This is a genomic window from Aliigemmobacter aestuarii (assembly GCF_004799285.1).
Lineage (GTDB): Bacteria > Pseudomonadota > Alphaproteobacteria > Rhodobacterales > Rhodobacteraceae > Aliigemmobacter > Aliigemmobacter aestuarii.
This window is the reverse complement of sequence record NZ_SSND01000001.1, coordinates 1,065,444-1,122,234: the sequence shown is the minus strand read 5'-3', so window position 1 is coordinate 1,122,234 and position 56,791 is coordinate 1,065,444. Positions and strand designations below refer to the sequence as shown.

Here is a 56,791-nt window from a genome sequence, read left to right as displayed (position 1 = left end):
CCACGTTCTGGCCACCCAGAACCCGATCGAACAGGAAGGCACCTATCCGCTGCCCGAGGCGCAGCTTGACCGCTTTCTCGTGCAGGTCGATGTAGACTATCCCGACCGCAAGACCGAACGCGATATCCTGATCGCCACCACCGGCGCCGAAGAGGCCAGCGTGCATCAGGTCTTCACCGCCCAGGAACTGATCGCCGCGCAATCGGTGATCCGCCGGATGCCGGTGGGCGAACAGGTGGTCGAGGCGATCCTCGACCTGGTCCGCGCCTGCCGTCCGGGCGAACCCGAAGGCGCGGCGCTGGCCGACAGCCTTTCGTGGGGGCCCGGCCCACGCGCGGCGCAGGCGCTGATGCTGACGGTTCGGGCGCGCGCGCTTCTGGACGGCCGGCTTGTGCCGTCGGCGGCCGATGTCGCGGCGCTGGCGCGGCCTGTGCTGACACACCGGATGGCGCTGTCCTTCGCCGCCCGTGCGCGCGGCGAAAGCCTTGCCGGGATCATCGACCGCACCGCCACGGCCGCGCTCGGGCTTGAGGCCGCGGCGTGAGCCTTTCGCCGACCCTCCGCGCCCGGGCCGAAGGTCTGGGGCAAAGCCTGCCGCCCCTTCTGGCGCAGGCCGAACATCTGGCCGCGACGGTGATCCTTGGCGAACATGGGCGCCGCCGGGCGGGGATGGGGGACGAATTCTGGCAATACCGCCCCGCCCATGCGGGCGACAGCGCCCGGATGATCGACTGGCGCCGTTCGGGCAGGTCGGACGCGCATTTCGTGCGCGAACGCGAATGGCAGGCGGCGCAATCGGTAACGATCTGGTGCGACGGGGCGCGATCGATGTCCTTCACCGGCGACCGCGCGCGCCCGGCCAAGCGCGACCGCGCGGCGTTGCTGTCGCTGGCACTGGCCGTGCTTCTGATCCGTGGCGGGGAACGGGTGGGCCTTGCCGGCGAAGACGCCCCGCCCCGGTCGGGCCGCGCGCAGCTTGACCGGCTGACGCTGGCGCTGGCGGGTGCCGAGGCCGAGGCCGATTACGGCGCCCCCGACATGACCGGGATCGTGGCACACGGGCGGGCGGTGTTCGTATCGGATTTCCTGGGCGACCTGCAGGGCGTCGAGGCGGCTTTGGCGCGGGCGGCGGATCGCGGGGTTCGCGGCGCGCTGTTGCAGATCCTTGATCCGGCGGAAGAGGAATTTCCCTTCGACGGGCGCACGATCTTTGAATCGATGGGCGGCACGCTGACCCATGAAACCCTGCGCGCGGGCGAGTTGCGCACGCGCTATCTGTCGCGTCTGGCCGATCGCAAGGCGCGCCTCGCGGATCTGGCCCGCGCGTCCGGCTGGCATTTCCATTGCCACCATACCGGCGAAAGCGCGCAATCGGCCCTTCTGTGGCTTTTCCGCGCGATGGAGGCGGGCGGCTGATGTGGGTCATCGGTCCGATAGGCTTTGCCACGCCGTGGCTGTTGCTGGGGCTGATTCTGCTGCCCGTGCTGTGGCTGATCCTGCGGGCGGTGCCGCCCGCGCCAATCCGGCGCCGCTTTCCGGGTGTGGCGCTGCTGCTTGGGCTGACCGATGACGAGACGGAAACCGACAAGACGCCGTGGTGGCTGCTGCTGCTGCGCGCGCTGGCGGTCGGTGCGGCCATCGTGGGCTTTGCCGGGCCGGTTCTCAATCCCGATGTGCGCGAACCGGGGCAGGGGCCTCTTCTGGTCCTGTTCGATGGCGGATGGGCGGATGCGCGCGACTGGCCCCGCCGCATCGACCGGGCCGAGGCGCTGATCGCCGAGGCGGGCCGCGCGGGCCGGTCGGTCGCCGTGGTGCGCCTGACCGATCAGCCGGAAACCCCGGTCTTTCAGGCGGCGAACGCCTGGGCGCAGCGGCTTGTCGGGTTCTCGCCGCGTCCCTATGCGCCGGTCGACCTGGCCGGATGGGCCACGGCCCTTCCCGAGGGCGGGTTCGAAACCTTCTGGCTGTCCGACGGGCTGGACCATCCCGATCGCGCGGCCCTTCTGGCTGCGCTGGAACAGCGCGGCCCGGTCCGGGCCTTCGAAAGCCCGCGCAGCCTGCTTGCCCTGCGCCCGGCCGGGTTCGAGGACGGCGCGGTGCAGCTTTCGGCCATCCGGCTGGCCTCCGGGGCCGAACAGCAGGTGGAGGTTTCCGCCCGCGGCCTTGACCCTGCGGGGGTGGAACGCGAGCTTGCCCGCCTGCCGCTGACCTTCGCGCCGGATGCGACCGAAGCGACCGGCGCGCTTTCGCTGCCGCCCGAACTGCGCAACCGCATCACCCGGTTCGAGATCGCGGGCGTCCGGTCTGCCGGGGCCGTCAGCCTGACCGACGACAGCCTAAAGCGGCGCAAGATCGCCATCATCGACGGACAGGCCGGGCGCGAGGGGCTGCTGCTTCTGTCGGCCACCCATTACCTTGAACAGGCGCTGGCGCCCGTGGCCGATCTGCTGGAGGGCAGCCTGCAGGATGTGCTGCTGGCCAGCCCCGACGTCGTGATCCTTGCCGATGTCGCCCGCCTGGCCCCGCAGGAACAGGATGCGATGCTCGACTGGCTGGACCGGGGCGGGCTGCTTCTGCGCTTTGCCGGCCCGCGTCTGGCGGCCAGCGACGTGGCCCGGACCGAGGATGATCCCTTGATGCCCGTGCGGCTGCGCGAAGGCGGGCGGACGGTGGGCGGCGCGATGAGCTGGGGCGAACCCAAGGCGCTGGCCCCCTTCCCGGCGGACAGCCCGTTCAACGGTCTTGCAGTGCCCGAAGAGGTCGCCGTCACCGCGCAGGTTCTGGCGCAGCCCGGCCCGGAACTGGCGCAGCGGTCGATCGCCACGCTGGCCGACGGCACGCCCCTTGTGACGCGCCGCGAGGTGGGGCAGGGGCAGGTCGTCCTGTTCCATGTCACCGCGAATGCCGAATGGTCCAGCCTGCCGCTTTCGGGCCTTTTCGTGCAGATGCTGGAACGGCTGGCCGTTTCCACCCGCCCCTCGGCGCTGGATGCCGCAAGCCTGGAAGGCCGTATCTGGGTGCCCCAGGCGGTGCTGGACGCCTTCGGACAGGTCGAGGAGGCCGAGGGCCTGCCCGGTGTTGACGGCGCGGATCTGGCGCGGGCGACCGGGCCGGGGCCTGCGCTTCTGCCGGGGCTTTACGCGGGCGATGACCGGCGGCTGGCAATCAACGTGATCGGTGCCGAAACCGAACTGAGCCCGATGGACTGGCCCGCGACCGTTCCGGTGGAAGGCATGGAAACGCGGGTCGAACAGGTGTTGACCGGGCTGTTCCTGGCGGCGGCTCTCGGGCTGCTGCTGATCGACATCCTGGCCGCTCTGTGGCTGTCGGGCCGGCTGTCGCGGGGGCTGCGGAACGCACCGGCGGCCGTTCTGGCGCTGGCAATCGCGGTCCAGATGGCACCGGTTCCGGCTCTGGCGCAGTCGGACCCATCGGCGCAGACGAATGACGCCTTCGCCATCGAGGCCACGACCGAGGTGCGCCTGGCCCATGTCCTGACAGGCGACAGCCGGGTGGATGACATCGCCGCGGCGGGGATGCGCGGGCTTGGCCTCAGGCTGTTCGAGAGGACGACGATCGAACCGGGCGATGCGATGGCGGTGAACATCGAAACCGACGAGCTTGCCTTCTTTCCGTTCCTCTACTGGCCTGTCACCGCGGATCAGCCGCTGCCGTCGGCTGCGGCCTATGCGAAGTTGAACAAGTATCTGCGCACCGGGGGCATGATCCTGTTCGACACGCGCGATGCGGATCTGGTGCGCGGCGGCGGCACCACGCCGGAAGGCCGCCGCCTGCAACTGATCGCGGCGCCCCTGGACATTCCGCCCTTGGAACCCATCCCCGCCGATCATGTGCTGACGCGCACCTTCTATCTGTTGCAGGATTTCCCCGGCCGCCACGCCAATGGCGGGCTCTGGGTCGAGGCTGCGCCGCCCGATGCCGAACAGGCCGAAGGCATGCCCTTCCGCAACCTCAATGACGGGGTCACGCCGGTCGTGATCGGCGGCAATGACTGGGCGTCCTCATGGGCGGTGGATGCGCGGGGCGTGCCGATGTTTCCCGTCGGGCGCGGCTATGCCGGGGAACGCCAGCGCGAGATCGCCTATCGCTTCGGGATCAACCTGATCATGCATGTGCTGACCGGCAACTACAAATCCGATCAGGTCCATGTGCCCGCGCTGCTGGAAAGGCTGGGCCAATGACCGGCAGCATCGTGTTCGATCCGCTTCTGCCCTGGCCCGTGATCGCGGTTCTTGCCGCGGCCGCACTGGCGCTGGTGGGGGTGGCGCTGTGGCGGGGGCTGCAGGGCTGGTGGTTGCGCGGGCTGACCGCGGCGGCGCTGCTTGCCGCGCTGGCCAATCCCGCCCTGCAGGAAGAGGACCGCGCACCGCTGACCGACATCGTCATCGCCGTGATCGACGAAAGCGCCAGCCAGCAGATCGGCGCCCGTCCGGCGCAGGCCGAGGAGGCGCTGGTCGCCCTGCGCGCCGAGGTCGCCGCCCTTCCGAACACGGAATTGCGCGAGCTTCGCCTGCCCGACGCGCCCGGCGATGGCGGCACGGAACTGATGACCGCGCTGGCCGAGGCGCTGGCCGAGGAACCGCGCGCCCGTGTCGCCGGGGGCGTCCTGATCACCGATGGTCAGGCGCATGACCTGCCGATGGCGCCCGACATGCCCGCACCCCTGCATGTGCTGCTGACCGGCAGCGAAAGCGACTGGGACCGCCGCCTGATCGTGCGCAACGCCCCCGCCTTCGCGATCATCGGCGAGCCGGTCACGCTGACCCTGCGGATCGAGGATCAGGGCGCGGTGCCCGAGGCCCTTCAGGGATCGGCCGACCTGTCGATCGCCATTGATGGCGAGCCGCCGCAAACCTTCCGCGTGCCCGTCGGGCAGGACATGGAACTGCCCGTCACGCTGCCGCATGGCGGGATGAACGTGCTGCAATTCGCCACGAATACCGAGGCGGGGGAACTGACCGACCGCAACAATGCGGCCATCGTGTCGATCAACGGCGTGCGCGATCGCCTGCGCGTGCTTCTGGTGTCGGGCGAGCCGCATGCCGGCGAACGGGTCTGGCGCAACCTGCTGAAATCCGATCCTTCGGTCGATCTGGTCCATTTCACCATCCTGCGCCCGCCGGAAAAGCAGGATGGCATCCCGGTATCGGAACTGTCGCTGATCGCCTTTCCCACGCGCGAATTGTTCGTCGAGAAGATCGAGGAATTCGACCTGATCATCTTCGACCGTTACCGGCTGCGCGGCATCCTGCCGCTGAACTACCTGGAAAACGTGCGCGACTATGTCACCAACGGCGGCACGGTCCTGGTGGCTGCCGGGCCCGAGTTCGGCACCGCCGACAGCCTCTGGCGGTCCCCCCTGGCAGAAATCCTGCCGGTGGATGCCACCAGCCGAGTGATCGAAGGCGGCTTTCGTCCCGTCCTTTCGGAACTGGGCAAGCGCCACCCGGTGACGCAGGGGCTTGACGCGGCGCAGCCGGACGAGGGCTGGGGCCGCTGGTTCCGCCAGATCGAGATCACCGCGCGGGATGGCGGCCAGGTCGTGATGGAAGGCGCAGATGGCAGGCCGCTTCTGGTTCTGGCGCGCGAAGGCGAAGGGCGCATCGCGGTGATGGCATCGGATCACGCCTGGCTCTGGGGACGCGGGTTCGAGGGAGGCGGGCCGCAGCTTGAACTCCTGCGGCGGCTTGCGCACTGGATGATGAAGGAACCCGAGCTTGAGGAAGAGGCGCTGACCGCCCTTGCCGATGGCCAGACGATCACCATTACCCGCCGGTCCATCGCCGAAACCCCGCCCGGCCCCGTGACCCTGACCGCGCCCGACGGGTCCGAAGCGCAGGTTGACCTGACCGAAACCGTTCCCGGCCGCTTTGCCGCGGAATGGCCCGCGCCAATGCTCGGGCTTTATCGCGTGATCCAGGACGATCTGGAAACGGTGGTGGCCGTCGGCCCCTCGGCCCCGCGTGAATTCGAGGAAACCATCGCGACGGGCGACAAGCTGGCCGATCTGGTCGACGCCACGAACGGTGGCATCCTGCGGATCGAGGATGGCACACCCGACCTGCGCCGCGTGGGCGAGGGCCGGACGGCCGCCGGGCGCGGCTGGATCGGGATCACCCCGCGCGGGGCCTATGTGACCGAAGACATCCGCATCGCCGCGATCCTGCCGCCCTGGGCGTGGCTTCTGCTGTCTGCGGCACTGGCGCTGGCGGCCTGGCTGGTCGAAGGGCGCAACGGCCGGCCCCGTTCCCCGCGCTGATTTTCCTCGCCACGCACGGCAGATTCGTGGATCATTTCCCGATCCCCGGTTTTTTCGGGGCTGAAATGCTTTTTCGAAACGGAGTTTGGCCATGCAGGACGTGGATGTGGTGATTGTCGGTGCGGGTGCCGCGGGTCTTGCGGCGGCGAAGACGCTTCGGGAAAAAGGCCTGAGTTTCCTGGTGCTGGAGGCGATGGACCGGATCGGCGGCCGCGCCTGGACGACCGATACGGATTTCGGCGTGCCCTTCGATATCGGCTGTGCCTGGCTGCATGCAGCCGATCGCAACCCCTTCTTCCCCGAGGCGCAGGCGGCAGGCTGGACGCTTTACCATCACGACATGGCGCTGGATCACCTGTATTTCGGCTCGCGCCGCGCGGATGCCGCGGAAATGGTGCGGATGCGCGAGGCAGAGGCCGCGCTGGCCGCCTGCATCGAGGCTCATGCCGGGCCGGATGACCGGCTGTCGGCGCTGATCGGGGATTGCCACTGTCTGCGTGCGAATTCCACCTTTGCCGGGCCGATGGATTTCGGCGCGGATGATGACGAGATTTCCGTCGCGGATTTCCGGTCGGCCGCCGATCTGGACCCGAACTATTTCACCCGCGAAGGCTTTGGCGCGCTGATCCACCGCTGGGGCGCGGATGTGCCGGTGACGACCGGCGCGCCCGTCCGGCGGCTGGCCTGGGACGGGCCGGGGGTGGTGGCCGAGGGCCGCTTCGGTGCGGTCCGCGCCCGCGCGGCGATCGTTACCGCCTCGATGGGTGCGCTGCAGTTCGAGGAGATGGGTTTCTTTCCCCGGCTTCCTGATGCCCATGTCGAGGCGATCTTCGATCTGCCGATGGGACTTCTGACCAAGATCCCGGTCACGGTGTCGGGAACCCGGCTTGGCCTGAAGCCGTTCGACGACCTGCTGATCGAACGGCATGCGCGCCATGACCTTTTCTTCCTGTGCTTTCCCTGGGACCTTGACCTGATGGTCGGTTTCGTCGGCGGCGACTTCGCCTGGGAGATGGAGGCGGCGGGCACAGCGGCGGCGGTGGATTTCGTGACCGACCGCCTGATCGACATCTTCGGGTCCGACGTGCGCCGTGCCGTGGGGCACGGCATCATGACGAACTGGGGCGGCGAACGCTATGTCCGGGGCGGTTATGCCGCGGCACGGCCCGGCAAGGCGCATGCGCGCGACGTGCTGCGCACCCCGGTGGGCGACAGGATCTGGTTCGCGGGCGAGGCGCTGGCCCCCGGTGGCCTGACCCAGACCGCCGCAGGCGCGCGGCTTTCGGGGGTTGCGGTCGGCTCTGAAGTGGCAGCACGACTGGCCGGATGACCGGGAATGACTGGGGCCTGACCAATTCCGGTTGCTTTTTGGTGAAATTGGTAATATGAATTTACCAATAACGCCGGGAGGGGCCGCCATGGACATGCCACAGCCGAATGCCGCGATCCTGTCACGCAAGGCGCGGATCATCGAACGCCTGCGCGAGGTCCTGCCGGCCGATGCCGTGGTGGACGATCCGAACGAAACCCGCGCCTATGAATGCGATGCGCTGACGGCTTATCGTTGCCCGCCGCTAGCCGCCGTCCTGCCGCGCAGCACCGCCGAGGTGTCGGCGGTGCTGAAGATCTGCCATGACGAGGGCGTGCCGGTCGTGCCGCGCGGGTCGGGCACCTCGCTTGCGGGCGGGGCGCTGCCCACGGCGGACAGCGTGATCCTTGGCGTGGCGCGGATGAACGCGGTTCTGGAAACCGACTATGACAACCGCTTCATCCGGGTGCAGTCGGGACGCACCAACCTGTCGGTCACGGGGGCCGTGGAAACCGATGGCTTCTTCTATGCCCCCGACCCGTCCAGCCAGCTGGCCTGCGCCATCGCGGGCAACATCGCGATGAACTCGGGCGGGGCGCATTGCCTGAAATACGGGGTGACGACGAACAACCTTCTGGGCGTCACGATGGTCCAGATGGATGGCACTGTGGTCGAGATCGGCGGCCCCTGGATGGATCCTGCGGGCCTTGACCTTCTGGGGGTGATCTGCGGCTCGGAGGGCCAGCTGGGCGTGGTGACGGAGGCGACGCTGCGCATCCTGCCCAAGCCCGAAGGCGCGCGCCCGGTGCTGATGGGGTTCGATTCCAACGAGGTGGCGGGCGCCTGCGTGTCCGATATCATCAAGGCCGGCGTCCTGCCGGTGGCGATCGAATTCATGGACCGCCCCTGCATCGAGGCGACCGAGGCCTTTGCCAAGGCCGGATACCCGATGTGCGAGGCGCTTCTGATCGTCGAGGTGGAAGGGAGCCCGGCCGAGATCGACGAACAGCTTGGCCTGATCAAGCAGATCGCGGGCAGGCACAACCCCGTGGAGTTGCGCGAGGCCGCCGACGAGGATCAGGCGAAACGCATCTGGCTGGGCCGGAAGTCGGCCTTTGGCGCGATGGGTCAGATCAACGACTACATGTGTCTTGACGGCACGATCCCGGTATCCTCGCTGCCCCATGTCCTGCGGCGGATCGGCGAGATGTCGAAGGAGTTCGGGCTGGACGTGGCCAATGTGTTCCACGCGGGCGACGGCAACATGCACCCGCTGATCCTGTTCGATGCCAACAAGCCCGGCGATCTTGAGAAATGCGAGGCCTTCGGGGCCGAGATCCTGAAGCTCTGTGTCGAGGTCGGCGGCTGCCTGACCGGCGAACATGGCGTCGGCATCGAAAAGCGCGACCTGATGACCGTGCAATATGCCCCGGCAGACCTTGAGGCACAGTTGCGCGTCAAGGACGTGTTCGATCCGAAATGGCTTTTGAACCCCGCCAAGGTGTTTCCCTTGCACGTCACCCAAAGCCGCCGCGCGGCGTGAGACCGCAGGCCGGGGGGCTGTCTGCCCCCCGGACACCCCGAGGATATTTTGACCAGAATGAAAGCAGCCATGCGCCCTGCTGATGAAGATGAACTCGCCGAGGTGATCCGCGTCGCCACAACGCATTTTTCCGTGCAGGGGGGCGGCACGCGGGGCCTTGAGGGTGTCGCGGCGGGGGCGGTTCTGGAAACCGGCGGGATCGCCGGGATCACGCTTTACGAGCCCGGTGCGCTGACGCTTGTGGCGCGCGCGGGCACGCCCCTTGCCGAGATCGAGACGGCGCTGGCCGCCGAAGGGCAACGCCTGCCCTTCGAGGTGCCGGATTTCCGCGCCATGCTGGGGCGGCAGGGCGAAAGCACGATCGGCGGCGTGATGGCCGCGAACGCCAGCGGACCGCGCCGGGTTCAGGCCGGGGCCGCGCGCGACAGCCTGATCGGTGTCCGGTTCGTCGATGGCCGGGGCGATGTGATCCGCAATGGCGGGCGGGTGATGAAGAACGTGACCGGCTATGACCTGGTCAAGCTGATGGCGGGCAGCCGGGGTAGCCTTGGCATCCTGACCGAAGTGTCGATGAAGGTCCTGCCCGCCCCCGAGGCGCAGGCGACGCTGTCCCTGGCGGGGCTTGACGACGCGCGGGCGGTGGCCGCGATGTCGGCGGCCCTGGGGTCACCCTTCGAGGTATCGGGCGCCGCGCACTGGCCGGGGCGGGGCACCTTCCTCAGGATCGAGGGGTTCACGGCCTCGGTCGCCTATCGTGCGGAACGGCTGGCAGCGCTTCTGGCGGGCTTTGGCCGGGCCGAGCGGATCGAGGGCGCCGGGCCCTGGCCCGAGATCCGCGATGCGGCGCCTTTCGCGGGGCGGGCGGGGGATGTCTGGCGGCTGTCGGTGAAACCCTCGGACGCGCCCGGCCTGATCGCCCGCGCGGGCGCCGAGGCACATCTGATGGACTGGGGCGGCGGACTTGTCTGGATCCTGACCGCGCCGGGGGCCGACCTGCGGACGAGGCTGGGCGGATTTTCCGGCCATGCGACGCGGGTCCGCGCCACGGATCCGGCCGACGGGATCCCGGCGCTGCACCCCGAGCCCCCTGCCGTCGCGGCCCTGACCGCCGGGTTGAAGAACCGTTTCGACCCGCGCGGCCTGTTCAATCCTGCCCATGCCGGAGCGTTCTGAAGATGCAGACCAGTTTCACCCCCGAACAACTGCGCGACCCCGGCATCGCGCGCGCGAACGAGATCCTGCGCACCTGCGTGCATTGCGGATTCTGCACCGCGACCTGCCCGACCTATCAGGTTCTTGGCGACGAACTCGACAGCCCGCGCGGCCGCATCTACCTGATCAAGGACATGCTGGAAAATGGCAGGCCTGCCGATGAAAAGACGGTCAAGCACATCGACCGCTGCCTGTCCTGCCTGGCCTGCATGACGACCTGCCCCTCGGGCGTGCATTACATGCATCTGGTCGATCAGGCGCGCGACTACATCGAAAAGACCTACCGCCGCCCGTTCATGGACCGGATGCTGCGCGCGTTGCTGGCGCGGATCATCCCCTATCCCACGCGGTTCCGGCTGGCGCTTCTGGCGGCGAAGGTGGGGCGGCCCTTCGCCTTCCTGATGCCCGATGCGCGGCTGAAGGCGATGCTGGCCATGGCACCGGCACAGATCCCGCCGGTCAGCCGCAATGACGATCCGCAGACCTTCCCGGCGATCGGCGAACGGCGGATGCGGGTCGCGCTGATGACGGGCTGCGCGCAGAAGGCGCTGAACACCGACATCAACGATGCAACGATCCGCATCCTGCGGCGGCTCGGCTGCGAGGTGGTGGTGGCCAAAGGCGCGGGCTGTTGCGGCGCGCTGACCCATCACATGGGCAAGTCCGACCTGTCGCATGGATCGGCGGCGGCCAATATCCGCGCCTGGATGGCCGAAAAACAGGCCCATGGTCTGGATGCTATCGTGATCAACACATCCGGCTGCGGCACGACGGTGAAGGATTATGGCCACATGTTCGCCCATGATCCGCTTGCGGCGGATGCGGCGACGGTCGCGGGCATGGCGTTGGACATCTCGGAACTGCTGGTGCGGATCGGCCTGCCGGAAGGCGCGCCCAAGGGCCTGCGCGTGGCCTATCACGCGGCCTGTTCGCTGCAGCATGGCCAGCAGGTCAAGACCGCGCCGAAAGACCTGTTGAAGCGCGCCGGGTTCGAGGTGGTTGAACCCGCCGACAGCCATCTGTGCTGCGGGTCGGCGGGCACCTACAACCTGCTGCAGCCCGAGATTTCGGCGCAGCTCAAGACGCGCAAGGTGCAGACGCTCGAGGCGCGGAAACCCGATCTGATCGCGGCGGGCAACATCGGCTGCATGATGCAGATCGGGTCCGGAACGGCGTTGCCGATAGTCCACACGGTCGAGCTGCTGGATTGGGCAACCGGCGGGCCGCGTCCGCGCGCGCTGGACAGCCTGCCTGCCTAGGCCATAAAACTGCCGCAAGCCGGGGCGAAAAGAGCAGATCGAACGACGACCCCGCCGGAGACGTGATGCGCCGCCTTGCCCTTTCGCTTGCCGCCGCCTGTGCCCTGTTGACCCATCCCGCCACGGCGCAGGAATCGGGCCTGACCCGCCTGCAGACCGGCGACGACAGTCGCGGCTGGAACGCTGTCGGCAGGCTCAACCTTGGCAAGCGCGGCTTCTGCACCGGCGCGCTGATCGCGCCCGACCTTGTGCTGACGGCCGCGCATTGCCTGTTCGACAAGACCTCGGGCGCGCGGATCGACCCGTCCACGATCGAATTCCTGGCCGGTTGGCGCAATGGCCGGGCCGAAGCCTACCGGACCGTGCGGCGCGCGGTGGCGCATCCCGAATACGTTTATTCGGGCGAAGAGAAGTTGGCCCGCGTGGCCTTTGACGTGGCGCTGATCGAACTGGATCAGCCGATCCGCCTGCCCGGCGTGCAGCCCTTCGAGACAGACCGTTACCCGCGCGAGGGCGACGAGGTGGGCGTCGTGTCCTATGCGCAGGATCGCGAGGATGCGCCATCCCTGCAGGAGGTCTGCCATGTGATGGGGAAGCAGCCCGGCGTGCTTGTCCTGACCTGCAACATCGATTTCGGATCTTCGGGTTCGCCCATCTTCACCCTGCGCGACGGCGTGGCGCGGGTGGTTTCGGTCGTGTCGGCCAAGGCCGAGGTCGAAGGCAAGAAGGTTGCCTTGGGCACGTCCCTGGAACGTCCGTTGGCCGACCTGCGCGCCGCACTTGACCGGGACGACGTGCCGTCGCATGGCGTGCGCGTCCTTTCCGGTGGCGGGGCGGGCACGGCGGACGGCGGGGCAAAGTTCCTGCGTCCGGGCGGGTCTGCGCCCTGAACGGCCCGCCGGTCCGAACGCCCGTGGGGGCTTGAAACCGCGCCTTGCCTTTCCCAAATCGGTGGTGTCCCCGGTGCCATGACGGGCCGGGGCGGTTTCCCTTGGCCCTGCCCTGAACGGGAGGGTCGCCAACAGACATCGCTCGATGGAGGATGACATGCGCAGCTTTGATCTCGCACCGCTTTACCGTGCCACCGTGGGCTTTGATCGCATCGCCGATCTGATGGACCGCGTGCTGACCAACGAGGTCGCCCAGCCGACCTACCCGCCCTACAACATCGAAAAGACCGACGAGAATGCCTATCGCATCTCGGTCGCCGTTGCCGGCTTCACGCCCGAGGACCTGAATGTTGAGGTCAAGGAAGGCACGCTTTACATCGCGGCGCGCAAGTCCGCCGACGAAGGCGAACGCAACTTCCTGCACCGTGGCATTGCCACGCGCGCCTTTGAACGCCGCTTCGCACTGGCCGATCACGTGAAGGTCACCGGCGCCACGCATGAACACGGGATGCTGCACATCGACCTGGTGCGCGAGACGCCCGAATCGCTGAAGCCACGCCGGATCGAGATCGCGCGTCCGGGTGACGTGCAGGCGAAGGCGATTGACGCCGCCGCGGCGGAAACCGTCGAGGCCTGATCACTTCGCTTGGAACGGATGGAAACGCGCCGGCACCCCCGGCGCGTTTTTTCATGCCGGGTCCAAGGCTCGGGGTTGCAAGGCTCAGGGCTGTTCGAACTCACGTTCTTTCGGTGGCAGGCCGTGGGCCCGTTCGCGCATCGAGATGAAGATCGCGCAGCCGATCAGCACGCCTACGCCCACAAACGTCCAGGCATCGGGAAAATCGCCGAAGAACCACCAGCCGACCGCCGTCGCCATGATGATCTCGGTGTAGGCCAGCGGCGCCAGAAGCGAGGCCTCGGCATGGTCATAGGCCTTAACGATCAGGAAATGCCCGAAGGTCGCCACGAACCCCACCGCCAGCATGAGGCCCCATTGCGGCGTAGAGGGCGCCTGCCACAGCGGCAACACCGCCAGTGTCAGGAAGATCGCCCCCATCAGGCTGGTGTGGAAGGTCGTGACCATCGCATGCGCGCGCCCCGAGATGCGTCGCGTCATCGCCAGGTAGAAGGCAAGGCTCGTGCCTGCCGCCAGCGCAAGGAAAGTGCCGGGGTTCACCTCGGCCAGGCCGGGGCGAATGATGATCAGCGTTCCGACGAACCCCACCATGACGGCGACCCAGCGTCGAGGGCCGACCCGTTCGCCCAGAACGAAGGGCGAAATCGCCGTCAGGATCAGCGGCTGGACGAAGAAGATCGCCAGGGCATCAGCAATCGGCAGGAACTTGAGCGCGTAGAAGAAGAAGAACGTCGCCGCCGCCAGAAGGAAGGCGCGCCCGGTGTGATAGGCGGGCCGGTCGGGCCACAGCGCCGCACGCCCGCCAAGCCGAAGCGCGAAAGGAAGGGTCATCACCGCGCCGAAGGCCATCCGCGCCCAGACGATCTGAAGGATCGGCATGCCCTGCTGGCCCAGGAACTTTGCCGCAACGTCCAGAAACGGCAGAACCGCCATCGCCGCCAGCATCAGCGCCACGCCGATAATCGGGCGTTCATGCCCTGCGGTCTGTCCTGCCGATGCCATGTCCCGTCCGCTTTGCCCGATGATCCAGTCCTAGGGCGGGGCGTCGGGACCTGCCTGCCCCCTTGCGACATCGCCTGTCGCAAACACCGGACGGCGCGGCGGCACCGGGGGTGGGGCCGCCGCGCCTGAGTGAGGGGTGCCGGTGACGGGTTCAGCGCGCGTCCAGCGCCTTGGCCATCCGCATCAGGTTCACCGCCTCGATCCGGTAGCCGAAGGGATCGTCGCCCCGCGCCGACAGGGCAAGCTCGATCGCCTGGTCCCATCCCCAATCACCCAGATAGACCGACCCGCGCAGAAGCTGGCCGAAACCCGCCATCGCCACGGCAAAGCGCGCCTCGGTGCCCGCCTCGTCTGTCCCGGGCAGGATCGGGGTTTCGATCAGGCGGCTTTCGCTTTCGCCCGGTGCCTTGTAGCGCAGCCGCAGGAAGCCCAGTTCGTCCGACGTGGCCAAAGGCGGTTCGGCTGTGCCATAGCGCAGCGGATCGTTCCGCAGGGCGGCGCTTCCCGGCGCGGTGATCTCGTAGATCGCCGTCACCGAATGGCCGGCGCCGATCTCGCCCGCGTCGACCCGGTCGTTGTTGAAATCCTCGCGCGCGAGGGCGCGGGTTTCATAGCCGATCAGCCGGTATTCCGCGACCTCGGCGGGGTTCCACTCCACCTGGATCTTCACGTCGTCGGCAATCGGGAACAGCGCACCGGTCAACTGGTCGACCAGCACCTTCCGCGCTTCCTGCGCGGTGTCGATATAGGCGGCCTGGCCATTGCCGTTCTGTGCCAGCGCCTGCATCGTCGCGTCGTCCAGATTGCCCCGGCCGAAGCCCAGGACAGACAGGTAGGTGCCCGCATCGCGCTTTTTCCCGACATAGGCGGTCAGGCCCTCGGGGTCCGAGACGCCCACGTTGAAATCCCCGTCCGTGGCCAGGATCACGCGCGAAACCTCGCCATCCCCGGCCATGCCTTCGGCCACGCGATAGGCCAGTTCCAGGCCCTCGGCCCCCGCCGTCGATCCGCCCGCCGCCAGATTGTCGAGCGCGGCAAGGATCCTGCCTGCATCGCGCGCCGGTGTCGGTTCCAGAACGGTGCCTGCCGACCCGGCATAGGCGACGATGGCCACCTCGTCCTCGGGCCGAAGCTGGTTCACCAGAAGCGCGAAGGACTGCTTCAGCAACGGCAGTTTCGCCGGATCCTCCATGGACCCAGAGGTGTCGATCAGGAACACCAGATTGAGCGGCGGGCGATCCTCGATCGCGGGAAGCCGGCCCTGCAGGGCGACATGCACCAGCCGCGTGCCCGCGTTCCAGGGGGTGGGCATCACCGTGACTGTGGACCGGAACGGCGCATCCTCTGCGCCCGGAGCCGGATAGCCGTAGGGGAAGTAGTTCACCACTTCTTCCACCCGGACGGCCTCGGGCGGCGGCAGGCTGCCCATCGTCAGGCTCTGACGGATCACGCCATAGCTGGCGGTGTCGACGTCGATCGAGAAGGTGGAAACCGGTTCCTCGGCCGTCACCTTCACCGGGTTCGGCGCGGCGTTGGCGAAAGTTTCGGTGTTTTCCTCCGGCATCCCCGAAAGGGCGTCCATCTCGGGCATGGCCGTGTCGGCGACGACGCCCATCGGCGCGGCGCCCTCCGACCGGGTCGCCGCAAGGGGGGCCGGTGCGCCAAGCGCGCGCTGCCGCTCCATCGCCTTGGGCGCGGGGGCGACGAGGTAGCTCGTCGCCGCCTCGGGCGCGTCGGACAGTACCCGATCCGCGTCGGCGGCGGGGGGCGACGGTGCCGGATCAGGCGCCACCGGTTCGGCGACCGGTGCGGGTTCGGCGGGGGCGGGTTTCACTGGCGCTTCGGCCTCGATCGCGACCGGAACGCCGGTCGGGGATTTCACCAGCGGATAGATCACGCCGAAGCCGATCAGCAGGGCTGCGGCAGAGGTGGTCAGGCCCAGCACGGGCCGGGAAGTCAGGCGGTTCAGCATCTCGCGCACTCCATTCAGGAACCCCGCCCCGGTCAGGCGGTCCTGATTGTGACGCGCGGGATCGGCGGATCCTTGGCCCGCCTCCTGCATCCGGTCGAAATTCTTCATCGCCAGCGCGATCGCCTCGGCGCGCCGGTCCGTGTCGGTCGCGGGGGCGACCTTCAGCGCGGCGCGCAGCTTCTCAAGCTCGTCGTCGCTCATTTCACCTCCTCCGCCGCAAGGGCGCGCAGCCGTTTCTTCACCTCGGACATGCGCCAGGCGATCGTGCCCTCGGACAGGCCCAGAACGGCGGCGGCTTCGGCCTGTGTCATGTCCTCGCCCAGAACCAGCGCGACGGTGTCGCGCAGTTCCGGGCTGAGCCGGGCCATCGCCGCCATCAGCCAATCCTGTGCGGCGCGGTCCTCGGCCATTGCTTCCTGCCGGGCGATTTCCCAGTCGCCCCAGCCTTCGGCCGCCCTCGCGCGGGTGGCCTTGCGGCGGCGCAGGTCATGCGCGGCATTGACGACGACGCGATAAAGCCAGGTGGAAAACCGCGCCTCGCCCCGCCAGCCGCGCAACTTTGCGGGCAACGCGGCACAGACATCCTGCGCCAGGTCATCGGCCTCGGCAGCGTTCCCGGTCAGCCGCCAGGCCAGCCCGCGCACCCGGTCGTAATGACGACCGACAAGCACCGCAAAGGCATCGCGGTCCCCGTTCGCGGCGGATTGGGCCAGGGTTTCGTCGGGCGTATCCATCAGCATCGTGATCCTCTGACGCATCCCGTCGCACGATCCTTGGGCCGGGGCAAAGAAAATCCCGCGCCGGACTGGGGAAGATCCGGCGCGGGGCGGGTTTCAAAGGGCTGTCTGAAAGGGCCTTGGTGGAAATGCAGGCGGCGCGGCCCGGTGGGCGGGGACAGGATGGCCCGCCGGGCCGTGCCGGACGATCAGCGCATCAGGCTGTCGTAGACCGTGAAGACGCCGTTCATGCTGGCCAGCCGGTCATCGATCCGGGCGTCGCGGGCATAGGCGTTGACTGCGTTGTAGGTGCCGGGGCCGAAGGCGCCGTCGATGCCCGAGCGGTAATAGCCGTAGGCCGCCAGCCGCTGCTGGATCAGACGCCGTTCATGGGGCGGATAGCTGTTGAACGCCTTGGCCGCCGGGGTGTGATAGATCGACTGATGTGCGGGCGTGGACCCGATCACCCGGCCCGGCTGGGTATAGGTGGGCTGGGTATAGACGGGCTGGGTATAGACGGGCTGCGGCACATAGCCCGGCTGCGGCGCCGGGGTCACGGCGCGGGGCTGTTTCTTCATGTCGTTGACGATCGCGCCCACGATGACGGCGGCGGCAACACCCTTGAGGAAGTTGCGTTCGTTCTTGCCCAGGGCATGGGCCGGGGCGGCGGAACTGGCGGCCAGCCCCAGGGCGGCAACGGCGGCGATGGCGGTCGACTTGACAGAGAGCAGCATGTCAAAGGCTCCTTTTCGGTGGCACCCAGGTCAACGCCGCAGCGGGCTGTCGGATCCATGGGCAGGTTGCGTTTCGAACCTGCCGCCAAGATGGGGTACCCCCCCGCCGCTAGGCAAAATCGGCGCCTTGTTATCGGATAGCAGGCCGCTGCAGAGTGTCGCATCGGCTTGTGCGAAGGCCGCAGGATGCGCATGTCAATAAGAGAAGGCGGCATGGGCGGCGACAGATGGCGCAAGGCGGCAAGCGGAAGACAGAGGCCGGATGCCTGCGACCTGGGTTTGAGGATCGCGCCTGCCCCCTCTGCGGTGCGGACAGGCCCGAATCCCTTTGGCAGGGCCGGTTTGACGACCCGGACGTGGCCGGGCATCTGGCCGCCTTTCACTATTCCGGCTTTTCCCCCCTGTCGCTGACGGGCGAATCCTTCCGGCTCTGCCGCTGCGGGGACTGCGGAATGACTTATCACCGCCGCGTCCTGAACGCGGCCGGTCTTCTGCGGCTTTACGGTCAATGGGCGGATGCCGCGCAGGCGCGGCGCTTTGAAGAGGCGCACCGGCAAGCCGGACCCGACGAAACCGCCCGAGACGCCCGCCGCAGGCTTCGCCTCGTTCTGCGGCTTCTGGCGATTGCCGGGTCGCAACGGGGGCGGGGGGCCGGGGTGCCGGGGGTGCTGGATTACGGGGCAGGGGCCGGTGGCACGATGGTGGCTGCAACGGCGCTTGGGTGCAGGGTGGTCGGCGTGGAGCCAAGCGCCACGCGCCCGCAAGACGCAACCGGGCGCGGCGCCGTGATTTATCCCGACCTTGCAGCGCTGGAACAGGCAGGAGAGCCGCCTTTTGATGCCGTGGTTCTGGATCAGGTGCTGGAACATCTGCCCGACCCGCTGCCCGTCCTGCACCGGATCGCCGCGCTGACCCGCCCCGGCGGTGCACTGTTCCTTGCCGTGCCCGATTGCCGGGGAAGCACCGTCCCGCAAGGCTTTGACCAGTTTCACCGCGTTCAGCCGCTGGAACATCTGAACGCCTTCACGCCCGACACGCTTGACCGGATCGCCCGCGCCGCCGGGTTCCGCCCGGTGCGACCGCCGCCCGCCTTTCTGGGCACCCGCCTTGCCGAAGCCATCCGCGCCGCCGGGGCCGTCCTGTGGCAGCCCCGCACGACGGACAGGTTCTATCGGCTGGATCGGACCTGACCGCGATCAGCGGCATGTTCCGACCTGAGGGCCCGAAATGACGGGGGCGCAGCCGTTGCCGACCGCGCCCCTCGCCCATGTTCCCTCTGCCGGGATCAGATCGACAGGCAGATGTATTTCATCTCCAGATAGTCCTCCATCCCGTGGCGGCTGCCTTCGCGGCCAAGGCCGGATTGCTTCACGCCGCCGAAGGGCGCGACCTCGGTCGAGATGATGCCGGTGTTCACGCCGACGATGCCGTATTCCAGCGCTTCCTGAACGCGGGTCACGCGGCCGATGTCGCGGGCGTAGAAATAGGCGGCCAGGCCGAAGATCGTGTTGTTGGCCTTGGCGACCACTTCCTCTTCGGTCTCGAAGCGGTAAAGCGGCGCGACCGGGCCAAAGGTTTCCTCGTTCGTCACGACCATCTCGTCGGTCACGCCGGTCAGGATCGTCGGCTGGAAGAAGTTGCCACCCTTTTCATGCCGGTCGCCGCCCAGGATGACCTGTGCGCCCTTGGCGGTGGCATCGGCGATGTGTTCCTGGACCTTCTCGACCGCCGCCATGTTGACCAGCGGGCCGAACTGCACGTCTTCCTTCAGGCCGTCGCCAACACGGGACTTGGCCACCGCCTCGCGCAGCTTGGCGGCGAAGGCGTCATAAACCCCGGCCTGCACATAGATGCGGTTCGCACAGACGCAGGTCTGGCCGTTGTTGCGGAACTTCGACATCATCGCGCCCGCGACGGCGGCATCCAGGTCGGCGTCGTCGAACACGATGAAGGGCGCGTTGCCGCCCAGTTCCATGCTGCACTTCATCACCTGATCGGCGGCCTGGCGGAGCAGGATGCGCCCCACTTCGGTCGACCCGGTGAAGGTCAGTTTCCGCACCAGCGGGTTCTCGCAGAATTCCTTGCCGATGTCCGAGGACCGTTTCGAGGTGATCACGCTGAAGATGCCCTTGGGCAGGCCCGCGCGTTCCGCCAGAACGGCCAGCGCCAGCGCCGAAAGGGGCGTCTCTGCCGCGGGGCGCGCGACAAAGCCGCAGCCCACGGCCAGCGCCGGGCCGCATTTGCGGGTGATCATCGCATTGGGGAAGTTCCACGGCGTGATCGAGCCCACGACGCCGATCGGCTGGCGGATCACGGTGATCCGCTTGTCGGGCTGGTGGCCGGGAATCGTCTCGCCATAGACGCGCTTGGCCTCTTCGGCGAACCACTCGATGAAAGAGGCGCCATAGGCGATCTCGCCCTTCGCCTCGGCCAGGGGCTTGCCCATCTCGGCGGTCAGGATCGCGCCCAGGTCGTCCTGGTTCTCCATCATCAGGTTGAACCACTTGCGCAGGATGTTGGCGCGCTCCTTGGCGGTGCGTGCCGCCCAGTCCTTCATCGCGGCCTGTGCGGCCGCGATGGCGCGGGCGGTCTCGGCGCGGCCCAGGTTCGGGACCTGACAGATGTCATCGCCCCGGGCGGGGTTGTTGACGGCAAAGGTCGTGCCATCGTCGGCGTCGATCCATTCACCCGCAACATAGGCCTTGGTGGCCAGAAGCGAGGGGTCTTTCAGCATCGAACGCAGGTCGGTCGCGGTATCAAGCATGGGGGCCTCCAAATTCGGGTTGGATCATGCAAAGCATGGCGCACGGGGCAATGTCCAGTTTACACTGGCGCAGCATGCCAGATTTTTGATCAAATTCCGGAAGTGACATGACCTATCAAGCCGAGATGGACCGCGCCTATGCCAACGGGGCCTTCATTCCGGGGGCTGACGCCTATCCGCCGCGCTGGCAGGCCGAGGCCGCCGCCTTCCGCGCGGCCTTGGGGGCACGGGCGCTGCTTGACCGGTCCTATGGCAGCGGTGAGAGAAACCGGTTTGACCTGTTCCTGCCCGAAGCCACGCCGCGCGGTGTGATGGTCTTTGTCCATGGCGGATACTGGCTGGCCTTCGGGCGCGAGACCTGGTCGCATCTGGCGGCGGGTGCGCTGGCGCGGGGCTGGGCCTGCGCCATGCCGTCCTACACGCTGGCACCCGAGGCGCGGATCACCCGGATGACGGCCGAGATCGCCGACGCCATCCGCGCGGTGCAGGCGCTGGTGCCTGGCCCTGTGGTCGTCACCGGCCATTCGGCGGGGGGGCATCTTTCCGCCCGGATGGGGTGCCGCGACATCGTGCTGCCGCAGGCGCCCGCGCGGGTCGTTCCGATCTCGCCCCTCGCCGATCTCGTCCCCTTGATGCAGACCTCGATGAACGAAAAGCTGCGGCTGGATGCAGCCGAATGTGCGGCGCAAAGCCCCGCGCGGCTGGCGCTGACACCGGGCACCGAGGCCCATGTCTGGGTCGGCGGGCAGGAACGGCCGTCGTTCCTGTGGCAGGCGCGGACCCTGTCCGAGGCATGGTCCTGCCCCTGGACGGTCGCGCCGGGAAGGCATCATTTCGATGTCATCGACGATCTTGCGCAGCCGGAAAGCGCGCTGATAGACACGCTGCTGGCGGGGCTCTGAGCGCGGCCTTGCTTCTTTCCGGCCGGGATTTTCGGGGCGGTGAAGGGGGCGGATGGCGGGCAGGGGGCAGTCAGCCGTTTTCCTGCGCGTCAGGAACCCGCTCCGACCGGATCAGGAATTCGCGTGCATCCGTTCGATATAGGCCCGCATCTCCTCGGCCTCGTGCCGGGCGTCGCGCAGGCCCTCCATCGCTGCCCGCAGTTCGGCTTCGGTCTGGGCGATCTGGTTGGTCAGTTCGGCCTCGCGCTGTTCCAGGTAGATGATCGCCTGGTCGCGGGTTTCCTCGGCCTCGTGCAGGGCCTGGGCCAGCTGGTCCAACTCGCCCATCTCGGCCCCCGCCACGCGGCGGAAACGATGCACCAGCCAATGCGCGAACCAACCCAGCGAAAAGGCGATCATCAGGATGATGGCCGTGGCGATAATGAATTCGATACGGTTCATGGCCTTTGCCTTTCGCGGGACTTACGGGCGCTTGCGGGGGCGGATCGTGGGTTCGGTCGGCGCGACCGAGGGGCTGTCGTCGTTCGAGAAGTCGGGGCCGTCCCCGTCTGCGATTTGATCGGCTGCGGTCTGATCGGTTGCGGGCGGTTCCGCGGGTGTTCCGGCCGTGGCGGTGGCATCTTCGCCCGCCGCCTCGCCGCCCGATTCGGTTTCCACCGCGTCCGGGGCGGTGCCGCCGAGAAGCGTGAATTCGATCCGGCGATTGGCCTCGCGGCCCTCTTCGGTGCCGTTGTCGGCGATCGGGCGCGTCTCGCCATAGCCCACGGCGGTCATCAGCTCCACCGGCGCGCGCCGTCCCTGCAGCGCGATCAGCACGGCTTCGGCCCTTGCCTGGCTGAGTGCACGGTTGCCTTCTTCGGACCCCTGCGAATCCGTGTGCCCGCCGATTTCCAGTTGCAGGCCCGGGCAGGTCTTCAGGATCTCGGCCAGCGCATCCATCGTCTGGTTCGCGTCCGCGTCAATCTCGGTCGAGCCGGGGGCGAAGGTGATCTTGCGGCGGGTCATCGCCGCATTAATCTCGGCCAGACATTCCTCGGGCGTGGGCAGCGCCGCCAGCGGGTCGCGCTTTTCGTCATAGGTGACGTTGACCCGGAACGACTGGCCCTGGCCCAGCTTGTCCGACAGGACCTGCGTGATCCGGGCGCGGGCGCCCTGCGATCCGGTGATGCCCTTGACCTCGACAAGGTCGGCCCGCACCAGAAGGCTGCCCTCGGCCAGTTCGGCCAGGCTTTCCAGCCCGGCCAGAACGCGGATCGACCAGCCTTCGGGCAGGTTTTCGTCAAGTCGCGTCGCGGTATAGACCTCGTCGGCGCCGAACTGCGCACGGGCATAGCTGTCGACGGCCTTCTGCATCAGGTCGTCCGTCACGCGGCCGCGCAGCTCCACCCGGCCGTTTTCACCCAGCACGGCGGTGAATTCCGCAGGCCCCTCCTGCGTCGCCGAGGGTTTCGGCGGCAGGATCGCGGTCAACGAGAAGACATCGGGAAGCGCCGCGCGCAGGTCGCCCACGACGCGGTCGAAGCTGGCCTGCGACGTGGTTTCGGTGGCCTGAAGCGTCAGATCCGCATCCGACATGGTGAAGGACCCCGCGCCAAGCGCCGCGACCGCCCTGATCCCGGCTTCGGCGGCCTCGGACCAAGACGGGCTGGGCACGCCAAGCCCGATGGTGCAGGGCGCCTTGCCTTCGGCGCCGGCGGCCACCGCGGCGGCGATGATCCGGTTTCTGGCGCGTTCGGTATCGGCCGAACAAGCATCGAACCTTGCGCCGGAGTCATCGATGATGAAGCGCAGCGTGAAGGGTGTCAGAACCGGCCGCGGGGCCGAGATGTCGATCCTGACCGGCAAGCCTTCGGGCTTCAGCCGCGCCAGTTCGGATTCCAGCCTGCGCTTTTCGCTTTCGCTGTCCGAGATCGCTGTGATGGCCACGGAATCCACCGCGACCGAGATCTTGGACCGCGGCAGCATCCGTAGCGCGGTCAGGCCGTATCCCAGGGCCTCTTCCCATCCTTCGGGGGCGGGGAAGGCGGCGGTTTCCAGCATGTCGGTGACGGTCAGCCCCGAGGCCAGGTTTTCCGCCTCCTGCGTCAGCACGGCCACCGGATCGGCCCCGCCGATCCCCGCGGGCAGAAGCCCGATCAGTTGCAGACCGTCGTCGTTTCGCAGCATCTCGACCGAAAAGCGCGGTGCCTCGATCGCGCGGACCGGCGTCACCTCAAGCTCGTCGCGCACCCGCGAGGCGTCGATCACGCTGCCGGCCAGGTTGACCGCGCGAAAGCGCGCCGCTTCGTTCGGGGCGGTGCCGCGCATGTAAAGCTTAAGGCCATCGGGTTCGACCGTGACCCAGGTGATGCCGTCATTCAGCAGGCGGGTGTTCACCACCGAGGCAGAGCGGCCTTCGATCCCGAGTGCGGTAAGGAAGGCGGCAAGGATGGCCAGAATCGCGGCCGCCAGAAACGCGGCGGTCACGACAAGGGCGCGCGGGAATCGCATACTGGGGGCCTTCGGAACGGTCATCGGACAAGACCGTTTAGGGGGTGGCGCGTCCGGGATCAATCACACGAGAACGGCAACGGCAAGAAATAGCGCAGGGATCAGCCCGGCATCGCGGTTCGCGCGGAACAGGGTCAGGCAGCGGTCGGGGTCTTCGGTATCCAGTCGCGCCAGTTGCCAGGCCATGTGCCAGCCAAAGCCCCAGACCCCGCCAAGGGCGACCACGAGTTGCAGCGCCGAGGCTGCGGGCAGGATCGCCAGAAGGATGGCCAGCGTCATCAGAAGCAGCGTGGCCACCATGAACCCGCGCAGCCAGGCATGGGTGTTCTCGCCGAACAGGCGCGCGGTGGATTTTACCCCGATCAGCGCGTCATCCTCCTTGTCCTGATGGGCATAGATCGTGTCGTAGAACAGCGTCCAGGTGATGCCCGCGACCCACAGCACGACGGGCGCCAGCGTCAGGGTTCCGCTGTGCGCGGCCCAGGCCAGAAGCGCGCCCCAGTTGAATGCCAGCCCAAGAAAGACCTGCGGCCACCAGGTAAAGCGCTTGGCAAAGGGATAGACGGCCACCAGCGCCAGCGATGCCACGCCAAGCGCGATGGCGGTCGCGTTGAAGGTGAACAGGATCACCGCACCCAGAAGCGACTGGATGACCATCCAGGCCAGCGCCTGCCGCACGCTGACCTGTCCCGACGGGATCGGCCGCGACCGGGTCCGAGCCACCTGGGCGTCGAATCTGCGGTCGGTGATGTCGTTCCAGGTGCAGCCCGCCCCCCGCATGAGAAAAGCCCCAAGCCCGCAGCCCAGAACGATCCACGCGTCCCACGCGGCGAAACCCGCCGGATCGGCGGCGGCGGCCAGCGCCACGCCCCACAGGCAGGGGATGAACAGAAGCCAGGTCCCGATCGGCCGGTCGGCGCGGCTCAGCCGCAGGTAGGGCCGCGCGAAGGCGGGGGCCAGATGATCGACCCAGTTGCCCTTGACCGCGTCCGCCACGCGACCGTCGGGCAGGTCCTGGCCCGTGTCATCCAACGGTGCGGCCTCTGGCGTTCGCGGCGGCTGGGTCATATGGTTCGGTCCATGTCAGAGGCAAAGGTCAGGCTTTATGTAGATCAGCCGCTCGGGCCGGGGCAACCCGTCAGCCTGAACGCGGATCAGGCGCATTACCTGTTTTCCGTCATGCGGCTGGGTCCGGGGGCGGCGGTTCTGCTGTTCAACGGGCAGGCCGGTGAATGGCGCGCCACGGTCGAGACGGCTGGCAAGCGCGCGGGCAGCCTGCGTTGCGCGGCGCAGACCGCGCCGCAAGTGATGCCGCCCGACCTCTGGCTTTTGTTCGCGCCGATCAAGAAGGCGCGCACGGATTTCATCGTGGAAAAGGCGGTCGAACTGGGGGCTGCACGGATCGTTCCGGTGCTGACCGAGTTCACCAATGCCGAGAGGGTGCGCGTGGATCGCCTGCAGGCCCATGCGGTCGAGGCGGCCGAGCAATCTGGCGGCACCTTCGTGCCCGAGGTGGCCGAGCCCGTGAAACTGGCGCGGCTTCTGCAGGACTGGCCGGAGGGCCGCCGCCTGATCTTTTGCGACGAAGGGCTTCACGACCGGCCTGTCGGGTTCGGCGACCTTGCAGCCACGGATGCGCCCGGACCCTGGGCCATCCTGATCGGGCCCGAAGGGGGGTTTTCTGCGGCGGAACGGGCGCGGCTTCATGCCCTGCCCTTTGCCCGTCCGGTGGGGCTTGGCCCGCGCATCCTGCGCGCCGATACGGCGGCGGTGGCGGCGATCACCCTGTGGCAGGCGCATCTGGGGGACTGGCGGTGATGGGCCCCGTCCGCCCCGCCCGCGCCGGGGACGAAGCCGCCATCGACGCCTTTCTCGCGCGGCATGCCGAAACCTCGATGTTCCTGCGCGCCAATCTGGCAAGCCACGGCCTGTCGGGCGGGGACCATCCGCATGCGACGACCTATCACCTGGCCCCCGTTTCCGGGCCGGTCCGGGCGGTGTTCGGGCGGACGCGGAACGGATTTGTGATGTGCCAGGCCCCAGAGGCCGATGCGCCCTTCGCCGCCTATGCCAAGGCCACGGCGGGCGAGACGGTGGAAGGCATCACCGGTGCCGCCGATCAGGTCGAACGGCTGATCCCTGCTTTCGGCCTTGGACAGGCGGCGTTCCGACTGAAACATGCCGAACCGCTGATGCGGCTGAGTCTTTCGGGCGATCTGGCTTCAGAAGATGTCATTCGCAGCCCATCAGGCCGGGATATCGGGCTTCTTGAGGGATGGTTCCTGCAATACATGCAGGAAACCGGCCTTGCGGCCGAAGGCGAAAGCGCCCGTGCAGAGGCGCGCGACCGGGCGGCCCGCGCCATTTCCGGCGGGGCGATGCGGTTGCTACTGGTGGATCAGGCCCCCGTGGCAATGGCCGCGATCAGCGCACGGGCGGGTGACATGGTGCAGGTCGGCGGTGTCTTCGTGCCGCGCCTCTTGCGCAATCGCGGCCTTGGTCGTCGCGTGACGGCGGCGCTGCTGGACGAGGCGCGTGCGGCGGGCGCGCAAACCGCGATCCTTTTTGCCAACAACGACGCCGCGGAACGGGCCTATGCCGCCATCGGATTCGCGCGGATCGGCTGGTATCGCGTGGCGGTCCTTGACGGGTCGGCCCGGATCGGAGGAAGCGCATGAACCTGATCCGCCCCGAACTGCGCGATGCCTTCTGGCGCTGGCGCGAGGTGATCGGCACGCTGGCGGTGGCGAGCCTGGGCCTGTGGCTCATCTGGCTGGGTGGATTCCTTCTGGTGCCGCTCGGGGCCATCGTCAGCGCATCGGCCCTGTTTCTGAGCGTCCTTGCCCTGCGCCGCCTGCGCTTTGCCCAAGGCACCGACGCGCCGGGGATCGTCAGTGTTGACGAAGGGCAGATCGCCTATTTCGGCCCCGAGGCGGGGGGCTTCGTCTCGGTGCGTGAACTGGTCGAACTGCGCCTTGTCCGGCTGAACGGGCGGCGGCACTGGCGGCTGAAGCAAGCAGACGGGCAGGCGCTGCTTGTCCCGGTCGAGGCCGAGGGGGCAGAGGCGCTGTTCGATGCTTTCGCCACCCTTCCGGGACTGGATACACAGGCGCTGGTCGCCGCGCTGGACAGGCCATCCCCGACGGGCCGCGCGCAGAACGGCGCGGGCCTTCCCGCGCTGTCGGGCATGGACCCGGGCGCCGTGATCTGGAAACGGCCGCTTTCCGTGACACGGCGTTGACAGTTCGGTGAAGCGCCCGGGCATGTCGTGCGCGGCCTTGACAGTGACCGCGGTTCGCCGCACCTGTGTCTGCCTGAAAAGATGAAGCGCGATCGGAGCCTGATCCCCATGTCCATCCCTCAGTCCGGCGGCGGCCCGATCGAAGACTTCTCGCAACTGGCGAGCTACCTTGAAGCGGGCTGCAAGCCGCGCGAAGCGTGGCTGATCGGGACGGAACACGAAAAGTTCGGCTATTGCCCTGATGCGCTGAAGCCGCTGCCCTATGATGGCCCGCGATCCATCCGCGCCCTGCTTGAGGGGCTGCGCGACGGCTTTGGCTGGACCCCTGTGTTCGAGCGCGAGCACATCATCGGCCTGACCCGCAACGGCGCGAACATCAGCCTTGAACCCGGCGGCCAGTTCGAGCTTTCGGGTGCACCGCTGAAGACCGTGGGTGACACGGCGGCCGAGCTTGACAGCCACCTGGCCGAGGTCGAGACGGTCGCGAACCGGATCGGGGCGCGCTTTCTGGGGATCGGCGCGGCCCCGGTCTGGCGGCACGAGGACATGCCGGTGATGCCCAAGGGGCGCTACCGGCTGATGACCGATTACATGGGGCGCGTCGGCACGCACGGCACGCAGATGATGTACCGCACCTGCACCGTGCAGGTGAACCTGGATTTCGCCTCCGAGGCGGACATGGTGCAGAAGATGCGCGTGGCGCTGGCGCTGCAGCCGGTGGCGACCGCTCTGTTCGCCTCGTCGCCGTTCTTCGAGGGCAGGCCGAACGGGCACAGAAGCTGGCGGTCCCGGATCTGGCGGGGGCTGGATGACAGCCGGACCGGCATGCTGCCCTTCGTCTTCGAGGACGGAATGGGCTTTCAGCGCTATGTCGACTGGGTGCTGGATGTGCCGATGTACTTCGTCTATCGCGATGGTCATTACATCAACGCGCTTGGCCAGTCGTTCCGCGATTTCCTGAAGGGCGAACTGCCCGCGCTGCCGGGCGAAAAGCCCACGCTTTCCGATTGGGCCGACCACCTGACCACGGTCTTCCCCGAGGCACGCGTGAAGAAATACATCGAGATGCGCGGCGCCGATGCTGGCAACCGGGCACATCTGGTGGCGCTGCCCGCGTTCTGGGTCGGGCTGATGTATGACCAGGCTGCGCTGGACGCCGCCTGGGACCTGGTCAAGGGGCTGGATGCGGAAACCCGCGAAGGTCTGCGTGTTGCCGCCAGCGAGCGGGCCCTTCAGGGCGAGGCAGGCGGCGTGAAGCTGCTGGATCTGGCGCGCGCGGCGGTCGGGCTGTCGCATGCCGGCCTCGAGGCGCGCGGGCATGGCGAGGAAGCCTGGTTGGCCCCCCTGATGGAAAGTCTGGCGACGGGCCAGGTGCAGGCGGACCGGCTGCTTGACCTGTATAACGGCGAGTGGGGCCACGACCTGACGCGGATCTACGCCGCCACAAACCTCTGACGGGTGCGGGCGTCGGCGCGTCTCAGCCCTTCTTGCGGCCGATCTTCGGTTCGGTGCCGGCCTTCAGGCGGCGGATGTTGTCGCCATGACGGACGAAGACGATGACCGTAAGGATCATGCCGAGGATCAAAAGCTGATGCTGGCCAAGAAAGAACATCCAGAAGGTCGAGGACGAAGCCGCCACAAGCGCCGATAGCGATGAAATGCGCGACAGGAAGGCGGTCAGAAGCCACGTCGCGCAGCAGGCAAGGCCGATGGGCCAGGACAGCGCGATCAGTGTGCCAAGGAAGGTAGCCACCCCCTTGCCGCCCTTGAAGTTCAGCCAGATCGGGAAGATATGGCCCAGAAAGGCCGCAAGCCCCGCCAGCTGGGCGGCATCCTCGGCCACCAGCCAGCGCGCGATCAGCGCGGCAATCCCGCCCTTGGCGGCATCGAGGATCAGGGTCGCGGCCGCGGCAGGCTTGTTGCCCGTGCGCAGCACGTTCGTCGCCCCGATGTTGCCCGACCCGATCTTGCGCAGGTCGCCCAGACCCAACGCGCGGGTGATCACGATGCCGAAGGGGATCGAGCCAAGCAGATAGGCAAGGGCCGCAACGATCGTCAGCGTGGCCCCGTCGGTTACCAGTTCCGGCATTTATCCCTCATGTCCGAACACTTGTTCGCCCGCAACGAACGTCGCCCAGACCTTACCCTCCATCCGTCGGCCGTCAAAGGGTGTGTTCTTGGACTTCGACCGCAGCGATGAGCGGTCAAGGACGAAAGGCGCGTCCGGGTCGAACAGCACCAGATCGGCGGGCGCGCCGATGGCCAGCCGCCCCTGCGGCAGGCCAAGCCGCCGCGCCGGATTGAGCGCCATCGCGCGCCACAGCCCGGGCAGGTCCATCGCCCCCGCATGATACAGCGCCATCGCCGCAGGCAGAAAGGTTTCCAGCGCGACCGCGCCCGAGGCCGCCTCTTCGAAGGGCAGGCGCTTTGATTCCTCGTCCGCCGGGGTATGCATCGAACAGATGATGTCGATCAGCCCTTCGGCCACCGCCTGCACCATCGCGATACGGTCATCCTCGGACCGAAGCGGCGGGGTCAGCTTGAAGAAGGTGCGGTAATCGCCGACGTCCAGTTCGTTCAGCGTCAGGTGGTGGATCGACACCCCCGCCGTGACATTCAGCCCGTTCGCCTTGGCCCGTTCCAGCGCGGGCAGGGTGCGGGCGGTGGTGACCTGATCGGCGTGATAGGCGACGCCCGTCATCTCGACCAGGGCCATGTCGCGATCAAACCCCATCCGTTCGGCCATCGGGTGCACGCCCGGCAGGCCGCGCAGGCTGGCGAACTTGCCGCTGGTCACGGCCGCGCCCTTCGACAGGCCGGGTTCCTGCGGGTGGCCCACGATCAGCGCGCCAAGGCTGCGCGCATAGGTATAGGCGCGGGCCAGCGACTTGGTGTTGGTGCCGACGGCATCGGCATCGGTGAAGGCAATCGCGCCCGCATCCAGCAGGAAACCGATCTCGGTCATTTCCTGGCCCTGCCGGGCCTTCGTCAGCGCGGCCATGTGGCGGATGCGCACCGGGCTTGCCTCGCGCGCGCGACGGGTGACGAATTCAAGCACCTCGGGCGTGTCGATGGCGGGCGAGGTATCGGGGCGGCAGATGATGGTGGTCACGCCGCCCGCCGCCGCCGCCAACCCGGCCGAGCGGAAGGATTCGCGGTGCCGTTCGCCGGGTTCGCCCACTTTCACGCCGATGTCCACGATCCCCGGGGCAAGGCATTTGCCGCTGCAGTCGATCACCCGCGCGCCTTGGGGCGCGGTGCCGTCGCGTGCGGCGATCATCCCCTCGGCCACTGTCAGGCTGCCGGGGGCGTCGGTTCCGGTTTCCGGGTCGATCAGGCGGGCGTTGGTGAAATGGAGCATCGTGACCTCAGCGCCGGGGTTTGCGTTTGCCGTTCTTCGCATCGGTGATGCGGGCGACCGCATCGGCCGGATCGGCAAGGTATTTCAGAAGGTGCTTGTCGCCCGACCGGGTGACGACCTGCACATCGCCGAAGAACGGGCGGACGGTTTCCATCTCGGCCAGGCCGATCTGGCGCCCGCCGGGGCCGATCAGCCGCCGGTCGGTCAGCCGCCAGACGGCAGCCAGCGCCTCGGACGCCAGGTACCAGCCGCGCGCGCCCAGGGCGAGGATCGCGGCCACCGGCCCGATCCAGGGGTCGGGGTTGCCCATCCAGACCAGGACAAGCCCCGCGACCGCGCCGCCAAGGACGGCCATGATCAGGTGGCTTTTGACATAGGCCATGCGGTCGGCGCGGAACTCGTCCAGAAGCCGTTCGCCCTCGGCCAGGGGGACGGTGACGCCCATCAGCGGATCGCGCGGCAGGTCAGACATAGGTTTCGGCTGCCTTCGCGCCCCGTTCCGCCCGCAGGTTGCGCGCCAGAAGGTCCATGCAGGCCATGCGCACCGCAACGCCCATTTCGACCTGTTCCTGAATGACGCTGCGGTTGATGTCGTCGGCGATCTCGCCGTCGATCTCGACCCCGCGGTTCATCGGGCCGGGGTGCATGACGATGGCATCGGGCCTTGCATGGGCCAGCTTTTCGGCATCCAGCCCGTAGCGGTGATAGTATTCGCGTTCCGACGGGATGAATCCGCCGTCCATCCGTTCCTTCTGCAGCCTGAGCATCATCACCACATCGGCGCCCTTCAGGCCCTCGCGCATGTCGTCATAGACCTCGGCGCCAAACTCCGCGACGCCCGAGGGCATCAGGGTGGGCGGGCCGATCAGCCGGATGCGGTTTTCCATCTTGCCCAGCAGGATCAGGTTCGACCGTGCCACGCGGCTGTGGGCGATGTCGCCGCAGATCGCGACCGTCAGGCGCTGGATCCGGCCCTTCTCGCGCCGGATCGTCAGGGCGTCCAGCAGGGCCTGGGTGGGATGTTCGTGCTTGCCGTCGCCCGCGTTCAGCACCGCGCAGTTGACCTTCGACGCCAGCAGGTTCACCGCGCCCGAATTCGGGTGCCGCACCACCAGAAGATCGGGATGCATGGCGTTCAGCGTCAGCGCCGTGTCGATCAGGGTTTCGCCCTTCTTCACGCTGGACTGGGCCACCGCCATGTTCATCACATCGGCCCCAAGCCGCTTTCCCGCCAGTTCGAAACTGGCCTGCGTGCGGGTCGAATTTTCGAAGAACATGTTGATCTGGGTCATCCCCGCCAGCGCGTCAGACTGTTTCACCGTGCGGCGGTTCAGGTCGACATAGCGATCGGCAAGGTCAAGGACGCTCCGGATTTCTTCGGGCGCCAGATGTTCGATGCCCAGAAGGTGGCGGGCGCGAAAGGTCATCGGCATCTCCGTGCAAGGGGGAAACGGGCGTCTGGGGCCGCTTATAGAAAGGCCGGGGGGATCGGGCAAGCCTGCGCGGCCATGCTGGCAGCGTGCCCTCGTGCCTGTCGGCGGCTTGATGCGGCGCCCCGTGGGGCGTAGCGTCGGACGCATGGGATTCGCAGTATCCGAGGATTGGCCGGGCAACTGGGCAGGCGACTGGCACGCCGCGCTTGCGGCCTTGGCATGGCAGGTCGATCTGGGGGCTGTCGACCCGGTGGGCGAGGCCCCGGTCGACCGTTATGCGCTTGCCGATGCCGCCCCGCAAAGTGCCGCGGCTGCGGGACAGGCCCGCGCCGCCCCCGCCCCGGCCCCGCGCGAGGCCGCCGCCGCGCCACGCCCGGCAGAGGCGCGGCCCGACCCGGTCGAGGCCGCGCGTGCCGCCGCGATGTCCGCGCAGTCCCTTGATGATCTTCGCGAGGCGATGGCTGCCTTTCCGCATTGCGACCTGCGCCAAGGCGCGCGCAACACCGTCTTCAGCGATGGCTCGCCAAGGGCGCGGCTGATGATCATCGGCGAGGCGCCGGGACGCGAGGAGGATCTGGAAGGTCGCCCCTTCGTCGGTCGTGCCGGTCAGTTGCTTGACAGGATGCTTGCGGCCATCGGCCTTGACCGTGCCAGCCCCGACGCCGAACGCGCGGTCTATATCACGAATGTCCTGCCCTGGCGCCCGCCGGGAAACCGCGAACCGGAACCGGCCGAAATCGCCATGATGCGCCCGTTCCTGCAACGCCATGTCGATCTGGCCGATCCCGAGGCGATCGTGCTGATGGGCAACGCCGCCTGCGCGGCGGTGCTGGAAAAGCGCGGCATCCTGCGGCTGCGCGGCCAGTGGGCCGAGGGCTTCGGCCGTCCCGTCCTGCCGATGACGCACCCGGCCTTCCTGTTGCGCCAGCCCCACGCCAAGCGCGAGGCCTGGGCCGATCTTCTGTCGCTCAAGGCCCGGCTCGCGAAAGCGTGACGACGGAAGCGGGGGGCTGCGGCGTTTCAGCCGGACGGGGAATCTTTCTGCATCCGTTTCCCTGCGTTAGACGTATCATCCAGTACCGACCGGAAAAGGGCAGGTGGCATGCGGTTCTTCGCACGGAGTTTGTTGGGGCTTTTCCTCTTCGCGCTGACGCTGGGCATCCTTGCGCTGGCCGGCCTGACGATGATGAATGCGGTGAAGGCGCGGATGGCCGACGGCGGCCCGGGCATGCCGCAGCGCGAACGGGTTTTTTCGGCCGCCGTGATGACTGTGGAGCCGGGCCGCGTCGTTCCGGTGATGACCGCCTTTGGCGAAATCCGGTCACGACGAACGCTGGAGTTGCGCAGCCCGCGCTCTGGCACGGTGATCTGGCTTGCCGACGGGTTCGAGGACGGCGCGTCGGTCGCGGCCGGGCAGATGCTGGTCAGGCTCGATCCCGCCGATGCGATGGCCGCGCGGGATCTGGCTGCGGCCGATCAGGAAAAGGCGCGGGCCGAGGCGGTCGAGGCGCTGCGCGCGCTTGACCTTGCGCGCGACGAACTGGCGGCCGCCGAGGTTCAGGCGCGACTCAGGACGCAGGCGCTGACCCGGCAGGAGGACCTCAAGGCGCGGGGCGTCGGATCGGATGCGGCGGTGGAAACGGCGGCACTGGCCGCATCCGCTGCTGATCAGGCGGTCCTGTCGCGGCGTCAGGCGCTGAGCGCGGCCGAGGCCCGCGTCGGCCTGACCGAGACCGCCAGCGCCCGCGCCGCGGTTGCTTTGGCCGAAGCGGAACGCGCCCTGACGGAAACCGAAATCCATGCCACCTTCGACGGGCGCCTCAACGCGGTGAACGTCGCCGTCGGGCGGGTCGTCGGGATGAACGAGAACCTTGCCGAACTGATCGATCCCGGCGCGCTGGAGGTGTCCTTTCGTCTGTCGGCCTCGCAATATGCGCGGATGCTGGACGGCGCGGGGCAGATCGTACAGGCGCCGCTGACCATCTCGCTGGATGTCGCGGGGGCCGAGATTGCCGCCACGGGCCACATCACGCGGGTCGGCGCCGCAGTGGGCGAGGGGCAGACCGGGCGCCTCATCTATGCCGCGCTCGACGATGCGGCCGGCTTCCGCCCCGGCGATTTCGTCACCGTCCGGATCGAGGAGCCCGCGCTTGATGGCGTGGCCGAACTGCCCGCGACGGCCCTGGGAAGCGACGGCACCGTCCTTGCCGTGGGCGCGGAAGACCGGCTTGAGGCCGTGCCCGTCACGCTTCTGCGCCGGCAGGCCGACAGCGTGATCGTCTCGCTGCCCGAGGGGCTTGCGGGGCGCGAGATCGTCACCGAACGCTCGCCGCTTCTGGGGGCAGGCATCAAGGTGCGTCCGGTCCGCCCCCAGGCCGCAGCCGAGGTGCCTGTTGGCCCCGAACTTGTGGAACTGACCGAGGAACGGCGCGCCGCCCTGATCGCCTTTGTCGAAGGGAATGACAGAATGCCCGCCGATGCCAAGGCGCGGGTCCTGGCGCAGTTGCAGCAGGCGCGCGTCCCGCTTCAGGTGGTCGAACGTCTGGAACAGCGGATGGGGGGCTGACGGATGGCCCGGCGGTTCGAGGAAGGGAAGGGGATCCTGTCCTATTTCACCCGGCACCGGACGCTGGCCAATCTGGTCCTTCTGGTGATGCTGGCGGCGGGCGGCTTTGCCATGACGCAGATCCGCGCGCAGTATTTCCCCGATGTGGTCAACCCCGAGGTCACGCTGTCTGTGGCCTGGGAAGGGGCCGGGCCAGATGACGTGGACCGCGCCATCGTGCAGGTCCTTGAACCGACGCTGCTGACCATCGACGGGGTGACGAACATCACATCGCGATCGGTCGAGGGGTCGGCAAGGATCACGCTGGAATTCGAGGCCGGGCACGATCTGGGTCAGGCGACCGAAGATGTGCAGGCGGTGGCCGACAATGTCGGCGACCTGCCCGCCGATGCCGAGGAACCGTCGGTCCGGCGCAATGTCTGGCGCGACCGGGTGACGGATGTCGTCATCACCGGGCCGGTGTCGGTGGATCAGCTCGGCCGATTTGCCGATGAATTCGTGGGCCGCCTGTTTGCCGCGGGCGTGACCCGGACGACGATCCAGGGCCTTGCCGCCGACGAGGTGGTTGTCGAGGTGCCCACGGTCGCGCTGATCCGGCATGACGTGACGATGGCCCAGATCGCCTCTGCCATCGCCGCCGAGGCGCAGACCGCACCGGCGGGCGATGTCGGATCGTCGGGCGCGCGGGTGCGGACGGGCAGCGAAAGGCGCGGCCCCGACCAGATCGAGGCGATCGTGCTGCGATCCCTGCCGGACGGGTCGACCCTGACCGTGGGCGATGTGGCGACCGTCCGGGTCGAGGGCGCCGACCGGGACCGCGCCTATTTCGTGGGCAATGATCCGGCGATGTCGATCCGCGTGGACCGCAGCGAGGAAGGCGACGCGATCCGGCTTCAGGCGACCGTGGCCGAGGTGGCCGCCGCGATGCAGCTTTCCCTGCCTGACGGCGTGCGCGTCGATCTGGTGCGCACGCGGGCGGAACAGATCACCGACCGGCTGAAACTGCTTCTGGACAACGGGGCGATGGGGCTTGCGCTGGTGGTGGGGCTTCTGTTCCTGTTCCTGAACGCGCGCACCGCGCTTTGGGTGGCGGCGGGCATCCCGGTGTCGATGATGGCGGCGATCGCGATCATGTACTGGTCGGGAATGACGCTGAACATGATTTCGCTTTTCGCGCTGATCATCACGCTGGGGATTGTCGTGGACGATGCCATCGTCGTGGGCGAACATGCCGACTTCCGCGCGCGACAGTTGAAGGAACCGCCACTGGTGGCCGCCGAGAACGGCGCGCGGCGCATGGCGATGCCGGTCGCGGCCTCGACGCTCACGACGGTCATCGCCTTTGGCGGGCTCACCTCGATCGGCGGCAACTTCGGCCACATGATCACCGATATCCCATGGACGGTGATCGCGGTGCTGGTGGCCTCGCTGGTCGAATGTTTCCTGATCCTGCCCAACCACATGGCCCACGCGCTTGCCCATGCCGGGCGCGAGGCCTGGTACGACTGGCCGTCGCGCACGGTGATGAAGGGCTTCGGCTGGCTTCAGCGCACCGTGGTGCGGCCGGGGATGGGATGGGTCCTGAGGTTCCGCTATCCGGTTCTGGCACTTGTGGTTCTGGCCCTGTCCACGCAGGCGGCGACCTTCGTGCGCGGCGATCTGCAGTTCCGCTTCTTCGCTCCCCCAGAACAGGCCAGCGTCACCGGAAACTTCGCGATGCTGCCCGGCGCGACCCGTGAGGACACGCTTGCGATGATGCGCGAGGCCCAACGTGCGACCGAGGCTGTGGCGAAGCGTTTCGAAGCGGAACACGGGGTGTTCCCGCTGACCTTCGTCCTGGCCGAGGTGGGCGGCAATGCCGGGCGCGGGTTGTCGGGGGCCGACACCAAGGATCCCGACCTCTTGGGCGGCATCTCGATGGAACTGATCGACCCGGACCTGCGCCCCTATTCGGCCTCGCTTTTCGTCGAGGCATTGCAGGAAGAGGTTCGCGCCCATCCCCGGCTTGAGGAACTGTCATTCCGGTCGGCATGGTTCGGCCCCGGCGGCGACAGTCTGGCCGTCGACCTGTTCGGCGCCTCGGCCGAGGAACTGAAGGCCGCCGCCGAGGCGCTGAAGGCCGCGCTTTCGGTCTATCCCGAGGTGTCGGGGCTTGAGGACACGCTGGCCTACGACAAGGAAGAACTGATCCTCAACCTGACCGCGCAGGGCAAGGCCCTGGGCTTTTCCATCGACAGCCTTGGCCGGACCTTGCGCAACCGCCTGAACGGGATCGAGGCGGCGACCTATCCCGATGGCCCCCGGTCGGTGTCGATCCGGGTCGAACTGCCGCCGGGTGAACTGACGGCGGATTTCCTGGACCGGACGCTGATGCGCAGCGGCGCGGGCCAGTATGTGCCGCTGTCCGATATCGTGACCGTGGAACGCCGGTCGGGCTTTTCAACGATCCGGCGCGAAAATGGCCTGAGGCTTGTCTCGGTCACCGGCAACCTGGCCGAGGACGACCCCGACCGCGCCACCGAGGTCCAGCGCGCGCTGGAACAGGAGATCCTGCCCCGGATCGAGGCTGATTTCGGCGTCGGTTACCGTCTGGCCGGGCAGGCCGAACAGGAACGCGAATTCCTGGGCGGGGCGTGGATGGGGCTCGTCTTTTCGCTGGGTGGCATCTACCTGACGCTGGCTTGGGTGTTTTCAAGCTGGACACGGCCCGCTGTCGTGATGTCGGTCATTCCCTTCGGCCTTGTCGGGGCGATCTGGGGGCATGTCTGGTGGGATGCGCCGCTGTCGATGTTCTCGATCGTCGGATTGATCGGCATGACGGGGATCATCATCAACGATGCGATCGTGCTGATTTCAACCGTCGACGAATACGCCGAGAAACGCGGCATGATCCCGGCGATCATGGATGCGGTGACAGATCGTCTGCGCCCCGTCCTGCTGACGACGCTGACGACCGTGCTGGGTCTGGCGCCGCTGCTTTACGAAACCTCGTCGCAGGCGGCGTTCCTGAAGCCCACCGTGATCACGCTGGTCTATGGCCTCGGCTTCGGCATGGTTCTGGTGCTGATCGTGGTGCCCGCGCTGCTGGCGGTTCAGGATGACATCGCCCACTTGATCGGATCGACGCGCCGGATGATCTGGCGCGGCCACGGCAAGCCCCGGATCGCGATCCTTGGTGCGGCGGCGGCGATGGCGCTGGCCTTTGCCGCCACGCTGGGATGGGTGGCGGTCACGGGCGCACTGCCCGGATGGATCGCATCAGCGGTTCCGCTGCTTGATGCGGCACCGGCGGCGGGGGCGATGGCGCTTTTCGCGTTCATGGCCGGCGCGATCACCGTGTTGGCGCTGCTGATCGGGCGTGCCGCCGGTATCCGCCCGCAGGATTAGGGGCGCGGGCCGCAGGCCCGACCGGCGCAAGGAAGATCAGGGCGCGGGGCAACCCCGGATCTCGACCGCGCGGTCGTCGCCCAGAACGGTCAGCGTCACCTGCGACCTGTCCAGCGCGAAGCCCGCCCGGTCGGGCACCAGATCGGCCGTCGCCACAAGTTCGCCGCCCCGGCGCGTCACCGTGGCCTCGGACACCCAGACCGGCGCCGCGCCGCCCGGTTCGATCACCACCACCTCATCCGCGCCAAGGGCCGGCATCGTGACCCGTGCGGTCACCCGCAGCCCGTCAGAGATCGGTTCGACCGCGCAACTGACCTCGGCCACGCCGGCCTCGCGCGCGGTGGCCGGACGTGCGCCCAGTGCCGCCTTGATCGTGCCATCCGGCGCCCCTTGCCCGTCCAGATCGGCCCGCAGGTCGATCGTGGCCGGAACGCAGATATCGCGGCATACCCCGATATCGACCGAAGCCCTGAGCTTGATCGGTTGTGACGGGTCCTTCGGCGTCACCTCGATCGGCAGGACCAGTTCATTGCGATAGCCGATGGTCCGCATCCCGTTGAAATCGAACACGATCGGGCGTGGCCAGTGAAAGCGGACGCTGGCCACGTTCTCGGACCCGGCCCAGTCGAACATCGGCGGGATGCCCGCATCGCCCGGCGCGCGCCAGTAGGTCTTCCATTCCGGGGACAGGGTGAACTGCGCTGCCGCCATCCGGCTGCCGCTGTCGGTTTGCCAGCCGCCCAGCATCTGAGCCTCGACAACGGGGTTCTGGGCCTCGGCCGGAACGGCGCCGAAGGCGGACAGGGCCACGAAGGCGGAAATCAGCGCGCCGGAGCGCAGGATGGGACGAGTCGCTTCTTTGGTCATGCCTTCAGACATAAGCACTGAGCGCGCAGGCGGAAATCACATTCCGGAGAAGCGCAGGTGACCATCCGCTGCTGTGGCACGTGCGCCCCTTGAGATGGGGCGGCAGGCAGGCCATATCTTTACAAACGAAGGAGGCGACAGATGGACCTTTGCGGCCAGTTGCTGATTGCGATGCCCGGCATGGGCGACCCACGTTTTGACAAGAGCGTCGTCTTCATCTGTGCCCATTCGCCGGAAGGGGCGATGGGGCTCATCATCAACAAGCCCAATCCCGACCTGCCCTTCGCGGCGCTGCTCGATCAACTGGACATCCCCAGCGTGCCGGAAGGCCAGGATATCCGCGTGCATTACGGCGGGCCGGTCGAACGGGGGCGCGGGTTCGTCCTGCATTCCGCCGACTGGACCGGCGGCCGCGCGACGATGGATGTCACCGAGGGTTTTGGCATGACCGCCACGCTCGACATCCTTCAGGCAATCGCGAAAGGCACGGGGCCGGCGCAGGCGCTGCTTGCGCTCGGGTATTCCGGCTGGGGGCCGGGGCAGCTTGAATCCGAAATCCTCAGGAACGACTGGCTGACCGTCAGTGCGCCGCCCGATCTGGTCTTTGCGCGCGATGACGGGGCGAAATGGGCCCTGGCCCTGAAAAGGCTGGGGGTGGACCCGCTGACCCTGTCGGCGGCGGCGGGCCGAGCCTGACGCGCGGTCTATTCCCCGTAAGGCACCCAGACGGTCTTGACCTCGGTCGCGGCGCGCAGGAATTCGGCACCTTCCGAGGCAGGGGCAAACCAGTCGCGCGCCATGCCGTGATTGACCCATGTGCGCTTGAGGTTCCCGGCGGCCTCGGCTTCCACTTTCGCCGAAAGATCGCCGCGGCCAAAGCACCAGACGGCATCCACATCCAGATGCCCCGCAAGCGGTCTGGCCAGGTCGTCAGGATCGCCCGTCACGATGTTCACCACGCCGCCCGGCAGGTCCGAGGTGTCAAGCACCTGATAGAGGTCGGTCGCCGCCAGAGGATAGGCGGATGAGGGCACCAGCACGCAGGCGTTGCCCATGGCAATCGCCGGGGCCATCAGGCTGACCAGCCCCAGCAGCGGCGCCTCGTCGGGGCAAAGCGCGCCGATCACGCCCACCGGTTCGTTCATCGCCAGCGCAATGCCGTGCATCGGCACGGGCTTGGCGCGCCCTTCCCACTTGTCGGCCCAGGCCGCATAGGTGAAGAGGCGCCCGATCGCGGCCTCTACCTCGGCCTTGCCCGGCTTGCCGGTCATTGCGGACAGGCGGTCGGCGAACTCGGTCGCACGGGCCGAAAGGTTCTCGGCGATGTAATAGATGACCTGCGCGCGGTTGTGCGCGGTCGACCTTGCCCATCCCTTCGCCGCATGGGCCGCTTCGACGGCGTTGCGGATGTCCTTGCGGTTGCCAAGGCCGACATGGCCCAGAAGCCGCCCCCCGGGTGACCACACCGCGCGCGAATAGCCGCCGTCGGGCCGGGCCTGCTTGCCGCCGATGTAAAGCTTGGCGGTGCGGTCGATACCGTCGGCCCGGGGCTGCGCCGGTTCGGGCGCGGCTGCCACGGGTTTCAGCGCGCGCGCCGTGCCCTTCGGCTTCAGATAGGCCAGAAGCCCCTCCCACCCGCCTTCGCGGCCAAAGCCGCTTTCGCGGACCCCGCCAAACCCCGCCGCCGCGTCGAACAGGTTCGTGGCATTCACCCAGACGACCCCCGCCCGGATCTTCGGTGCGATATCCAGTGCGAGGTTCAGGTTTTCGGTCCAGACGCTGGCGGCCAGGCCAAAGCGCGTGTTGTTGGCCAGATCGACCGCCTCGGCGGGCGTGCGGAAGGTCATAGACACAAGGACGGGGCCGAAGATCTCTTCCTGGCAAAGGGGGTTCGCAGGTGACAGGCCGGTGATCAGCGTGGGCGGATAGAAGCACCCGTCCGGCACCGGGCTGGCGGCACGATAGGTTTCGCCTTCGGCGCAGCCATCCACCATCGCCGCGATCCGGTCGCGCTGCGCCGGATCGACAATCGCGCCGACGTCGATGCACTTGTCCAGGGGATCGCCGAGCCGCAGCCCGTCCATCCGCCGCTTCAGCTTGTCATGGAAACGGTCGGCGACACCTTCCTGCACGATCAGGCGCGAGCCCGCACAGCAGACCTGCCCCTGATTGAACCAGATCGCGTCGACCAGCCCTTCGACCGCGCTGTCCAGATCGGCATCGTCGAAAACGATGTAGGGGGACTTGCCGCCCAGTTCCAGCGTCAGCGCCTTGCCGCTGCCCGCGGTGGCCTTGCGGATGATCCGGCCAACCTCGGTCGACCCGGTGAAGGCGATCTTGGCCACGCCCGGATGGGCGACCAGCGCCGCGCCGGTATCGCCGTCGCCGGTCACGATGTTCAGAACGCCCTTCGGCAGACCCGCCTCGCGCGTGATCTCGGCGAACAGCAGGGCGGTCAGGGGCGTGTATTCGGCGGGCTTCAGCACCACCGTGTTCCCCGCGGCCAGCGCCGGCGCCACCTTCCAGGCCAGCATCAGCAGGGGAAAATTCCACGGGATCACCGCGCCGCAGACGCCCAGGGGGGCGTGATCGGGCAGTTCCGACGCCATCAGCTGCGCCAGACCCGCGTGGTAATAGAAATGCCGAGCCACCAGCGGGATGTCGATGTCGCGCGCCTCGCGGATGGGCTTGCCGTTGTCCATCGTCTCGAGCACCGCCAGGAGCCGCGCGTGTTTCTGCACCAGCCGCGCCAGCCCATAAAGGATGCGCGCGCGTTCATGCCCCGGCGTCCTCGACCATTTCGGATAGGCCCGCGCCGCCGCGGCGACCGCCCTATCCACATCCGCCGCCGCCCCTTGCGTCACTTCGGCCAGAACCTCGCCCCGTGCCGGGTTTCTGGTGGCGAAGGTCGCGCCGGGCGCGGTGAAGCGGCCGTCGATGAAATGGCCGAACCTGCCGCCGTGGCGGGCGATCCAGGCGCGTGCCTCGGCATCCGATTCCGGGGCGGGGCCATAGGCCATGCTGTCAAAGATGTCGCGGACGGTCATCGGTGCGGTCCTTCATTTTGGCGAAAATATCCCGGGGGTGAGGGCCGCAAGGCCCGAGGGGGCAGCGCCCCCTGCCCGCCCTCAGGCCATGGCATGACGGTTGGCGGCCGAATAGGCGCCGGTCAGGTGATGTTCCAACTGGCGTTCGATATCGCCCAGAAGGCTGGACGCGCCAAAACGGAACAGGTCGGGTTGCAGCCAGGGATGGCCCAGTTCATCCTTCATCAGTGCCAGATACAGAAGCGCGTCCTTGGCCTTGGAAATCCCGCCCGCGGGCTTGTAGCCCACCTTGAAGCCGGTCCGCGCCTCGTAGTCGCGGATCGCGCGGATCATTGTCAGGCTGACGGGCAGGGTGGCGTTCACGGTCTCCTTCCCGGTCGAGGTCTTGATGAAATCGGCGCCCGCCATCATGCAGACAAGGCTCGCGCGGGCGACATTGCGCAGGGTCTGCAATTCGCCAGTGGCCAGGATCGCCTTGACATGGGCCTCGCCGCAGGCCGCGCGCATCTCGCGCATCTCGTCGTAAAGCGCCTGCCAGTTTCCGGTCAGGACATGGCGGCGCGAGATCACGATGTCGATCTCCTTCGCCCCGGCCTTCACGCTTTCGCCGATTTCGGCGATGCGCAGGCGATAAGGCGACAGGCCGGCCGGAAACCCGGTGGAAACCGCGGCCACCGGAATGTTCGTGCCTTCCAGCGCGCGGACGGCGGTTTCGACCATCTCGTGATAGACGCAGACCGCCCCCGTGGTCAGCCCCTCCATCCCCAGACGTTCCAGCATCCAGGGCGCGACCGGCTGGCGGGCCTTGGCGCAAAGCCGCCGCACGCGGCCCTCGGTGTCGTCACCTGAAAGGGTGGTCAGGTCGATCAGGCTGATCGCCTTGCACAGCCAGGCGGCCTGATAGTCCTTCTTCACGCTGCGCCGCCCACCCAGTGACGCCGCGCGCCGTTCGATGGCCGAAGTGTTGGCCTGCACCGCGGCGACCCAGTCCAGATCAAGCTCCATTCCCGGATTCCGGGCATGGGCGACCTGCGGCAAAGTTTGCCGGGTTCGGGAAATCTCGGTCGTGGTCACGGGTGCGGCCTCCGGCTCTGGATGCCGTCAGGTTCGCACGCCCAAGCCGCCCCGCGCAAGGGTGCCGCGGGGGGAGGTGCGCAGGAATTTGACCTAATGGTCAGAAACCTGCCGCGGCGGTTCGTCCACGCGGTTCATCACCGGCTGTACGGGTTCATCCGACGGCATCAGCGTGGCCCAGTCCCGTTCGGTTCCCGTCACGGGCAGGTCCCGCGCGGTCATTTCGCGGTGGATATGCGCCTTGGCGATGAAATTCGCGGTGATCGGCGCGGTCAGCAAGAGGAACAGCGTGATCAGCAGTTCGTGCCAGCTGAGCTTGCCCTCGAAGATCAGGAAATAGGCCATCGAGGCGATCAGCACGCCACCCACGCCGACGGTCGTGGCCTTGGTGGGCGCGTGAAGCCGCGTCATCAGGTCGGGCAGTTTCAGCAGGCCGAAGCTGCCGACAAGCCCGAAGATGCCCGCCATCACCAGAAGGGCCGAGATCAGGATTTCCGCTATCATGGCTGGCCTCCGGTCATTCGATGATGTCGCCGCGCAGGATGAACTTGGCATAGGCGACGGTCGAGACGAAGCCGGTCATGGCAAACAGCATGGCCGCCTCGAAGTTGATCCCCGATCCCGTCCTGATGCCGTAAAGGACCAGAAGCGCGATCACGTTGATCACCATCGTATCCAGCGCAAGGATGCGGTCCGGCACGGCCGGGGCGCGTGCGATGCGGTAGAGGTTGAACAGAAGACCCACGCCGAAGCAGGCGAAGGCGAAGGTCAGCGCCCAGTCGAGCAAGCCAAGGTCTGTCATTCGAAAATCCTTTTCAGGCGGGCCTCGTAGCGCGATTTGATCTCGTCCCGCACGCTGTCCGGGTCGGGGGCGTGCAGGCAGTGGATCAGCAGCACATGCCCGTCACCCGACATGTCCGCCGTCAACGTCCCCGGCGTCAGCGTGATGGTTCCGGCCAGCACGGTGATCGCCTCGGGCGTCTTCAGGTCAAGCGGGACGGTGAACCAGGCCGGGCGCAGGTCTTCGTTCTTCTTGAACAGCACGATCCCGGCGACGATGAAGTTGGACTTCACGATGTCGTAGAGCACGATCAGCACATATCCGACGATCGCCGGAAGCGACCGCAGACGGGGCCGGTCGGGCCAGTAGGGTGCCGTCAGAAGCGGGATCGCGATGGCCAGGATCAGGGCCATCAAAAGCGATCCGATCTTGAACTGGTTGACCAGCAGCATCCAGACGACGAACAGCAGCAAGGTCAGGTAGGGGTGGGGGAACAGCCTGCGCAGGAACATGGTCATTTCCCCACCTCCACAAGGGCGTTGGCGCCGATATAGGACGACGGATCATGCAGGTTCGCGGCTGTCGCCTCCATCCAGCCCATGACCGGACCGGCGAACACGGTCAGCGCGACCAGACCGGCGATCAGCAGGAAGACGGCCGCGAAGGACAGCGGTTCGTCCTTTGTTTCGGCTGGCTCTTCGGGCGTGCTGGCGTGCGCCTTCCAGAACAGCACGGACCCTGCGCGAGACAGGCCGACGATGGTGATCAGCGAGGTTGCAAGGATCACGCTCCAGATCAGGGCCATGCTATCGCCGCGCGTCGCATCGAGGATCATCAGCTTGCCCAGGAAGCCCGACAGCGGCGGCATCCCGGCCATCGCGATCGCCCCGGCAAAGAACAGGGCCGCGATGAGCCCGCTGCGCGCGATCGGGGGCAGCGCCTCGGTCAGGCGCAGGTGCGCGCGGCGGTCCGCGACCAGATCGGCCACAAGGAACAGGATCGCCGCCGCCAGGGTCGAATGCAGCGTGTAGTAAAGCGCCGCGGCCGTCGCCTCGGGCGTGAACTGCGAGATGGCGACGAACAGCGTCCCCATCGAGGCGATGGCGGCGAAGGCCACCAGCCACCCCAGCGACCGCGCCCCCAGGACGCCGATCGCGCCCACGGCCAGCGTCAGAAGCGCGGCGATCAGGATCAGATCCGACAGGAAGGTGCCGGTGGCCGGAGTCGCGGGCGGAAACATCAGCGTTCCGGTGCGGATCATGGCATAGGCGCCGACCTTGGTCATCACCGCAAACAGCGCGGCCACGGGGCCGGGGGCGTTGGCATAGGTCGCCGGCAGCCAGAACTGCATCGGCACCAGCGCGCCCTTGATCGCGAAGACAAGGATCAGAAGGATCGCGCCGACCCGGATCATCGCCCAGTCCTGTTCGGGCAGGGCCGCGACCTTGCCCGCGATGTCGGCCATGTTCAGAGTGCCGGTGATCGAATAGATCGTCGCCAGGGCGAACAGGAACAGGGTCGAACCGACAAGGTTGTAGGCCACATACTGCACGCCCGCGCGCAGCCTGTCGCGCCCGCCCGAATGGATCATCAGGCCATAGGATGCGATCAGCAGCACTTCGAAGAAGACGAACAGGTTGAAGGCGTCCGCCGTCAGGAAGGCCCCGCAGACCCCCATCAGCTGGAATTGCCAGAGCGCATGGAAATGCCGCCCCCGCGTATCCCATCCGGTGGAAGCGGAATAGATCTGGACGGCCAGCGCCAGGAAGGCGGTCAGCGCCACCATCACGGCCGACAGCCTGTCGAGCATCAGGACGATGCCGAAAGGTGCGGGCCAGTTGCCCAGCCGGTAGACCTCGGGCGGGTTCACGCTGGCGGCCCACAGCAGGGCCAGCGATATGACGGCAAGCGCGCCCGTCGCCGCGATGGAAAACACGCGTTGCAGCAACAGGTCGTGCCGCATCGTCAGCACGATGAACGCCCCCATGACCGCCGGCAGCACGACGGGCGCGATGATCCAGTGCGACATCATGCGTCTTCTCCGTCGGTCTTGTCGGTCATGTCGATCCGGTCATCCCCGGTTTCAAGGAACGACCCGAGCGCCATCATCACGATCACGGCCGTCATACCGAAGCTGATCACGATCGCCGTCAGCACCAGCGCCTGCGTCAGCGGATCGGTGTAGGAGGTTTCGGCATACTTGTTCAGGATCGGCGGGAAGCCGATCTTGATCCGCCCGCTGGCGAAGATGAACACGTTGACCGCATAGGACAACATGGCCAGGCCCACGATCACCGGGAAGGTGCGCTGGCGCAGGATCAGGTAGATGCCGACCGCCGTCATCACGCCGATGGCCGAGGCTACGAGAAGTTCCATCAGCGGGCCTCCGTCGTCGTGGTTGCGGGTTCGGTGCGGGGGCCGTCGTTCTCGGGGTGGATATCGAAGGCATCGACGTTGATCGTCTCGCCCGCGCGGATGGCGATCCGGCTGAGCGAGGCCAGTGCCAGCATCACGGCCCCCAGAACGGTCAGGAACACGCCAAGGTCGAACAGCGCGGCGGTGGCCAGTTCGAATTCCTCAAGCGGCCAGATGTTCACATAGCCGAAGTCCGAGGTCAGGAAGGGAACGCCGTTGAACCAGGCGCCGATGCCGGTCGCGGCTGCGATCAGGACCCCTGCGCCGATCAGCGCGTGATAGTCGATCTTCTGGCGTGCCTGCGTCCAGGCAAAGCCCGATGCCATGTATTGCATGACCAGCGCGATCGCGACCACCAGACCCGCGATGAAGCCGCCGCCGGGCATGTTGTGGCCCCGCAGGAAGATGTAGACACCCACGATCAGCGCGACCGGCAGCATCAGCCGTGTCGCCACCACCAGCATCAGCGGGTGGCGGTCGCCCGCGCGGCGCTGGTCGGGCGACCAGGCCAGCAGGCGGTCGTTGGCCGGCCCGCCGCGCAACAGCGCCTCGGTCAGCGCATAGATCACGATGGCGCCGATCCCCAGCACGGTGATCTCGCCGAAGGTATCATAGCCGCGGAAGTCCACGAGGATCACGTTGACCACATTGGTGCCGCCGCCTTCCTTGTAGGAATTGGCCAGGTGGTATTCGGCGATCGAGGGGAAGGCGAAGTCGCGCGTCATCAGCGCATAGATCAGCACACCCACCCCGGTGCCGCCGAAGGCCGCAATCAAGCCGTCGCGCAGTTTCCGCCCGCCCGAGCTTTCGACGGGCGTCGTCTTGGGCAGGAAGTTCAGCGCCAGCAGCAGCAGGATCACGGTGGCCACCTCGACGCTGATCTGCGTCAGCGCAAGGTCGGGGGCCGACATGTAGGCAAAGCCCACGGACACCATCAGGCCGATCACGCCGACAAGGACCAGCGTCAGCAGACGGTTGCGGTGGAAGGCCACCAGCGCCAGCGACGAGACGACCAGCAGGAACCAGCCGATCGCCGGAACCGTCTGGATCGGGGTCAGCGCCCGCGTTCCCGTGCCGTGGTCGGCGGTCGCCCAGGCATAATACCCAAGCGCGGTGATCGTCACCGTGGCGATCGCCAGATACCGCGTCAGCGACCCGTCATGGCTGATCGCCGTCACCCGGCGGGCAAGCGCCGCCAGGGGTTCGACGATGCCGTCGAAGATGCGCTTCGCCTCGGGGCGGGGGGTGGCGTTCCAGATCGCGTCAAGCCGCGCGTGGCTTGCCAGCAGCATCAGGCCGCCGCCCACGGCCAGCACCGACATCCACAGGGCGGGCGATCCAAGGCCGTGCCAGTGCTTGATCTTGGCCGCGACGGGTTCGCCCGTGACGGCCCCGGCGGCGGCATCCACCAGCCAGCCCGCCGCCGTCATCGGCACAAGCCCGATGATCACGACCAGCGCGGCCAGCAGGGCCGGGGCCGCCCACATGCCGAAGCCCGGATCGTGCGGCTTGTGCGGATAGTCATCGCGCACCGGCCCCAGGAAGGTATGGGCCAGGAAGCGGAAGGAATAGGCGACCGAGAAAAGTGCCCCCAGCGTCGCCAGCACCGGCATCAGCCAGTGCGACCCGGCCCAGACGGTGTGGGCGGTCTCCTCCAGCATCATTTCCTTGGAAAGGAACCCGTTCAGCGGCGGGATGCCCGCCATCGAAAGGCTTGCGATCAGCGCGATCGCGAAGGTCACGGGCATCAGGTGGCGCAGGCCGCCCAACCGCTTGATGTCGCGGGTGTGCGCCTCGTGGTCGACGATGCCCGCCGACATGAAGAGCGCGGCCTTGAACGTCGCATGGTTGATGATGTGGAACATCGCCACCGTCGCCGCCGCCTTGGTGCCAAAGCCCAGAAGCATGGTGATCAGGCCAAGGTGGCTGACGGTCGAAAAGGCCAGCAGCGCCTTCAGGTCATCCTTGAACAGCGCGATCTTGGCGGCAAGCACCATCGTCACAAGCCCCGTCGTCGCGACGATGTAGAACCATTCGGGCGTGCCCGCCAGAACCGGCCACATCCGCGCCATCAGGAACAGCCCCGCCTTCACCATCGTCGCGGAATGCAGATAGGCCGAGACGGGCGTCGGCGCCGCCATCGCGTGCGGCAGCCAGAAGTGGAAGGGGAACTGCGCCGATTTCGTGAAGGCGCCGAGAAGGATCAGGATCAGCGCCGGCAGATACCATTCGCTGGCCTGGATCGCCTCCTTGTTCTGAAGGATCACCGTCAGGTCATAGCTGCCCGCGATGTTGCCCAGGATCAGCATGCCCGCGATCATGGCAAGCCCGCCCGCACCCGTCACCGTCAGCGCCATCCGCGCGCCCTGGCGGCCTTCGGGAAGGTGCTTCCAGTAGCCGATCAGCAGGAAGGACGACAGCGAGGTAAGTTCCCAGAACACCAGCAAAAGCAGGATGTTGTCAGACAGCACGATCCCGACCATCGCGCCCTGGAACAGCATGAGGTAGGTATAGAACTGCCCCATCGGATCGGATTTCGACAGGTAGAACCGGGCGTACAGGATGATCAGAAGGCCGATCCCGAGGATCAGCCCGGCAAACAGCAGGCCCAGTCCGTCAAGAAAGAAATTCGCGTTCAGGCCAAGGCCGGGCAGCCATTCGATGCGGGTCTGGATGACCTCGCCCCGAAGGACCGCGGGCGCATGCAGCCCCAGCATCAGAAGCGCCAGCGCGGTGACGAAGCCGGTGGTCATGGCGCAGGCGTTGCGCCCTGCGCGGATCATGAGTCCGGGAAGAAGCGCGCCAAGGAACGGCAGCGCAGCGATCAGGGCGAGAGACATGCGGGGGGTGGTTCCCTTCTGGTCTTGATATCGTGTCGGTCGCGGTGATTTCTGCCCGATATGGGGTGCAACCTTACTGGGTCAAGTGCCTTGGCCAGTCAAGCGAACTGCAATCGGCGATAGCGCTAAATCTGCCGGAATACGCAGTTTTCGCCACGGTTGCCGCAGTGCCGCAACGGCTCAGGCGTGCATCAGCAGGGCGTTCGGATCGATCAGGTAGCGCTGCGACAGCGGGATCGAGGCCGCGCCGAGAGTGCGCGCCTCGTGCCCGACCGTGCCCTCGCGGATCACGGGCGCGTCGATCCCCGCAAGGTCAAGCGCGGCCAGTTGGGCCGCCGTGCGCGTCACGAGGTCGGCGCGCAGGGCAGGCGGCATCCAGCCGTCGATCAGCACCGCCTCAAGCTCGATGACGGCCGAGGCGGACAGGATCGCGTGGGCGATCCCGCGCGCGGCCTCGTCCGTCCATCGGTCCAGCACCGGCACGGGAATGTCCCAGCCGTCGGGGCGCTCCCACATCATCCGGCTGTCGCTTCCGGCTTCGGCCACATAGCGTTCCAGCGTCGCGAGCGAGGCCACGCTGATCAACTGGCGCTCGGCGCCATCCGGCCCCGGCACCGGCATGGAACCGATCGCCGCGCCGTTGCCCGTGCGTCCGGTGTAAAGCTGCCCGTTCAGGACAAGCCCCCCGCCGATGAAATGCGCGAGGTAGAAATACAGGAAATCCTGCGCCCGTTCGCCCGTTCCCAGCACCAGTTCCGCGCCACAGGCGGCGGTGGCGTCGTTCTGGACATAGACGGGCATGTCGGCCAGTGCGGCGATTTCCGCCTGAAGGTCGCGGTCGCGCCAGGCGTCCATCTCGGCCTGCGGGGCGCCGACGAATTGCGCCCAGTTCCACATCTGGAAAGGCATCGCGATGCCAAGGCCGCCGATCCGGGTCCGCGCGGCCTCGGGCAGGGTCGCGACAAGGGCGGGCAGCGCCTCGGCAACGAAGGCAACGACGGGGTCGGGCGTGGGATAGGGGTAGGTTTGGCGGCGCGAGGCCGTGACCCGCCCCAGGAAATCCATCAGGATCAGGTCGGTCGATCGCCGCCCCACCTTCAGGCCCAGAAAGAACGCCCCGTCCGGCGCCAGCGACATCGGCACGGAAGGCTGGCCGATCTTGCCCCGAACGGGATCGCCGCGCAGCAGAAGCCCGTCCTGTTCCAGGGCCCGCATGATGACCGAGACCGTCTGCGCCGAAAGCCCGCTGATGCGGGCGATGTCGGATTTCGCAAGCGCGCCATGCGCGCGCACCAGCGACAGGACAAGCCTTTCGTTATGTGCCCGCATCCCCTGCTGGTTCGTGCCGCGATGGCCCGCCGGGTCGGCGGCGCGGTCTGGGACAAGGGGCTGGGCGTCGGGCTTCACGGCATCATCCCGGGATCAGGTCACGCAGGCGGGGGCGATGACCCCTTTGCGCAGGATCACATTGGCATAAAGCGCAGGCTCGCTTGTCGCAACAACCGCATGAGCGGCCCGGATACGGGGATAAAGTGCCCCGCCATCCAGCGGCCGGACGGCATGTCCGGGCGCCAGCCGGGCGCAGGCGGCGTCGATGCGGCGGTGAATGTCGCCCGCGCGGGTCGGATCATTGCCTTCGGACGCGCGGAAGATGGCCCCTTCGGCTCGGTCGTCCAGCGGCAGCACCGCAAGGATCGCGCCGATGACGGCGATCAGGTCGTGGCCATCGGCGCGGATCAGGCGGCGGGCATGGTCCTGCGCCGGATAGTTACCGTCAACGATCGCGATTTCCTCGCCGTGGCCCATGGCCCGCAGGGTGAACAGAAGGTCCGGACCCAGTATCGCAGGCAGACCGATCAGCATCGCCGACATCCCCATCCTTCGCGCCCCTGACTGGCTGCGGGATACAGGGCCGGGCGCGGATTCGTTTCCTTTGTCCGGCCAGAGTGGGGGAAAGCGGCGGGGGCTGTCAATAATAATTCACTCTGATTTATTTATCTTGACGCCCACCCCGGAATCAGGTTCTTTTGAAGCCGTTGCAGCGGCCCTTGCTGCTGGCAGAACCAGTATTCAGCAAAGCCGGGGATTGGCCCCGGAGTTCTCGGGAGGAACGGAAAATGAGCTTCAAGACGAAAGCACTGGCGGGCGCCGCCGTCATGGCGATGATGACGGCCGCCCCGGCGATGGCCGAGGTTTCGGCCTGCCTGATCACCAAGACGGACACCAACCCCTTCTTCGTGAAGATGAAGGAAGGCGCCGAGGCCAAGGCTGCCGAGCTTGGCGTCACGCTGAAATCCTACGCCGGCAAGATCGACGGCGACCATGAAAGCCAGGTTGCGGCGATCGAGGCCTGCATCGCGGATGGCGCAAAGGGCATCCTTCTGACCGCGTCCGACACCAAGGCGATCACCGATTCCGTCAAGGCCGCCCGTGACGCGGGCATCCTGGTGATCGCGCTCGACACCCCGCTGGAGCCGATCGACGCGGCCGACGCCACCTTCGCCACCGACAACTTCAAGGCCGGGCTTCTGATCGGCCAGTGGGCCGCGGCCAAGATGGGCGCGGATGCGGCCAACGCCAAGATCGCCATGCTTGACCTCGCCATCTCGCAGCCCTCGGTCGACGTGCTGCGCGACCAGGGCTTCCTGACCGGCTTCGGGATCGACACCAAGGACCCCAACAAATGGGGTGACGAGGAAGACCCGCGCATCGTCGGCAACGAGGTTACCGCAGGCAACGAGGAAGGCGGCCTGAAGGCGATGGAAGCGCTTCTGGCCAAGGACCCCGATATCAACGTCGTCTACACGATCAACGAACCCTCTGCCGCCGGTGCCTTCGAGGCGCTGAAGGCCGCGGGCAAGACCGCGCTGATCGTTTCGGTCGATGGCGGCTGCCCCGGCGTGCAGGACGTGAAGGACGGCGTGATCGGCGCCACCTCGCAGCAGTATCCGCTGCTGATGGCCTCGCTCGGGATCGAGGCGATTGCCAAGTTCGCCGCCGACGGCACGAAGCCCGCCCCGACCGAAGGCAAGGACTTCTTCGACACGGGCGTCGCCCTGATCACCGACCAGCCGGTCGAGGGCGTGGAATCGATCGACAGCGCCAAGGGGCTGGAGCTGTGCTGGGGCTGATGCCCCGCACGGTTGATCGAAACCCGAACTGATTTAAGCTGAACGCCAAGGGCGGCCTTTCGCGCCGCCCTTGTCATACCGGACGCCTGCCCGGCGACCAGCCAGGCATCACAACCGGGCACCGCGGTGCCCTGGAGGAGGGGTAGACATGGCTGACGAAGCCAAAGCCGCCACCAGCTACGAGGCAGGCCTGAAGGGCGCGTCTTCCAGGGTGGCCGAATTCCACGAGGATACGAACACGCTGAAGAAGATACAGCACTGGCTGCATCAGACGCCGTCCGCGGTGCCGATGATCGTGCTTGTGGTGTCGCTCATTGTCTTTGGCCTGCTGTCCGACAACTTCTTCAAGGCCACCACGCTTTCGACCATCCTGCAGCAGATCGCCATCGTGGGGATCCTCGGCTGTGCACAGACCATCGTGATCCTGACGGCAGGCATCGACCTTTCGGTCGGCGCCATTGCCGTCTTTTCGTCGGTCCTGATGGGGCAGATGACCTTTCGCTATGGCCTTCCGGCCGAAGTTTCCATCGCCCTAGGGCTGTGCCTTGGCACCGCGATGGGGGCGGTGAACGGCTTTCTGATCTCGCGGCTGAAACTGCCGCCCTTCATCGTGACCCTTGGCACCTGGCAGATCCTGCTGGCTTCGAACTTCATCTATTCGCGGAACGAAACCATCCGGTCCTCGGACATCGGCGAGCAGGCGCCCGCGCTGCAATTCTGGGGTGGCTCGATCGAAGCCGGCGGCGTCAAGGTGCTTTATGCCGTGTTCCTGATGATCGCGCTGGTGGCGATCATGGCCTATGTCCTGCGGTCCACCGCCTGGGGCCGGCACGTTTATGCCGTCGGGGACGATCCCGACGCGGCCGAACTGGCCGGCGTACAGACAAAGCGTGTTCTGATCCAGGTCTATGCGCTGGCGGGGCTGTTCTGCGCCATCGCGGGCTGGGTGATGATCGGGCGGTTCGGTTCGGTGTCGCCCACGGCCTCGACCGGCCAGCTGGGCAACATCCAGTCGATCACCGCCGTGGTGATCGGGGGCATCTCGCTGTTCGGGGGGCGCGGGTCCATCGTCGGGATGTTCTTCGGCGCGCTGATCGTCGGCGTCTTTGAAATGGGTCTGCGCCTTGTCGGCACCGACCCGCAATGGACCTTCTTCCTCATCGGCGTGCTGATCATCTTCGCGGTCGCCGTTGACCAGTGGATCAGAAAGGTGGCTGCGTGATGGAACCCATTCTGAAAGCCCGCGGCCTCGTCAAGCGCTATGGCAAGGTCACCGCGCTGGATCGCTGCGACTTTGACCTGCTGCCGGGCGAGATTCTGGCGGTGATCGGCGACAACGGCGCGGGGAAGTCCTCTCTCATCAAGGCGCTGTCGGGTGCTGTCGTGCCCGACGAGGGCGAGATCTGGCTGGAGGGGCGGCAGGTTGCGTTCGGCTCTCCGCTGGATGCGCGGGGCGCGGGGATCGAGACGGTGTATCAGACGCTTGCCATGTCGCCCGCGCTGTCGATCGCGGACAACATGTTCATGGGGCGCGAGCTGCGCAAACCCGGCGTGATGGGCCGTCTGTTCCGCCAGCTCGACCGTCCGGCGATGGAACGCTTCGCCCGCGAGAAGCTGAACGAGCTTGGCCTGATGACGATCCAGAACATCAACCAGGCCGTGGAAACCCTGTCGGGAGGGCAGCGTCAGGGCGTGGCCGTGGCGCGGGCGGCGGCCTTCGGATCGAAGGTCGTGATCCTTGACGAACCGACCGCCGCGCTGGGCGTGAAGGAAAGCCGCCGGGTTCTGGAACTGATCCGCGACGTGCGCGCACGGGGCATCCCGATCATCCTGATCAGCCACAACATGCCGCATGTCTTCGAGGTGGCGGATCGCATCCATATCCATCGTCTCGGGCGCAGGCTCTGCGTGATCGACCCGAAGGATCACACCATGTCAGACGCGGTGGCCTTCATGACCGGGGCAAAGCTGCCCGACGGCGTGGAAGAGGCCGCATGACCCCGCAGGCGCTGGCCGATCTTGTTCGCGCCCGTGCCGCAGAGAAAGGGCAGGGGCGGTTCATCGCCGCCCTTGCCGGGCCGCCCGGCGCGGGGAAATCCACGCTGGCCGCCGATCTGGCCGCGCGGCTTGGCGCCGGTGCGCGCGTCGTTCCGATGGATGGTTTCCACTATGATGACCGGGTGCTGATCGCGCGCGGGCTGCGCGACCGCAAGGGTGCGCCCGAGACGTTCGACGTGGCGGGCTTTGCCCATCTTCTGGGCCGGCTTGCCACCGAGGCCGAGGTGGCGATCCCGATCTTCGACCGCGATCTGGAAATCAGCCGGGCCGGGGCGGATATCGTCGGCCCCGAAGACCGGATCCTGATCGTCGAGGGCAATTACCTGCTGCTGGACGAGGCGCCCTGGAAAGGCCTTGCAAGGCACTTCGACCTGACCGCCTTCATCGACGTCCCCGAGGCCGAACTCGACCGGCGCCTGATGGCGCGGTGGGCCCATCACGGCAAGACGCCAGAGGCCGCGCGGGCCTGGATCGACGGCAACGACATGCCGAATGTGCGCCGGGTGATGCACGGGTCGCGCCTGGCGGATGTCCGGTTGCGCCAGCCGGGCTGACCGCCTGGTTCAGGGCGTCATCGCCTTGCGCTGGCGCGCGCGTTCGAGGCCAAGTTGGCGTTCGCGCCAGATGATCAGAATTCCCGCCCCCACCACAAGCGCGGCCCCGCCCAGCATCGTCAGGGTCGGAACCTCGGCAAAGACGAAGTATCCGATCAGCAGGGCAAAGATCATCGAGGCATAATCGAAGGGCGCGATCAGCGAGGCATCCGCCTCGCGGTAGCTTGATGTCAGCAGGATCTGCCCCACCCCCCCCATCAACCCCGCCGCGACAAGAATCGCCGCCTCGCGCGGGGTCGGCACCACCCAGCCATAGGGCAGGGTGACGAGCGACAGCACGGTGGCGGTGAGCGAGAAGTAGAAGACGATCGCCGCGGTCTTTTCGACCTGCACGAGCTTGCGCACGAAGACCTGCGCCAGCGCCGCAAAGACCGCCCCCCCCAGAACCAGCATCGCCCCGAAGGCCTCGCGGTGGCTGGCGTTGTCGCCGCCCAGAACGGTCAGCCGGGGCGAGACGATGATCAGAACGCCGGTCAGGCCAAGGGCAACCGACAGGATGCGGAACAAGCGGACCTCCTCGCCCAGGAACATGGCGGCGAAGATCACCGTCAGAAGCGGCGCGGCATAGCCGATCGCCGTCACCTCCGGCAGCGGCAGATAGCCGAGCCCGGCAAACCCCAGCCCCATCGCCAGCGTTCCCGCCAGCCCGCGCCAGACATGCCCCATCGGATTGGCCGTCCTCAGCCCCGTGCGCAGTTCACGCCGGAGCGCAAGCCAGGTGACGATCACCGGAATGGCGAACAGCGACCGGAAAAAGACCGCCTGTCCTGCGGGCACATGGGCAGAGGTGGCCTTGATCATCGCGGCCATCACGATGAACACCAGAACCGAGGCCAGCTTCAGGCCGATGCCGCGCAAGGGGCGCATGGGCGTTCCTTTCCTGTTCGTCAAAAGGTGAACCACCCCCGCCCCCCGAGTTCAAGCCGAAAGGGGCTGGACGCCGCCCGCGCCGCGCGACAGGCTTGCACGGCAAGAAAGAGGTGTCCGCATGCCGATGATCACGCCGAACGCCCCTCTGGGGGCCCGCATCGCCCAGGGCCGGGGCGCCGAGCCAGCCGATCTGGTCCTTAAGGGCGGTCGGATGTTCGACCTCATCACTGGGGAACTGGTGGAAACGGATGTGGCGATCTGCGGTGACACCATCGTCGGCACCTTCGGCCGCTATGACGGCAGGCGGGAAATCGATGTTTCGGGCAAGGTGCTTGTGTCGGGCTTCATCGACACGCACCTGCATATCGAATCAAGCCTGGTCACACCTTACGAATTCGATCGTTGCGTCTGCCCGCGGGGCGTGACGACCGCGATCTGCGACCCGCACGAGATCGCCAATGTCGCGGGTCTGGATGGCATCCGCTATTTCCTCGACGCGTCTTGCCACACGGTGATGGACATCCGCGTACAGCTGTCGTCCTGTGTGCCCTCAACGCATATGGAAACCGCCGGCGCGCGGCTGGAGGCGGCGGACCTGATCCCCCTCATGGATCATCCCCGCGTGATCGGTCTTGCCGAGTTCATGAACTTCCCCGGCGTTCTGATGCAGGACGCGGGCGCGATGGCGAAGCTTCAGGCCTGGCAGGGCCGTCACATCGACGGCCACGCGCCGCTGTTGCGCGGGGCGGACCTGAACGGATACATCACCGCCGGGATCCGCACCGAACACGAGGCCACGACAGCCGAAGAGGCGCTGGAAAAGCTGCGCAAGGGGATGCGCGTGCTGATCCGTGAAGGGTCTGTGTCGAAGGACATGCACGCGCTGGCCCCGATCCTGACGGAACGCCACGCGCCGTTCCTGTGCCTGTGTACCGATGACAGGAACCCTCTCGACATCGCCGAACATGGACATCTGGATTACATGATCCGCAGCCTGATCGCCCTGGGCTGCCCGCCACTGGCGGTTTACCGCGCCGCGTCGCTTTCCGCGGCAGAAGCCTTCGGGCTGAAGGATCGCGGCCTGATCGCGCCGGGAAAGCGCGCCGATATCGTTGTGATCGACGCGCTGGAAAGCTGCCATGCCGCGATGGTCGTGGCGGGCGGGGTGGTCGCGGATGACACCGCCTTCGCGGCCCGCAGCATGGTGGAGCCTGTGGCGCGCCATTCGGTCAAGGCACCGCCGGTCGAGCCGCATCACTTCCGCTGCGGCGGCAACCGTGCCGAAACCCCGGTGATCGGCATCCTGCCAGGCAAGATCATCACCGAATATCTGACCGAGAACATCCCCCCCGCAGATGGCGACAAGAAGCCCGATACCCTGCGTGACCTGATCCGC

Annotated in this window: 49 protein-coding genes (2 of these 49 only partly in view); 25 read left to right on the top strand and 24 right to left on the bottom strand. The window is 67.4% G+C overall.

Annotated features, from left to right (window positions below; translation table 11 throughout):
- The 10 genes from E7811_RS05400 to E7811_RS05355 all read left to right on the top strand — a co-directional run.
- Positions 1-544: the 3' portion of an AAA family ATPase gene (locus E7811_RS05400; RefSeq protein WP_136393524.1), read on the top strand. It extends 455 nt beyond the left edge of the window; the window shows 544 of its 999 coding nt (coding positions 456-999); its start codon lies off the left edge, out of view; it ends in the stop codon at positions 542-544.
- Positions 541-1,416, top strand: coding sequence for a DUF58 domain-containing protein (locus tag E7811_RS05395; protein ID WP_136393523.1), 876 nt, complete (start codon positions 541-543; stop codon positions 1,414-1,416). The genes E7811_RS05400 and E7811_RS05395 overlap by 4 nt, the downstream gene beginning before the upstream one ends.
- On the top strand, positions 1,416-4,202 hold the full coding sequence (locus E7811_RS05390; RefSeq protein WP_136393522.1) for a DUF4159 domain-containing protein: 2,787 nt from the start codon (positions 1,416-1,418) through the stop codon (positions 4,200-4,202). Before E7811_RS05395 ends, E7811_RS05390 begins: the two co-directional genes overlap by 1 nt.
- A complete protein-coding gene (locus E7811_RS05385; RefSeq protein WP_136393521.1) occupies positions 4,199-6,280 on the top strand; it encodes a glutamine amidotransferase in 2,082 nt (693 codons plus the stop codon). The genes E7811_RS05390 and E7811_RS05385 overlap by 4 nt, the downstream gene beginning before the upstream one ends.
- A gap of 91 nt (positions 6,281-6,371) precedes the next feature.
- Positions 6,372-7,610 carry a flavin monoamine oxidase family protein gene (locus E7811_RS05380; RefSeq protein WP_136393520.1) on the top strand — a complete coding sequence of 413 codons (1,239 nt, stop codon included), beginning with the start codon at positions 6,372-6,374 and terminating at the stop codon, positions 7,608-7,610.
- Between the two features lie 88 nt (positions 7,611-7,698).
- A complete protein-coding gene (locus E7811_RS05375; RefSeq protein WP_136393519.1) occupies positions 7,699-9,132 on the top strand; it encodes an FAD-linked oxidase C-terminal domain-containing protein in 1,434 nt (477 codons plus the stop codon).
- A gap of 69 nt (positions 9,133-9,201) precedes the next feature.
- Complete coding sequence (locus tag E7811_RS05370; protein WP_136393518.1) at positions 9,202-10,305, top strand: FAD-binding protein; 1,104 nt, start codon at positions 9,202-9,204, stop codon at positions 10,303-10,305.
- A gap of 2 nt (positions 10,306-10,307) precedes the next feature.
- Positions 10,308-11,603: a glycolate oxidase subunit GlcF gene (gene glcF / locus E7811_RS05365; RefSeq protein ID WP_136393517.1), complete on the top strand. Its 1,296-nt coding sequence runs from the start codon at positions 10,308-10,310 to the stop codon at positions 11,601-11,603.
- Between the two features lie 65 nt (positions 11,604-11,668).
- A complete protein-coding gene (locus E7811_RS05360; protein WP_136393516.1) occupies positions 11,669-12,493 on the top strand; it encodes a trypsin-like serine peptidase in 825 nt (274 codons plus the stop codon).
- A 157-nt stretch (positions 12,494-12,650) separates the two neighbouring features.
- Positions 12,651-13,130, top strand: a complete 480-nt coding sequence (locus tag E7811_RS05355; RefSeq protein WP_136393515.1) for an Hsp20 family protein — start codon at positions 12,651-12,653, stop codon at positions 13,128-13,130.
- Between the two features lie 84 nt (positions 13,131-13,214).
- Here E7811_RS05355 and E7811_RS05350 read toward each other — a convergent pair whose 3' ends face one another.
- The 4 genes from E7811_RS05350 to E7811_RS05335 all read right to left on the bottom strand — a co-directional run bounded on the left by E7811_RS05350 (position 13,215) and on the right by E7811_RS05335 (position 17,554).
- The gene (locus tag E7811_RS05350; protein WP_136393514.1) at positions 13,215-14,132 is read right to left on the bottom strand and encodes a DMT family transporter; all 918 of its coding nucleotides are present in this window, start codon (positions 14,130-14,132) and stop codon (positions 13,215-13,217) included.
- A 151-nt stretch (positions 14,133-14,283) separates the two neighbouring features.
- Positions 14,284-16,194, bottom strand: a complete 1,911-nt coding sequence (locus tag E7811_RS05345) for a vWA domain-containing protein (protein ID WP_449353874.1) — start codon at positions 16,192-16,194, stop codon at positions 14,284-14,286.
- A gap of 107 nt (positions 16,195-16,301) precedes the next feature.
- On the bottom strand, positions 16,302-16,838 hold the full coding sequence (locus E7811_RS05340; protein ID WP_136394244.1) for an RNA polymerase sigma factor: 537 nt from the start codon (positions 16,836-16,838) through the stop codon (positions 16,302-16,304).
- Between the two features lie 191 nt (positions 16,839-17,029).
- The gene (locus E7811_RS05335) at positions 17,030-17,554 is read right to left on the bottom strand and encodes a peptidoglycan-binding protein (RefSeq protein ID WP_136393512.1); all 525 of its coding nucleotides are present in this window, start codon (positions 17,552-17,554) and stop codon (positions 17,030-17,032) included.
- A gap of 356 nt (positions 17,555-17,910) precedes the next feature.
- On the opposite strand from E7811_RS05335, the gene E7811_RS05330 reads away from it, so the two are divergent.
- Positions 17,911-18,744, top strand: coding sequence for a class I SAM-dependent methyltransferase (locus E7811_RS05330; RefSeq protein ID WP_168732934.1), 834 nt, complete (start codon positions 17,911-17,913; stop codon positions 18,742-18,744).
- 95 nt (positions 18,745-18,839) lie between these two features.
- On the opposite strand, the gene E7811_RS05325 is transcribed toward E7811_RS05330, so the two are convergent.
- The gene (locus E7811_RS05325) at positions 18,840-20,318 is read right to left on the bottom strand and encodes an NAD-dependent succinate-semialdehyde dehydrogenase (protein WP_136393510.1); all 1,479 of its coding nucleotides are present in this window, start codon (positions 20,316-20,318) and stop codon (positions 18,840-18,842) included.
- 107 nt (positions 20,319-20,425) lie between these two features.
- Here E7811_RS05325 and E7811_RS05320 point away from each other — a divergent pair, with 107 nt between their 5' ends.
- Positions 20,426-21,220 carry an alpha/beta hydrolase gene (locus E7811_RS05320; protein ID WP_136393509.1) on the top strand — a complete coding sequence of 265 codons (795 nt, stop codon included), beginning with the start codon at positions 20,426-20,428 and terminating at the stop codon, positions 21,218-21,220.
- Between the two features lie 111 nt (positions 21,221-21,331).
- On the opposite strand, the gene E7811_RS05315 is transcribed toward E7811_RS05320, so the two are convergent.
- The 3 genes from E7811_RS05315 to ubiA form a co-directional block, all read right to left on the bottom strand.
- Positions 21,332-21,661, bottom strand: a complete 330-nt coding sequence (locus E7811_RS05315; RefSeq protein WP_136393508.1) for a hypothetical protein — start codon at positions 21,659-21,661, stop codon at positions 21,332-21,334.
- Positions 21,662-21,682: 21 nt separating this feature from the next.
- Complete coding sequence (locus E7811_RS05310; protein WP_136393507.1) at positions 21,683-23,710, bottom strand: OmpA family protein; 2,028 nt, start codon at positions 23,708-23,710, stop codon at positions 21,683-21,685.
- Between the two features lie 63 nt (positions 23,711-23,773).
- On the bottom strand, positions 23,774-24,778 hold the full coding sequence (ubiA, locus tag E7811_RS05305; RefSeq protein ID WP_168732933.1) for a 4-hydroxybenzoate octaprenyltransferase: 1,005 nt from the start codon (positions 24,776-24,778) through the stop codon (positions 23,774-23,776).
- A gap of 12 nt (positions 24,779-24,790) precedes the next feature.
- Here ubiA and E7811_RS05300 point away from each other — a divergent pair, with 12 nt between their 5' ends.
- The 4 genes from E7811_RS05300 (at position 24,791) to E7811_RS05285 (ending at position 28,406) form a co-directional block, all read left to right on the top strand.
- Positions 24,791-25,528, top strand: coding sequence for a 16S rRNA (uracil(1498)-N(3))-methyltransferase (locus E7811_RS05300; RefSeq protein WP_136393506.1), 738 nt, complete (start codon positions 24,791-24,793; stop codon positions 25,526-25,528).
- Positions 25,528-26,388 carry a GNAT family N-acetyltransferase gene (locus tag E7811_RS05295; protein ID WP_136393505.1) on the top strand — a complete coding sequence of 287 codons (861 nt, stop codon included), beginning with the start codon at positions 25,528-25,530 and terminating at the stop codon, positions 26,386-26,388. The genes E7811_RS05300 and E7811_RS05295 overlap by 1 nt, the downstream gene beginning before the upstream one ends.
- Positions 26,385-26,951, top strand: a complete 567-nt coding sequence (locus tag E7811_RS05290; protein WP_136393504.1) for a hypothetical protein — start codon at positions 26,385-26,387, stop codon at positions 26,949-26,951. The genes E7811_RS05295 and E7811_RS05290 overlap by 4 nt, the downstream gene beginning before the upstream one ends.
- Positions 26,952-27,059: 108 nt before the next feature.
- On the top strand, positions 27,060-28,406 hold the full coding sequence (locus tag E7811_RS05285) for a glutamate--cysteine ligase (protein ID WP_136393503.1): 1,347 nt from the start codon (positions 27,060-27,062) through the stop codon (positions 28,404-28,406).
- Between the two features lie 22 nt (positions 28,407-28,428).
- Here the strand turns inward: E7811_RS05285 and plsY are convergent, their stop codons facing one another.
- Genes plsY through E7811_RS05265 form a run of 4 tightly spaced genes read right to left on the bottom strand, consistent with a single transcriptional unit; the run spans position 28,429 to position 31,739 of the window.
- Positions 28,429-29,040 (bottom strand): glycerol-3-phosphate 1-O-acyltransferase PlsY, encoded by a 612-nt coding sequence (gene plsY, locus E7811_RS05280; RefSeq protein WP_136393502.1) that lies wholly within the window; start codon positions 29,038-29,040, stop codon positions 28,429-28,431.
- Positions 29,041-30,354: a dihydroorotase gene (pyrC, locus tag E7811_RS05275; protein WP_168732932.1), complete on the bottom strand. Its 1,314-nt coding sequence runs from the start codon at positions 30,352-30,354 to the stop codon at positions 29,041-29,043.
- On the bottom strand, positions 30,320-30,784 hold the full coding sequence (locus E7811_RS05270; RefSeq protein ID WP_246020227.1) for a hypothetical protein: 465 nt from the start codon (positions 30,782-30,784) through the stop codon (positions 30,320-30,322). The genes pyrC and E7811_RS05270 overlap by 35 nt, the downstream gene beginning before the upstream one ends.
- Positions 30,777-31,739: an aspartate carbamoyltransferase catalytic subunit gene (locus E7811_RS05265; RefSeq protein WP_136393501.1), complete on the bottom strand. Its 963-nt coding sequence runs from the start codon at positions 31,737-31,739 to the stop codon at positions 30,777-30,779. Before E7811_RS05265 ends, E7811_RS05270 begins: the two co-directional genes overlap by 8 nt.
- A gap of 151 nt (positions 31,740-31,890) precedes the next feature.
- On the opposite strand from E7811_RS05265, the gene E7811_RS05260 reads away from it, so the two are divergent.
- From E7811_RS05260 to E7811_RS05250, 3 genes are all read left to right on the top strand, one after another.
- Positions 31,891-32,739 carry a uracil-DNA glycosylase gene (locus tag E7811_RS05260; protein WP_136393500.1) on the top strand — a complete coding sequence of 283 codons (849 nt, stop codon included), beginning with the start codon at positions 31,891-31,893 and terminating at the stop codon, positions 32,737-32,739.
- 108 nt (positions 32,740-32,847) lie between these two features.
- Positions 32,848-34,311 (top strand): efflux RND transporter periplasmic adaptor subunit, encoded by a 1,464-nt coding sequence (locus E7811_RS05255; RefSeq protein ID WP_136393499.1) that lies wholly within the window; start codon positions 32,848-32,850, stop codon positions 34,309-34,311.
- Between the two features lie 3 nt (positions 34,312-34,314).
- Complete coding sequence (locus tag E7811_RS05250; RefSeq protein ID WP_136393498.1) at positions 34,315-37,698, top strand: efflux RND transporter permease subunit; 3,384 nt, start codon at positions 34,315-34,317, stop codon at positions 37,696-37,698.
- A 36-nt stretch (positions 37,699-37,734) separates the two neighbouring features.
- Here E7811_RS05250 and E7811_RS05245 read toward each other — a convergent pair whose 3' ends face one another.
- On the bottom strand, positions 37,735-38,565 hold the full coding sequence (locus E7811_RS05245) for a protein-disulfide reductase DsbD domain-containing protein (protein WP_136393497.1): 831 nt from the start codon (positions 38,563-38,565) through the stop codon (positions 37,735-37,737).
- Between the two features lie 141 nt (positions 38,566-38,706).
- Here E7811_RS05245 and E7811_RS05240 point away from each other — a divergent pair, with 141 nt between their 5' ends.
- Positions 38,707-39,261: a YqgE/AlgH family protein gene (locus E7811_RS05240; RefSeq protein WP_136393496.1), complete on the top strand. Its 555-nt coding sequence runs from the start codon at positions 38,707-38,709 to the stop codon at positions 39,259-39,261.
- Positions 39,262-39,269: 8 nt separating this feature from the next.
- On the opposite strand, the gene E7811_RS05235 is transcribed toward E7811_RS05240, so the two are convergent.
- The 10 genes from E7811_RS05235 to E7811_RS05190 form a co-directional block, all read right to left on the bottom strand.
- Entirely contained in the window at positions 39,270-41,612 is a 2,343-nt protein-coding gene (locus tag E7811_RS05235; protein WP_136393495.1) for an aldehyde dehydrogenase family protein, read from the bottom strand.
- A gap of 81 nt (positions 41,613-41,693) precedes the next feature.
- The gene (gene deoC, locus E7811_RS05230) at positions 41,694-42,671 is read right to left on the bottom strand and encodes a deoxyribose-phosphate aldolase (RefSeq protein WP_246020297.1); all 978 of its coding nucleotides are present in this window, start codon (positions 42,669-42,671) and stop codon (positions 41,694-41,696) included.
- 108 nt (positions 42,672-42,779) lie between these two features.
- Positions 42,780-43,190, bottom strand: a complete 411-nt coding sequence (locus tag E7811_RS05225) for a Na+/H+ antiporter subunit G (protein WP_136393493.1) — start codon at positions 43,188-43,190, stop codon at positions 42,780-42,782.
- A gap of 13 nt (positions 43,191-43,203) precedes the next feature.
- Positions 43,204-43,473, bottom strand: coding sequence for a K+/H+ antiporter subunit F (locus E7811_RS05220; protein ID WP_136394240.1), 270 nt, complete (start codon positions 43,471-43,473; stop codon positions 43,204-43,206).
- Positions 43,474-43,484: 11 nt separating this feature from the next.
- Positions 43,485-43,985 carry a Na+/H+ antiporter subunit E gene (locus E7811_RS05215; protein WP_136393492.1) on the bottom strand — a complete coding sequence of 167 codons (501 nt, stop codon included), beginning with the start codon at positions 43,983-43,985 and terminating at the stop codon, positions 43,485-43,487.
- Positions 43,982-45,496: a monovalent cation/H+ antiporter subunit D gene (locus E7811_RS05210; protein ID WP_136394239.1), complete on the bottom strand. Its 1,515-nt coding sequence runs from the start codon at positions 45,494-45,496 to the stop codon at positions 43,982-43,984. The genes E7811_RS05215 and E7811_RS05210 overlap by 4 nt, the downstream gene beginning before the upstream one ends.
- Positions 45,496-45,843, bottom strand: coding sequence for a Na+/H+ antiporter subunit C (locus E7811_RS05205; RefSeq protein ID WP_136393491.1), 348 nt, complete (start codon positions 45,841-45,843; stop codon positions 45,496-45,498). Before E7811_RS05205 ends, E7811_RS05210 begins: the two co-directional genes overlap by 1 nt.
- A complete protein-coding gene (locus E7811_RS05200) occupies positions 45,843-48,722 on the bottom strand; it encodes a monovalent cation/H+ antiporter subunit A (protein WP_136393490.1) in 2,880 nt (959 codons plus the stop codon). The genes E7811_RS05205 and E7811_RS05200 overlap by 1 nt, the downstream gene beginning before the upstream one ends.
- Before the next feature lie 180 nt (positions 48,723-48,902).
- Positions 48,903-50,051 (bottom strand): ROK family transcriptional regulator, encoded by a 1,149-nt coding sequence (locus E7811_RS05195; RefSeq protein ID WP_136394238.1) that lies wholly within the window; start codon positions 50,049-50,051, stop codon positions 48,903-48,905.
- A gap of 93 nt (positions 50,052-50,144) precedes the next feature.
- The gene (locus E7811_RS05190) at positions 50,145-50,594 is read right to left on the bottom strand and encodes an RbsD/FucU family protein (RefSeq protein WP_246020225.1); all 450 of its coding nucleotides are present in this window, start codon (positions 50,592-50,594) and stop codon (positions 50,145-50,147) included.
- A gap of 245 nt (positions 50,595-50,839) precedes the next feature.
- On the opposite strand from E7811_RS05190, the gene E7811_RS05185 reads away from it, so the two are divergent.
- The 4 genes from E7811_RS05185 (at position 50,840) to E7811_RS05170 (ending at position 54,465) form a co-directional block, all read left to right on the top strand.
- Positions 50,840-51,853, top strand: coding sequence for a sugar ABC transporter substrate-binding protein (locus E7811_RS05185; protein WP_136393489.1), 1,014 nt, complete (start codon positions 50,840-50,842; stop codon positions 51,851-51,853).
- A 148-nt stretch (positions 51,854-52,001) separates the two neighbouring features.
- A complete protein-coding gene (locus tag E7811_RS05180; RefSeq protein ID WP_136393488.1) occupies positions 52,002-53,075 on the top strand; it encodes an ABC transporter permease in 1,074 nt (357 codons plus the stop codon).
- Complete coding sequence (locus E7811_RS05175) at positions 53,075-53,851, top strand: ATP-binding cassette domain-containing protein (RefSeq protein WP_136393487.1); 777 nt, start codon at positions 53,075-53,077, stop codon at positions 53,849-53,851. Before E7811_RS05180 ends, E7811_RS05175 begins: the two co-directional genes overlap by 1 nt.
- Positions 53,848-54,465 (top strand): nucleoside triphosphate hydrolase, encoded by a 618-nt coding sequence (locus E7811_RS05170; RefSeq protein ID WP_136393486.1) that lies wholly within the window; start codon positions 53,848-53,850, stop codon positions 54,463-54,465. The genes E7811_RS05175 and E7811_RS05170 overlap by 4 nt, the downstream gene beginning before the upstream one ends.
- Positions 54,466-54,474: 9 nt before the next feature.
- On the opposite strand, the gene E7811_RS05165 is transcribed toward E7811_RS05170, so the two are convergent.
- The gene (locus E7811_RS05165) at positions 54,475-55,392 is read right to left on the bottom strand and encodes a DMT family transporter (RefSeq protein WP_136393485.1); all 918 of its coding nucleotides are present in this window, start codon (positions 55,390-55,392) and stop codon (positions 54,475-54,477) included.
- Positions 55,393-55,519: 127 nt separating this feature from the next.
- Between E7811_RS05165 and ade the strand changes: the two genes are divergently transcribed.
- Positions 55,520-56,791, top strand: partial view of an adenine deaminase gene (gene ade / locus E7811_RS05160; protein WP_136394236.1) — the 5' portion only. The gene runs 435 nt beyond the window's last position; only the first 1,272 of its 1,707 coding nucleotides appear in the window; the start codon lies at positions 55,520-55,522; the stop codon falls past the right edge of the window.

What these genes read in the sequence shown, in the direction of transcription:
- E7811_RS05390 (WP_136393522.1), top strand. Translation starts at nt 1,416, where the DNA reads ATGTGGGTCATCGGTCCGATAGGCTTTGCCACGCCGTGGCTGTTGCTG.
- E7811_RS05385 (WP_136393521.1), top strand. Translation starts at nt 4,199, where the DNA reads ATGACCGGCAGCATCGTGTTCGATCCGCTTCTGCCCTGGCCCGTGATC.
- E7811_RS05380 (WP_136393520.1), top strand. Translation starts at nt 6,372, where the DNA reads ATGCAGGACGTGGATGTGGTGATTGTCGGTGCGGGTGCCGCGGGTCTT.
- E7811_RS05375 (WP_136393519.1), top strand. Translation starts at nt 7,699, where the DNA reads ATGGACATGCCACAGCCGAATGCCGCGATCCTGTCACGCAAGGCGCGG.
- E7811_RS05370 (WP_136393518.1), top strand. Translation starts at nt 9,202, where the DNA reads ATGCGCCCTGCTGATGAAGATGAACTCGCCGAGGTGATCCGCGTCGCC.
- glcF (WP_136393517.1), top strand. Translation starts at nt 10,308, where the DNA reads ATGCAGACCAGTTTCACCCCCGAACAACTGCGCGACCCCGGCATCGCG.
- E7811_RS05360 (WP_136393516.1), top strand. Translation starts at nt 11,669, where the DNA reads ATGCGCCGCCTTGCCCTTTCGCTTGCCGCCGCCTGTGCCCTGTTGACC.
- E7811_RS05355 (WP_136393515.1), top strand. Translation starts at nt 12,651, where the DNA reads ATGCGCAGCTTTGATCTCGCACCGCTTTACCGTGCCACCGTGGGCTTT.
- E7811_RS05350 (WP_136393514.1), bottom strand. Translation starts at nt 14,132, where the DNA reads ATGGCATCGGCAGGACAGACCGCAGGGCATGAACGCCCGATTATCGGC.
- E7811_RS05345 (WP_449353874.1), bottom strand. Translation starts at nt 16,194, where the DNA reads ATGCAGGAGGCGGGCCAAGGATCCGCCGATCCCGCGCGTCACAATCAG.
- E7811_RS05340 (WP_136394244.1), bottom strand. Translation starts at nt 16,838, where the DNA reads ATGGATACGCCCGACGAAACCCTGGCCCAATCCGCCGCGAACGGGGAC.
- E7811_RS05335 (WP_136393512.1), bottom strand. Translation starts at nt 17,554, where the DNA reads ATGCTGCTCTCTGTCAAGTCGACCGCCATCGCCGCCGTTGCCGCCCTG.
- E7811_RS05325 (WP_136393510.1), bottom strand. Translation starts at nt 20,318, where the DNA reads ATGCTTGATACCGCGACCGACCTGCGTTCGATGCTGAAAGACCCCTCG.
- E7811_RS05320 (WP_136393509.1), top strand. Translation starts at nt 20,426, where the DNA reads ATGACCTATCAAGCCGAGATGGACCGCGCCTATGCCAACGGGGCCTTC.
- E7811_RS05315 (WP_136393508.1), bottom strand. Translation starts at nt 21,661, where the DNA reads ATGAACCGTATCGAATTCATTATCGCCACGGCCATCATCCTGATGATC.
- E7811_RS05310 (WP_136393507.1), bottom strand. Translation starts at nt 23,710, where the DNA reads ATGCGATTCCCGCGCGCCCTTGTCGTGACCGCCGCGTTTCTGGCGGCC.
- ubiA (WP_168732933.1), bottom strand. Translation starts at nt 24,778, where the DNA reads ATGACCCAGCCGCCGCGAACGCCAGAGGCCGCACCGTTGGATGACACG.
- E7811_RS05300 (WP_136393506.1), top strand. Translation starts at nt 24,791, where the DNA reads ATGTCAGAGGCAAAGGTCAGGCTTTATGTAGATCAGCCGCTCGGGCCG.
- E7811_RS05295 (WP_136393505.1), top strand. Translation starts at nt 25,528, where the DNA reads ATGGGCCCCGTCCGCCCCGCCCGCGCCGGGGACGAAGCCGCCATCGAC.
- E7811_RS05290 (WP_136393504.1), top strand. Translation starts at nt 26,385, where the DNA reads ATGAACCTGATCCGCCCCGAACTGCGCGATGCCTTCTGGCGCTGGCGC.
- E7811_RS05285 (WP_136393503.1), top strand. Translation starts at nt 27,060, where the DNA reads ATGTCCATCCCTCAGTCCGGCGGCGGCCCGATCGAAGACTTCTCGCAA.
- plsY (WP_136393502.1), bottom strand. Translation starts at nt 29,040, where the DNA reads ATGCCGGAACTGGTAACCGACGGGGCCACGCTGACGATCGTTGCGGCC.
- pyrC (WP_168732932.1), bottom strand. Translation starts at nt 30,354, where the DNA reads ATGCGAAGAACGGCAAACGCAAACCCCGGCGCTGAGGTCACGATGCTC.
- E7811_RS05270 (WP_246020227.1), bottom strand. Translation starts at nt 30,784, where the DNA reads ATGTCTGACCTGCCGCGCGATCCGCTGATGGGCGTCACCGTCCCCCTG.
- E7811_RS05265 (WP_136393501.1), bottom strand. Translation starts at nt 31,739, where the DNA reads ATGACCTTTCGCGCCCGCCACCTTCTGGGCATCGAACATCTGGCGCCC.
- E7811_RS05260 (WP_136393500.1), top strand. Translation starts at nt 31,891, where the DNA reads ATGGGATTCGCAGTATCCGAGGATTGGCCGGGCAACTGGGCAGGCGAC.
- E7811_RS05255 (WP_136393499.1), top strand. Translation starts at nt 32,848, where the DNA reads ATGCGGTTCTTCGCACGGAGTTTGTTGGGGCTTTTCCTCTTCGCGCTG.
- E7811_RS05250 (WP_136393498.1), top strand. Translation starts at nt 34,315, where the DNA reads ATGGCCCGGCGGTTCGAGGAAGGGAAGGGGATCCTGTCCTATTTCACC.
- E7811_RS05245 (WP_136393497.1), bottom strand. Translation starts at nt 38,565, where the DNA reads ATGACCAAAGAAGCGACTCGTCCCATCCTGCGCTCCGGCGCGCTGATT.
- E7811_RS05240 (WP_136393496.1), top strand. Translation starts at nt 38,707, where the DNA reads ATGGACCTTTGCGGCCAGTTGCTGATTGCGATGCCCGGCATGGGCGAC.
- E7811_RS05235 (WP_136393495.1), bottom strand. Translation starts at nt 41,612, where the DNA reads ATGACCGTCCGCGACATCTTTGACAGCATGGCCTATGGCCCCGCCCCG.
- E7811_RS05225 (WP_136393493.1), bottom strand. Translation starts at nt 43,190, where the DNA reads ATGATAGCGGAAATCCTGATCTCGGCCCTTCTGGTGATGGCGGGCATC.
- E7811_RS05215 (WP_136393492.1), bottom strand. Translation starts at nt 43,985, where the DNA reads ATGACCATGTTCCTGCGCAGGCTGTTCCCCCACCCCTACCTGACCTTG.
- E7811_RS05210 (WP_136394239.1), bottom strand. Translation starts at nt 45,496, where the DNA reads ATGTCGCACTGGATCATCGCGCCCGTCGTGCTGCCGGCGGTCATGGGG.
- E7811_RS05205 (WP_136393491.1), bottom strand. Translation starts at nt 45,843, where the DNA reads ATGGAACTTCTCGTAGCCTCGGCCATCGGCGTGATGACGGCGGTCGGC.
- E7811_RS05200 (WP_136393490.1), bottom strand. Translation starts at nt 48,722, where the DNA reads ATGTCTCTCGCCCTGATCGCTGCGCTGCCGTTCCTTGGCGCGCTTCTT.
- E7811_RS05195 (WP_136394238.1), bottom strand. Translation starts at nt 50,051, where the DNA reads ATGCGGGCACATAACGAAAGGCTTGTCCTGTCGCTGGTGCGCGCGCAT.
- E7811_RS05190 (WP_246020225.1), bottom strand. Translation starts at nt 50,594, where the DNA reads ATGTCGGCGATGCTGATCGGTCTGCCTGCGATACTGGGTCCGGACCTT.
- E7811_RS05185 (WP_136393489.1), top strand. Translation starts at nt 50,840, where the DNA reads ATGAGCTTCAAGACGAAAGCACTGGCGGGCGCCGCCGTCATGGCGATG.
- E7811_RS05180 (WP_136393488.1), top strand. Translation starts at nt 52,002, where the DNA reads ATGGCTGACGAAGCCAAAGCCGCCACCAGCTACGAGGCAGGCCTGAAG.
- E7811_RS05175 (WP_136393487.1), top strand. Translation starts at nt 53,075, where the DNA reads ATGGAACCCATTCTGAAAGCCCGCGGCCTCGTCAAGCGCTATGGCAAG.
- E7811_RS05170 (WP_136393486.1), top strand. Translation starts at nt 53,848, where the DNA reads ATGACCCCGCAGGCGCTGGCCGATCTTGTTCGCGCCCGTGCCGCAGAG.
- E7811_RS05165 (WP_136393485.1), bottom strand. Translation starts at nt 55,392, where the DNA reads ATGCGCCCCTTGCGCGGCATCGGCCTGAAGCTGGCCTCGGTTCTGGTG.